This is a genomic window from Blautia ammoniilytica (assembly GCF_025566965.1).
Taxonomy (GTDB): domain Bacteria; phylum Bacillota; class Clostridia; order Lachnospirales; family Lachnospiraceae; genus Blautia_A; species Blautia_A ammoniilytica.
This window is the reverse complement of sequence record NZ_JAOQJL010000011.1, coordinates 71,288-113,568: the sequence shown is the minus strand read 5'-3', so window position 1 is coordinate 113,568 and position 42,281 is coordinate 71,288. Positions and strand designations below refer to the sequence as shown.

Here is a 42,281-nt window from a genome sequence, read left to right as displayed (position 1 = left end):
CACCTCTGCAATCCTGCCGGAGGCTATATCAGCTGGGGTATTTACTCCCAGCTGATATACTGAATGCGCATTATGATCTGTTTTTCCCATACAAATCAGTCCTTTTTCTAACAATTTATATTTTCGACTGACTCTATTATACCACGGATTGTGTCATAGAACAAGCGTTCTTTTCGCTTTTTCGTAATTCATCTCCCACCTGCAGAGGAAGGAGAATTCTTGCTATATTTATGTTAAATAAAATGATTACAGTGTCAAGTATTTAGATAATTTTTTTAAGAATATCAGGGTATGTATGGTGATGAAAGCCGTGCATATCCTTTTTTGTTCTTCTTTTGCGTATCAGTGCAATAGAAAAAAACTATAACGGACAATAAATGGAATGTATTGGACAATTCGGAACAGTTTGATATAATAAGCAGCATAAAACATATAAAACATATCAAAAAACTAGGGAATATAAATACCCATGTGAAACAAGCAAATCAAAACAAGCAAATCAAAACAAGAGTTAAAACCAAAACAAGACATAAAAAAATCAACAGTAAAAGAGCAAAAAATAAGAAACAAAAAGAAAGAACTAAAAAAGAAATCATAAAAGAGGAAAGAAACATGGCAAATATACATCAGTCAATCACAGAATTAGTTGGACATACACCGCTTGTAGAATTAAAGAATTATGAGAAAAGCCTTGGGCTGAAAGCCCATCTTCTTGGAAAGCTGGAATACTTTAACCCATCCGGAAGCGTTAAAGACAGAGCAGCATTAAATATGATCCTGGAGGCAGAAAAGGACGGAAGGTTGAAGCCTGGCGGTAAGATCCTTGACTTTACCAGCGGCAATACAGGGATCGCTACAGCAGCCTTTGCCAATGCTAGAGGATATGAATATTCTGTAGTGATCCAGCCGGGAGTATCTATAGAGCGTACCCTGATTCTGAAAGCCTATGGAGTGAATCTGCTTCAGGCCGGAGATGTACCTGGATTTCTGGAAATGCTGAAAAGTGGAGGCCTTACAATGGGAAAACTGTCTGTTGTGATGAATGCCTATGCAAAAGAACATGGCTATTTCTACATCGACCAGGGAACAAATGAAGACAACCCGGAAGCACATTATAAAACCACAGGACCGGAGATTTGGGCAGATACAGACGGAAAGGTAGACTATGTGGTAGCTCTTGTTGGTACAGGCGGTACTTTGGCAGGCCTTTCAAGATATTTTAAGGAAAAAAATCCGAATGTAAAGATCATTGGTGCGCAGCCAGCAAAACAGTCCAGAAAATCATTAGATCATCCGGAAGCAAATACTATTGACGGTGTGCTGGCATTTGATGAGGTACCAACAGACAAAATTCCGGTTTTCTTTTCGCCGGAACATCTGCCTTATGATGAGTGTCTTGATATTATCGCGGAAGATGCTTATGCAACCGGCAGAAAGCTTGTAAAAACAGACGGGATCTTTCTAGGACAGTCTGCAGCAGCTGCAGTAAAGGCAGCTACTGAAGTAGCAAAAAGACCTGAAGCAGAAGAGAAAAATATAGTAGTGATCCTGGCAGATAATGCGTTTAAATACCTCTCCACAAATATGTACAAAGAAGACTGAAGCATTGCGTAAGAGAATTGATCATCATATAAGAGAATTGATCATCATATAAGAGAATTAATCATTACGTAATAGGAAAAGGATGAACACGTATGAATAAAACATTAATAAAAATTCTGCCGTTTGCAGGTCTGGCTCTGGGAGCAGTTACAGATCTTGTAATACCGGATTCAGAATTGCAGCCACCGGCAGACCACCCATATTTCCTGTATTTTCTGGGACTTCTGGCTGTTGTTTACGGAATCTTGTTTATTGCTTCATTTATCAGCGCAAAGCTGGATGAAAGGATAAGCTACAAGGCTCCCCTTATTGCAGGAACAGCAGTACTGATCACAGTGATAAATCTGATCACATCCAAATATGCATTACTTCCGGTATTGTTTTTCCCTTGTCTGGACAGGGTGTTTGGCGTTTTTGTTACTGATTATGAATTATTGATCCAATGTATTCTGGCATCCGGACAGCTTCTGCTTCGCGGATTTCTGGCAGGCGGGATCCTGGGATTCCTTACAGGTATCCTGATCGGATTCAACAAAAAAGCAAGCTATTGGATCTCTCCGTTTATGAAGTTTGTAGGGCCTATTCCACCTACATCCTGGTCGCCCCTGGTATTGTCACTGTTTACAACTACTTATTCAGCATCCGTATTCATGGTTGCACTGGCAGTATGGTTTCCAATAACATTGATGACTAGCAGCGGGATCCAGAATGTTAATAATTCTTACTTTGAAGTGGCTTCTACCCTTGGATCCGGCAAACTGAACAAGATCTTCAAGGTAGCAGTTCCGGCAGCAATGCCAAGCATTTTCCTTGGAATCTTTTATGCAACCTGCAGCGCTTTTGTTACCCTTGTAACCGCTGAACTGTTAGGCGCTGACGCAGGACTTGGCTGGTATCTGAACTGGGAAAAAAGCATGATGCTTTATGCAAATGTTTATGCAGGGCTGATCCTGATCGCAGTGATCTGTACAATGGTGATCACCCTTGTATTTAAAATCAAAGATCAGGTTTTGGTATGGCAGAGAGGAGTGATCAAATGGTAGGCCAGATCAGGATTGATAACGTACAGAAGAAATTTATAAATCCGGACGGCTCAGAAGTGGTGGCATTAAACGATCTTAGCTTTACTGTAAAGCCGGGAAGCTTTGTATCTTTGATCGGTCCTTCCGGATGTGGAAAAACCACACTGTTAAGAGCCATCGCAGGCCTGAATCTTCCTGACCGGGGCGGAATTTACCTGGATGGAGAGAAGATCACAAAGGCAGGAGCAGACAGAGGCTATGCATTTCAGCAGGCCAATCTTTTTCCCTGGCTGAATATACGTAATAATGTGGCATTTGGCCTGAAAGCCAGAGGGGAATATAAAGAAAAGAAAGAAGATGTGGATCAGTTCCTGGAACTGGTAGGCTTGAAGGATTTTGCAAAATCCTATCCACACCAGCTCTCAGGAGGAATGTGTCAGAGAGCAGCACTTGCCAGGGTACTGGTCGGGCATCCCAAGGTGCTTCTCCTGGACGAACCTTTGGGAGCTCTTGATGCTTTTACAAGAATGAATATGCAGGACATGATCATGGATCTCTGGAAAAAACATAATATGACCATGATCATGGTAACCCATGATGTGGACGAGGCCATTTATCTGTCCGATCAGGTAGTGGTAATGTCAGCAAGACCTGCAAAAGTAGAGCAGGTGATCAATATCGATTTGTCCAGACCAAGAAAACGTGGACAGGATGTGTTTATGAATTACAGAAAAGAAATCCTGGAGATCCTTAATTTTGCAGGAAATTTACAGGATCCGGATTACTATTTATAAAGATAAGGCAGCAGTTTGCAAAAAAGCATTAAATGGTCACATAGTTACAGAAAATTATTATACATGAGGAGAAAAAGATTATGAGAAAAAAAGGATTACTGAAAAAAATCACAGCAGCTGTTACAGTTGCAGCAATGCTTGCAGCAGGAACTGTGATCTGTCAGGCAGATGATACGAAAGTGGTACGTATCCAGGTAAGCAAAGATACAGTGTGTGGTGTTGCTATGCAGGTAGCTGCTGAGAACGGATATTTCGAGGAAGAGCTGGAAGCCATCGGACAGAAATGTGAAATAACAGTGGCTGCTTCCTCTGAGACAGTAGACCTGATCACTGCGGGAAAAATCGATGCTGCATTTGGCTTGGCCTGCAACTTTATCACTCCTATTTCCAACGGTCTTGCTGTTTCCTTTGTAACAGGTGTACACAAAGGCTGCACCAAGTTTTATGCAAAGGCAGATTCAGGGATCAGTTCCTTGGAAGACCTGAAGGGAAAAAAGATCGGTGTTCCAAGTCTATCAGACTCCAGTACATTGGAAGTAAAAAGAAAACTGGCAGATCTGGGATTTGTTGTAAATGGTGCTGATGCAGATGTGAATTTTGTGGCTTATGCAATGAGTGATCTTGCAATGGCTTTGGACAATGGAGCTGTAGATGCAATTGGTGTTCATGAGCCAATGGGAACCATGATTGAAGCCAATTATGATGTAACAAAACTTCTTGACACTGGTACAGATGAGAAATTCAAAGATGAATACTGCTGCATGGCTCTTGTAACTCAGGATATGATCAAGAATAATCCGGAGGGGGCAGCAGCCTTTGCAAGAGCTGTACAGAAAGGCGCAGCCTTTGCAAGTGCAAATCCGGAAGAAGCGGCAAAGATCCAGATCGAAGGAGGATATGTATCCGGTGATGTGGAAACAAATGCAGGCATTATCAAAGGACTGGATTTCAATCCAGGTGTAACAGCAGCAAGAGATACTTTCAAAAATGCATTTACAGATCTGCAGGCTACCGGTGATCTGAATAAGGATCTGGATGAGAAAGAATTTGAAGAAAAGGCATTCCCGGTGCTTGATGGTGTTCTGGAAACAACTACTTATAACGTGGAAACCGGGAAATTTGCACAGGAGTGATCATAACTATGGACTATCTGGAAATTGCTAAAAGGACTATGAATTTTATCAATACCAGAAAAAGAAAGGGACCGGAAGGCATCTTCTGGTCTCTTGAGGATGCAGCCAAAGGAAGACCTATCTATTATGATGAGATCTGCATGTATGCAGGCGCTTCCGGGATCCTGTGTTTTCTTCTGGGACTTTACGATGTGACAAAAGACAGTACATATCTTGATGAAGCAAAAGAGGCAGGTTCTTATCTGAAATACCGTTGGGAGAACGAACCTGAGCTGAGGCGTAACTTTTCAAAATATGCTTTCTCAAGCGGTTGGAGCGGAGCTGGCTTTGCACTTACCAGGCTGTATCTGGTAACAGGAAAAAAGATATACGCTGATACGGTCGCTTCCATTATTTCCAAAATGCAGGAAGATGCCAGACCTGGCAAAAACGGGAAAGGTTATACCTGGTCTACATTTCCTGGAATCGTAGGAGATGGAGGCACCATCCTGTTTCTTATTTATGCAGCAAGGGTATATAAGAATCCAAAGTGGAAGGAATTTGCACTTCTGGCAGGAGAAAACCTGTTGGAACAAAGAAGAGAGGATAAGAGCGGATGCTGGTATCCGGGAGTAGATCCGTCCTATTTTGGGGCAGATGATAATTATATTGACCCCAATTTCCCAATGGGGACAGCAGGCATTGGCTTTGTTCTTATGAAACTGTATGAAGCAGGGAATGATTCTAAATATCTGGAAGGTAACAAAGGAATTGCAGAATTCATGGATTCTGTTGCAGTGAAAAAAGGAAACGGCAAGTTGCTTCCTCACGGGCTTCCGGACAGGAAAAATCTGTTCTACCTGGGGTACTGCCACGGACCAGCAGGTACAGTACGTTACTATTACAAGATGTATGAAGCTACCGGTGATCTTAAATATAAAGAGAAACTGGAAAGTCTTGTAAAAGGGCTGGAGGCTGTAGGTGCTCCAAGGATCCGGTCAGAAGGCTACTGGAATACTTATAATCTGTGCTGCGGTACAGCTGGGATCTTGAATATGTATCTTGGGCTTTGGGCTGCCTTTGGAGATGAGAAATATCTGAAACAGGCAGAAAAATGCGGGGAAGAGCTGGCAGAGCATGGCATTTTTGAATCTGTGGATGGAACAGATCAGGTGAAATGGAGCTTTGCCCTTGACAGGATCGCTCCTGGTAAGAAAAGTACTCCTATCGGATGCTTTGACGGTGCAGCAGGTATTGGTTTGGCTTTATTACAGCTTTACCAGGCAGAAAAAGGGGAGTTTCATGTTGCACGTTTTCTGGATGATCCCTTTCCTGATAAAAGAGAAGAAAAATGACGATTTAGCAACCTGCAGCTGCAATGATATAAAATGCTGAACAGTTATAAAGAAAGATAAAAGGTTAAAAAGGGTTTGTGGTTCTGAAGACAAAAGAATTGCAGGCTCTTTTTCTATGGAGTGGATTGTGGTATGATACAGAAAAACGAAAGAAAGAGAGGAAGAGAGAACAATAGTTCTCTTTTCGAAGAATTATTATATATGGATGGAATTTCAAAGAAAATATATCTGGAATTACCCCTTCCCACAGAAGAAGAAAACCGGTCAGATCAAAAAAGAATACTGGATGGTCTGAAGCAGCTGGGAATAGAGGCCTACATGCCTTTAAAGATTTTAAGAAAACTATACCCATTATGCGAGGATGCAGAATATAAGCTTACTGCTTCCTTATCCTGGGATGGAGAAGGGTGGGTGATCGCAGAACTGGAAAAAGGTGATACCAGTCGCAGGCACTATGGACTGGCAGCAGATCTTGGCAGTACCACAGTGGTGATGCGGCTGATAGATTGTACAACCGGAGAGTGTATCAGAGAAGTAAGCTGTTATAACCGGCAAATCCGCTTTGGAACAGACATCCTTTCCAGGATTTTTTATTGCAAGGATGCTCCGGATAAACTGGAAGAAATACGGCAGGAAACCATTGCTTCGTTAAAAGAATGTATGAAGGAACTTGAGCAAAGCAGTGGGGTACAGATGCAGGACTGCATATCCATGGTGATTGCAGGAAATACAACTATGATTCATTTTCTGCTGGGCATGGATCCGTTTTGTGTATTTTACACACCTCATGCCTTGCGGGCTGACCAGCCTGGCTTCTTAAAAGGTGAGGAGCTGGGAATTCCTGTAAAAGGCTATGTGTACTGTTATCCTTCCAAATCCAACTATCTGGGAGGAGATATTATCAGTGGGATGATCGCTACAGAAATATATAAGTCCAAAGATATCAATATCTTTTTTGATATAGGTACAAATGGGGAGCTGGTGATCGGAAACCAGGAGTTTCTTTTATGTGGTGCAGGAGCAGCCGGACCGGCTTTGGAAGGCGGTGTTGTAAAAACAGGCATGCGTGCATCCAAAGGTGCAGTGGACAGGGTACATATTGAAAAAGGACAGATCTACTGTCATGTGATCGGAGAAGGGAAGCCGGAAGGAATCTGTGGATCCGGGATCATTGATCTGCTGGCTGAGATGTTTCTTTGCGGCTGGGTGGATATCCGGGGAAATTTTGTTCCAGAGAAAAACAGCAGGATCCAGGAAAAAGAGGGAATGCTGGCAGTAGAATATGCACCTGGGCTTTTCTTTTATCAGAAAGATATTCAGGAATTTATCCGTACAAAAGCAGCAGCCCATACTATGGTGGAGATCATGCTGCGGGAATCCGGCATTACCATGGACCAGGCTGCAAATTTCTATGTGGCAGGAGCCTTTGGAAAGCATGTATCAAAAGAATCTGCCATTGCAATTGGTATGTATCCGGATATGGATCGGAACAGGATCATTAATGCAGGCAATTCATCTCTGGAAGGGGCACAAAAGCTTCTGCTAGAGAGGTCATGTCTGGCAGATATAGATAGGATCATAGAGGAAATGGTTTATATCCAGTTTGCAGCTGTGGATGATTTCCTGAATATGATGGTGGCAGCACAGGCTCTTCCACATACTGATTATCAGCGTTTTCCTACAGTTATGGAACAGCTTAAGAAACGGCAGGCAATAGAAAACCAATCAGGAAAGGAACTGTGAAAATGGCGCAAAGTGCAATGCTAAAAGAGGAACGACATCAGCAGATCCTGAATATTTTGTATGCATCCGGCAAAGTAAATGTAGAGGAACTTACCAGGGTATTTGGCTGTTCCCATGATACCATACGACGGGATCTTTCTGAACTGGAAGAGCAGGGGATCCTGAAAAGGGTATACGGAGGGGCTATTCCCTGGAAACGGCCGGCACCAGGCATTGATGCCAGAAAAAATGTGGATAAGGATGAAAAGTATCTGGTGGCAAGGAAGGCTGTAGAGCTGGTGCACCCGGGCGAACTGATCGCCATTGACGGTGGGACTACCAATACCTTGTTTGTATCGCTTCTTCCTGTATCCATCCGGCTTCGGGTAGTGACCAACAGCTTTCCTGTTGCAGAGGAATTGCGGAAACGTCCAAATGCAGATGTTACTTTTCTTGGAGGCCACTACAATAAAGGTTCTCAGACAACGGTGGGGGAACTGGTGCTTTCCCAGCTGAAGGACTATCGTTTTGATCAATGTTTTCTGGGAGCTTATGCTGTAGATGCTAAAAGAGGGGTATCTGTACCCTATCCTTATGAAGATGAAGCTCCGGTAAAGAAGTATCTGGCAGAAAACTGCAGGGAACTGAATGTACTTTGTGATAATTCAAAGCTGGATAAAGAAGCAAATTACATCGTATGTCCGCTGGAAAGAATCACCCATCTTGTATGTTCAAGAAGGGTTCCAGAAGAGATGAAAAAAAGATATTTAAATAAAATCATATGAGTGAAGCAATGAAACATGCATAAACACGCATGATATATGCTTGAAACGCGCATGCAAAAATCATACAATGAACCTGTCAAAAAGAATCCGAACCTCTTTAATGGACAGTAAAAAATAAACAGGACAGGAGTTATGATACAATGAAAACAAATGTAAAAAAAGACGAGCGTTGTTTAAAGGTTGGTGTACTTGGCTGTGGAATCATCTGTCAGGCTGCCCATCTGATCGGATGCACGAAAGCACATAACATTCAGCTGGAAGCAATTTGTGATGTGGCAGCAGAACTTCGTGAAAAAATGGCTGCTATTTATTCCCCTAAAAAGGTATATGACGATTACAGCAAAATGCTGGCAGATCCGGAGATTGATGCAGTGATCATTGGTATTGGGGATCAGTTTCACGTACCATGTGCAAAACAGGCGATTCTTGCAGGAAAGCATGTTTTTGTGGAAAAGCCTATGGGAGTTTCCATTGAAGAATGCCAGGAATTAAAAGAAATGGCAGAGGAAAGAGGGCTGTTCCTTCAGGTGGGGCATATGAAGCGCTATGATGAAGGCCTTCAGTATGCCAAGAAATTTAAAGAAGAAAAAATGGGCGAGATTACAACATATAAAGGCTGGTATTGTGACAGCGTAGGCCGTTATACCCTTACAGATAACGTGATGCCTGTTTTGTATTCCAGTGATGCAATGAAGAAACCGGCAGGCAATCCAAAGGCAGTGCTGGATCATTATTACCTTCTGGGACATGGAAGCCATCTGTTTGATACAGCTCTTTATTTTATGGGGGATATTGACTGCGTTTCCGCAAGATATGTACATAAAGAAAAGGTTCATTCCTGGCTGATTGACTGTAATTTTGCCAGTGGAGCCATTGGTACTTTGGATCTTACCATTGCAATTGCACAGCAGTGGCATGAAGGCTGTGAGATTTACGGTACAGGCGGAACAGTCTATGCTAAGACCTTTAATCCATGGGAATTCCGTTCTTCTATTGTAGAATGCTATGATAAAGAAACCAATGTTTCTTCCACACCTGCAGCATATGACGGCCAGTTTTACAGAAGAGAGCTGGAAGGCTTTGCAGACAGTATCTTAAACGGCACACCGTGTACAGGGGCAACTGCAGATGATGGAATGATGGTGATGCGTGCATTAATCGCAACTTATCAGTCTGTACAGCAAGGTGGCAAATGGATCGCATTAAAAGACGTTAAGGGAGGATTATGATCATGAAAGAAATCGGTATTTTTTCCAGAACCTATGAGATCGGTGATCTGGAAGAAACATACAGAAGAATGACGGCAAATGGCATTACACATACTCAGTTCAATCTTTCCAATGCAGGCCTTCCTTCCCTGCCGGAGCATGTGGCAGAAACCAAACTGGAAGAGATCCGTACACTTACTGCAAAATATAACATCCGTCTGGATGCACTTTCCGGTACCTTTAATATGATCGATCCGGACGAAGAGGCGCGAAAAAAAGGCTGTGACCAGTTTAAGCTTCAGTGCCAGATCGCCAGATATCTGGGTATTCCCATTGTTACACTTTGCACTGGATCCAAGAATACAGAAAGCAAATGGAAATGGCATGAGGACAATACCAAGCAGTCTTCCTGGGACGATCTGATGAGAACCACAGAGACCATTTTAAAATATGCAGATGATAACGATGTGATCCTTGGTGTGGAAACAGAGGCAAGCAATATTATCTGTTCTCCTGAGATCGCAAGAAAATATATGGATGCTTCCGGCAGTGACCGGATCAAGATCATTATGGATGGTGCAAACCTGTTCCATGACGGTGATGCAGCAGACATGGAAAAAGTACTGAGAGAAGGCTTTGAGATTCTTGGAAGGGATATTGTTTTGGCACATGCAAAAGATATTTCCTTTAAAGGAAACACAGAGTTCGTAGCTGCCGGACAGGGAGATCTTGATTTCAGACTGTATATTGATCTTCTGAAAAAGACAGGATATGAAGGTGCACTGATCATGCATGGTCTTTCAGAAGAACAGATACCGGTAAGCAAAAAGTTCCTGGAGGAGATTCTTAATGTATAAATGGATAAATCATGGTCTTCACCTGGAATATGAGATCAGTGGTGAAGGGATACCCTTCATATTTCTGCATGGCATGGGAGGAAGCGTAAAGCAGATCCAGTCTACCTATGAGCCGCTTGAAGGGGTAAGTCTGATCAATCTGAACCAGCAGGGCCACGGCGAAAGTGAAGCCTGCTGGGAGAAATTTGACTTTGATCATCTTGCTGATGATGTGTGTGATTTAATGGACAGACTGGAAATTAAAAAGGCGTACTTTGCAGGAATCTCTATGGGAGCTGCAGTATGTCTGAATCTAGCTGTAAGATATCCCCAGAAGGTTGAAAAGCTTCTTCTGATCCGGAATGCATGGACAGATCATCCTATGTCAGATAAGGTTCAGAAAGCGTATTATGATCTGGGAGCCTGTCTGCAGGAGGGAGGCATTGAGCGGTTTTATACCACCGAAGGGTGGCAGATCGTAAAGGAGCCGTCTGCTTATACCTGCAATGCATTTACTTCTCCTTTTGAAGATAAAGCCTGTGTTAAATACTGGCAGAAATATCAGATCCTGCCGGATAAGACGCCTATTCCTAATGTGGAGGTGCTGAAGAATATCCAGGTTCCTGTTACCATTCTGGCCTGCAGGAATGATCTGTGCCATCCTTACGAATATGGCGAATATCTGGCAAAGCATATTCCTGGTGCTGTGCTTTTGGAAATCCCGGATAAGGATAAAGATGGTGCCCTTCACAAACAGATGATCAATGAAGCAATCCGTGAAATGCTGTTTTAAAAGGTTTTATTCGTGAAAAGATGATTTTATCTCAGTCGAGAAGACTCCCACCTCTTTCAGGTGGTGAGTAACAGCAAGTTCGTCTCAGTGGGAGTCCAATCTCCGACTGAGATAAACGCTCCGCGAGGATGCGCAGTGATTCTGTAAAGAATATGTCAGCTTACGCTGACCAGAATCACGCGCCAAGTCTCGCGGCTGCTCGACTTGAAATCCGGCAATGCTGTTTTACAAGCTTTACATTTTGGGGTAAATAGTGTAATCTGTTTTCTGATATTCTTTTTGCGTACTAAGAAAAGAAAGGGTCAGAAAAATGAATATAATACAAAATGCAGATATCTCTATTCTTTTATATATCCAGGAGCATATCCGAAAAGAATGGATGAATGGATTCTGGAGAGCCATCACATTTCTGGGAGACGGAGGATGGTTCTGGATCCTTCTGGCAGTTGTCCTGCTGATCATGAAGAAAACCAGGAAAGCAGGCGCGGCAGCAGCAATTGCCCTTGTGATCGGAGCGCTGATCACTAATGTATGTCTGAAAAATATGGTTGCAAGAGTCAGACCATATGATACATACAGTGCGTTGATCCCAATTGTCACCAAGCCAATAGACTGGTCTTTTCCATCAGGGCATACCTGTGCTTCATTTGCAAGTGCTTTTGTGTATTTCAGGCTTTTGCCAAAGAAATACGGGATCCCGGCCCTGGTCCTGGCCTGTATGATCGCCTTTTCAAGGCTGTATCTGGGAGTTCATTATCCTACAGATGTACTGGCCGGCTTCTTGATAGGCCTGTTTGCTTCAGCGCTGGCAGTATGGATGGTAAGTCGCTTTTGCGATCATAAAAAGCAAACTGCATAAACCAGTAAATGTTGTAAAAAACTCCTGCAAAGATACCTCCGGATGAAATGTATAAATGCCACATCTTCTTAATACTGAAAAGAGTTCTTCAGTAATAAGGAATGTGGCATTTTTATGATTTTACCAGGATTTTACAGAAACATATGGATAATAAGCACAAGGATCCTGTATTATTTCATCATTTATCATTGGCATTGAGGAAAATTTATTGTATTATTGTAACTATTCAGTAGAAAGTAACTGTGATGATACTGAACAGTTACGTAGGATTGGATCAAGGAGTGTATCGTTTATGGGGAATAAAGAAGATAAGAATATAATCGGGGAAAAAGAAGCAGCAGAAATCAGGAAAATATACAAAGACATGCAGAAGGATCAGTTCTATCTGCAGGGACAGTATGCCATCGGTATTGTAGAAGCAAAGGCAAAGATCATTGATGAACAGCTTTCCATGAAATATCAGAGAGAAGTTATGAAAAGTATTACCGGAAGGATCAAAAAGCCGGAAAGCATATATGCCAAGCTTGTGAGGAAGGGACTGGATACAGATCTGCAGACCGCAAGAAAAAAGCTGAACGATCTGATCGGTGTAAGGATCGTCTGTCTTTTTCTTGATGATGTATATGAAGTGGCACAGATCCTGAAAAAACAGCAAGATATCAAAGTTATCAAAGAGAAGGATTATATTGAAAAGCCAAAGAAAAACGGGTATATGAGTCTTCACCTGATCGTGGATATCCCTATTTATTTCAATGAAGAATCTGAGACAAAACGAGTGGAAATACAGATCCGTACTGTTGCCATGGATTTCTGGTCTGTGCTGGAGTACCAGTTAATGTACAAAAAAAACGTATCTGGTGCAGAAAAGGCAGCCAAGGAACTGAGGGACTATTCGGAGGAAGTGGCAGCTTTGGATGAAAAGATGCAGAAGCTGCGGAATACTATCGAGAAAATATAATGATCGAAATATTAGAATCATTGTGGAGTTTTTATAAAAGTCTGCAATGCTTTTTGGAGGAAAAATGAGCGAAGAAAAAGTATTAAGTTGTGCATATGCAAAAAAATGCGGAGGATGCAGATACCAGGGCGTACCCTATGAGAAGCAGCTTGTCAAAAAACAGAAGCAGGTACAGGAATTGCTGGGAAAATATGGAAAAGTGCAGAAGATCATAGGGATGAAGAATCCATATTTTTATCGGAATAAAGTTCATGCAGTTTTTGACCGTGACCGGAAAGGAAATATTATTTCCGGTATATATGAGCCCAGATCCCACCGGGTTGTATCTATTGACCAGTGCCTGATCGAGGATGAGAAAAGCCAGGAGATCATCCGTACCATCCGTGGCATGCTGAAATCCTTTAAGATCAAGACCTATGATGAAGATACCGGATATGGACTTTTACGTCATGTACTGGTACGCAGAGGTTTTACCAGTAAAGAGATCATGGTGGTTCTTGTAACTGTTTCACCTGTTTTTCCGTCAAAGAATAATTTTGTGAAAGCACTGAAAAAGGCACATCCTGAAATCACAACAATCGTTTTGAATGTAAATGACAGAAATACAAGCATGGTTCTTGGAGACCGTGATATTGTGCTTTACGGAAAGGGTTATATTAAGGATAGCCTTTGTGGCTGTACCTTCCGTATTTCTCCCAGGTCTTTTTATCAGGTGAATCCTAAGCAGACGGAGATCCTGTATGAGAAAGCTGTGGAATATGCAGACCTGACAGGAAAAGAAAGTGTGATCGATGCCTATTGCGGCATTGGCACCATCAGCCTGATCGCAGCGAAAAAAGCAGGAAGGGTAACAGGAGTTGAACTGAATAAGGATGCAGTAAAGGATGCCAGGATCAATGCAAGAGAAAATAAAAGTTCCAATGTACGCTTCTGCGAAGGAGATGCAGGGGAATATATGGAAGCAATGGCTGCTACCGGACAGACCGCCCAGGTTGTGTTTATGGATCCGCCTCGTGCAGGGAGTGACCAGAAATTTCTAAGCTCCCTTGTGAAATTAAACCCTGACCGGGTGGTATACATTTCCTGTAACCCGGAAACTCTGGCCCGTGATCTGGGATACCTTACCCGGAAAGGTTATGCTGTCAGGAAAATCCAGCCAGTAGAGATGTTTTGTTTTACCGAGCATGTGGAGTGCGCAGTTTTGTTGTCAAGAAAAGATAAATAAGTGCCAGAAAGTGGCGTATTGACCGGCTTTTTTGAGATTAGGTAATAGCTCATGAAAGTTCGTATTTCTTATATTGAAATATATCCACTGTGAAAACGGTTAGATGGTTTAGTCTGTGGATTAGATGTTATGGAAGGAGTGAGTGATTAGTGGATGAAATAAAATATTTATTAAAATTTGGGAAACGTGAGCATTTAGAGAGCCTTGTAAAAGGTAATATATACTGTTCAAATGCTGTCACTTTCTGGGGAATTGAAGATAAACTGAAAATCAAAGGACAAGGAGATATTCTTGAAGTTGGTACGAGAATGTTTGCTCAAAAAATGATAATACAGCATCCAGATACTAAAGAAGTAATCGCGGAATGTGGAAAAGCAAATGGCTTAGTGAGAATAGAACCCGCAGAGAAAATGCCAGTTTTTTGTATGTTCGCTGTCTATGAAGACAATTGTAAAGTTGATGATGTTGGAAATCTAATCATCAATCTTTCAGATGATAAAAAGAAGACTATTAGAGAACATTTCCCTAATGCTGATGCTGTTGTAATAATTCCTAATCCAGAGGTATTTATTGAAGATGTTAAAAGAAGTATAGGTACTGAGATTAAGGCTGAAAAAGTCAATTATTTTCATATAGATAAAGGTTACGAAACCACCGATGGTGAAATAGCAATGGACATGGAGTATATGAAATATTTGATGCAGGATGCATCTCCAGAAAAAGTAGACGGAGGAACAAGATATACTTTTTATGCGGATTATGCGTTTAGAGTTTTATTCTGCAAGGATGTATTTTTTGAGCAAGAACAGGAGTATAGAATAGTTCTCCCAAATGAGACTATAGAGGCAGGAAAGAGCTATCCTGTGCAGCTTTCAAAAGATTATGAAATAATTGATTTAGATATTTTCTTTGATAATTAGAGGAGGCGCTTCATTTGGCAAAGAAAAAAGATGAGATAACCATCCGCTCAAGCGCAGCGGAATACCTGACTTATGTTGCATCTATCGGTGATCAGCAAGACAGCATTGAGATGCGCTATGAGGATGAGAATATATGGTTGACACAGAAGATGATGGCCACATTGTATGACGTTGGTTTGCCAACGATAAATGAACATATTAAAAAGATTTATGCAGATAGTGAATTAGAAGAGTCTGCAACTATTCGGAATTTCCGAATAGTTCAAACCGAAGGTTCCCGTCAGGTGACTCGTGATACAAAGCATTATAATCTTCAAATGATTATTGCTGTTGGATTCAAGGTAAATAATGAGCGAGCAGTGCAGTTTCGCAAATGGGCCAATGGCATAGTGAAGGATTACACAATCAAAGGCTGGGTCATGGATGATGAACGCCTGAAAAATGGTGAATCTGTGCTTACAGTAGAATACTTCGACCGTTTGCTTGAGCAGATTCGTGAGATTCGTTTGTCTGAGCGTAGATTTTATCAGAAGATAACAGATATCTATGCTACAGCTCTCGATTATGATCGAACAGCAAAAACAACAAAACAGTTCTTTGCAAAGGTTCAAAATAAGATGCATTATGCGGTCCATGGGCATACAGCAGCGGAGTTGATTTACGAGCGAGCCGATGCTGATAAGCTACATATGGGATTAACCACTTGGGCAGCAGCACCGGAAGGTAAGATTGTAAAAAGTGATGTGAGCGTTGCGAAGAATTATCTTTCAGAGAAGGAAATGCGGTCCCTGGAGCGTATTGTATCCGCTTATTTGGATTTGGCAGAGGACCGTGCGGAACGTCACATTCCCATGACGATGGAGGACTGGGCAAAGCGTCTGGACTTATTCCTGATGGCTGATGACAGAGAGGTTCTTCAGGATGCAGGTAAAATCACTGCTGAGATTGCTAAAGCAAAAGCTGAGACCGAATTTGAAAAATACCGCGTGATTCAGGACAGATTATTTATGTCTGACTTTGATAAGTACATGCTGGAACTGGAAGAGAATGCGAAGAAGTAGCAACATCGCCATTAAATTTTTAGCTTACCAAGGTCGAGTGCATGGAAGCTGAGCCATCAGTCGGGGCGAAAAATAGCCGTTGACCTGTTTCTGTAGGAAGAACGGACAAGGTTGAGGCGATGGCGTTTCCTCGGAAGATTTGACTTTTATGTTGGAATCACTATAATAGTAGAAACGATTAAAAAAGTTGAACTTTTTCCGTAAACGGGCGAGGTTCAGGCTGCGATATGGATAGCGGAATGTATCGAGATATTTTTGCTACAGAATTTGTAGATATGTTTCCGCAAACAAATGGAGATATTTTGCTACAGTCCACATTAGTCTGGATCGGTTCCCGAAAACTGACATCAATCAGGACGTATCGTGCCATGTTGAGACTGTGTGCTTTTGGGGCAAACGAAAACCAGATGCCAAGGTAAAACTCAGCGTGGATATGGATGATTACTATCGTATTATAAATGGTAAAAATGCAGAATAATGATTTTGTCATAGTGGCTGTGTTGAATTTCTATTCTTTAAATTGTTCACGTTGATAATGTATCTGATTTTGGAGGAAAATTAATTTATGGACAAAGAAAAAGCAGATATGATTATTTATACGACAGAGGATGGTCTGACGAAAGTTGAAACTACTTTTGATGGTGATACAGTCTGGTTGTCTATTGATCAGATGGCAGAATTGTTTCAGAGAGATCGTAGTGTGATTGGAAAACATGTCAGAAATATTTTTAAAGAGGGAGAGTTAGAAAAAGAGTCAGTGTGGGCAAAATTTGCCTACACTGCTACTGATGGAAAAGTTTACAATGTAGACTATTACAATCTTGATGTTATTATTTCTGTTGGCTATCGTGTAAAATCAAAACGAGGAACACAGTTCAGAATCTGGGCAGCTGGGATTTTAAAAGAATACATGAGAAAAGGTTTTGCACTTGATGATGATCGTTTGAAAAATCTAGGTGGCGGTGGATATTTCAAGGAATTGCTAGAGAGAATCCGTGATATTCGTGCATCCGAGAAAGTATTTTATCGCCAGGTTCTGGAAATTTATGCAACGAGCATAGATTATGATCCGAAAGCGGAAATATCCATTGCATTTTTCAAAAAAGTGAAAAATAAAATTCACTACGCAATTCATGGACAAACTGCAGCAGAAGTAATCTATAACAGAGCAGATGCAGAAAAAGAATTTATGGGACTTACTACTTTTAAAGGAAATCAACCAACATTAAAAGAAGCTGTAGTTGCAAAGAATTATTTATTTGAAAAAGAATTACGTGCAATGGGACAGCTGGTATCGGGATATCTTGATTTTGCAGAACGTCAGGCAGAACGGGAACAGGCTATGACAATGAGGGACTGGGCAGAGCATCTGGATCGGATTCTGACAATGAGCGGGGAACAGCTTTTACAGGGAAACGGAAGTATATCGCACAAACAGGCTGTTGATAAAGCAACGGACGAGTATAAAAAATATAAAGCACGAACACTCAGCACGGTGGAAGAAGATTACCTGAATTCAATAAAATGTTGGAGAAAAAAACAGATAAAAAACAATGAGAACATCATCAGAATTAGTGGTCTGGAATTTCCGGTGTATAATGACCGGATACCAGGTCGAGACGGTGGCAGGCGGTAGCGGTGTAAAATCGCCTCTGCGGTCTTTTCATATAACAAAGTCAATCGCACCGCAGAAAATTTACAATTGACTTCATTGCCCCACACATCCCAAACAATATAAGCAAAAAAACCGATAAACTTGTGAGTAATCACAAGAATCGGCTTTTTTTATGAAACTCTTGATATATATCAAGATAAGCAGGTTTGCACTCTTGACAAATTTTGAGAAGAAATTTATATTACACGAGATTTAGTACATGATGTACTTGTATCATGCCGTTTTATACGGTATTGGCTGGTTTTGTACAGTATCATGCAGCGTAGTTCTCTGCATATCAGGTTTTGGAGAAAAGAATATGATTATTGACTTTCATTCACACATACTTCCGGGGATCGATGATGGATCCAGGAATCTGGACACATCCATGGCAATGCTGGAGCAGATCAGGGCACAACAGACAGACATTCTGGTAGCAACGCCGCACTTTTATGCCATGCAGGACAGGATTGACACTTTTCTTCAACATAGACAGCAGGCTTATGATGCTCTTTGCAAAGCCACAGCAGAGCGTGGATGGACAGACTATCCACAGATTCTGACTGGCAGTGAAGTAGCATTCTTTAATGGTATCAGCAGATCAGAAGAGATCCGCAGACTCACTATAGAAGATACAGACCTTTTGTTGCTGGAGATGCCCTTTGCCCCATGGAATGAACACATTATTGAAGAAGTTTCCGGCCTAATCCAGAATCGTCATTTACGGATCATGATCGCACATCTTGATCGTTTCATCCGGATGCCAGGCAACAAGAAGTACATCTGCCAGTTACTGGAACTTCCGATTTACGTACAGCTTAATGCAGAATGCCTGACAAACTGGAGATATCGACATTTCTTCCTGAAAATGCTGGAAGAGGGCACTGCCCATGTTCTTGGCAGCGACTGCCATGGAGCCCATCACCGGGTACCGAATTTAAAGGCTGGCAGAGATATGATCCAAAAGAAAAAGGGCATACAGCTTCTGGAGAAGATTGACCGGCAGGGATATGAATTATTGTTTGACAATGGACAGACGGTGCCCACGAAAGCAGCAGGATATTCAGAAAAAAAACGGAGGAGTAATAATGTCTAAAAAAGTATGTATCACATTCAGTGTGATATTATTTATCATTTTGGCAGCACTTATGTATTGTGAAGCCACCCATCCGGCAGGCGGTCCCGCTATGCTGAAAGAGATGATGAAGTGATCTGCCTGAAGAAGTTTAGAAAAGGAACAGTATGACCAGATACAGAAAAAAATCAGAAATCAAGCGTATATATGCGAAGATTGGGATATTTATTGCTATACTTGCAGCAGGATTCGCTATCATATCCTGCATCCTTGGCATGGCAGACAGGCAGTCTCTGAAGAATACCGTTCAGAAGAATGAGGATAATAAGATCCTCTATCAGGGTACTGCGTATGTGCCAAGAGGAAATCTGGAGACATATCTTTTTGCCGGTATCGATGATCCGGGAAAAGTGGAACAGATCAGTGAATATGATGGCAGCGGTCAGTGTGATGTACTGATCCTGTTGGTACGGGATCGAAGTACCGATCAGTGCCAGATGGTAACGATAGATCGAAATACGATCACACCAGTTCAGAGTCTGGAGGATGATGGGAGCTACATCAGTACAGATGATATGCAGATTTCACTGGCACACGCCATGAGCCTGGATCATATTACCAGGGCAGAGAATACAGTTCAGGCAGTGTCCACTCTTCTGAATGGAGCCAGGATCGACTATTATGCCATGGTAAATATGGGAGCGATCCAGACAGTGAACGATCTGGTAGGCGGTGTTACTGTTACTATCCAGGATGATTTCACCGGTGTGGATGACAGCCTGAAAAAAGGAGAAACCGTTACTTTGACTGGATCTCAGGCAGAGCATTTTATTCGTGGCAGGATGACGATGAAGGATGATGATACCAATCAGAACCGTATGGCGCGTCAGACACAGTATGAGGATGGCTTTAAGACAGCATTCCGGCAGAAGTGCAAGGAAGACAATACCTTCCCGCTTCAGATGTATCATGTGCTGGAAGATTATATGACTACGAATATCAACGCCAAAAAGTTCAGTCGCCTGTCTCTTCTTTTGACAGATGGCAGGGAGGTTGGAAGGCTGTCCATTGATGGGAAATATGGCGTGGATGACAGCGACTGGCAGACCTTTGTACCGGATGAAAACAGTCTGGAACAGGTGATACTGACCTTATTCTATGAGAAGCAGAAATAGATTCTTGTAAGAAACAGGACAAAAGATGCTTTCCCATATGTTTTGAATAACTATCAATAAGAAAACAGTACAAGGAGAAAGGAAAATGAATCAGAATCAAACAAACGAGGAGATGGAGATCGATCTTCTGGATCTGGCAAACAAGCTGCTGGATAAGTGGTATTACCTGCTTCTCTGCCTGCTGGCAGGTGCGGTGCTGCTGAATGCATATGCTTTTTTCTTCATTGAACCTACCTACGATTCCACATCAAAATTATACGTAGTATCTGCATCCGATGACTCAGTGGTTAATCTAAGTGACCTGAATCTGGGTACATCCCTTACCGCAGATTATGAAGAACTGATGCTTAGCTATCCGGTATTGAATCTGGTTATTGATAAGCTGCACCTGGATATGACACCGGATAATCTGAAAGGACTGTATTCCCTAAGCAATCCGGCTGATACACGTATTCTTCAGATCACAGCAACCACTACAGACCCGCAGCTTTCTATGAATCTGGCAGAAGCAATGGCAGAAGTGGCAGTATCCTATCTTCCGGAGACTATGAGCACACTGGCACCGAATATAGCCCAGCATGCCAAGATGGCAGATTATAAGGCAGGTCCAAGCTACAAAAAGTATACAATGATCGGTGCACTTCTGGGGCTTTTTATTATGGCAGGGATTCTGGCGGCACAGTATCTTATGGATGATACCATACATACTGCAGAAGATATGGAGAAATATTTTGGCCTGGTACCGCTTACCACGATTCCGGATAGCGAGCAGGTGGTTGATTTTGAAGAAGAGGTACATTCCGGAAAGAGAGGACATAGAAGATGAAGCAGCTGACGATCACCCTTCCTGAATTGCCATATGCAGTAGAAGAGGCAATGAACCGTTTGCGTATCAATATTAAATTCTGTGGCAAGAATACACGAAAGATCCTGTTGACAAGCTGTCTGCCAAATGAGGGCAAAAGCACGGTATCTTCCTACCTGTGGAAGATGCTGGCTGAGGCCGGGTTTCCTACTGTGCTGGTAGACGCTGACCTGCGAAAATCCGTGATGAGGAAGCGCCTCCAGATCGAATACAAGGAGGATGTGCGAGGCCTGAATCATTACTTATCCGGCATGGCAGAATACGATGAAGTAGTCTATCAGACCAACGTAGCCAATGGATATCTGGTGCCGTGCACACAGCTTCTGGAAAGCCCGTCTGCCTTACTGGAGGACAGTCGTTTCCGGGATCTTCTGAATACCCTGGCAGAGAATTACCGTTTTGTCATAATTGATACACCACCTCTTGGCAGTGTATCTGACAGTGCACTGATCGCTTCCATGTGTGATGGAGCAGTACTTGTCATACGTGCCGGAGTTACCCCAAAGGGTATGATCAAGCAATCCTTATTTGAATTGGAGCAAGTCAACTGTAAACTGCTTGGAACCGTACTGAATCGTGCAGAAGTACATAGCCGTGCCTATGGCAAATATTACAGCAAGTATTATGGGAAATATGGAAAGAAATATGGATATGGTTATGGCTATGGAAAAGAAGAAAAACCGGATGCAGGCAAATAAGCTTTGCGACGCAGGAAGATAAGCGTGCATCCGATGATATATCATATGGATCCGGAAGCACAAAGCTATACCGGAATGGCGCACAGACGTCACTGAATCTTGGATAAATGGAAGGTGCGTGGAAGCTTCTGTTTATTGATACATGCAACAAAAGGAGTGAGAAACATGAAACTTTCTAAAAGAATCGCCCTTATTTTTGCTTCTTTATTGATGGTTCTTTGTGTATCAGTATCGGTATCCGCAAAAGAATCACCGACAAAACAATCCTTTAAGGCTTCTCTGAAGCAGTCTGCAGTGGTATATGATGGCAAGACTCATAAACCATCTGTAGTTGTAAAAGACCTTAATGGCAAAACGCTTAATAAGAAGTACTACACTGTACAAGCAAAGAAAGTGAAAAATGCCGGTACCTATACCGTTACTATAAAAGGTAAAGGAAAATATGCCGGATACGTTCAAAAGCTTACTTACAAGATCAAACTGAAGAAACAGAAAGTATCTGTATCCAAGTCGAATATTACAGTAAGGTACAACAGAAATAAAGCTACAAGCCAGGTGGTTAAAGTAACTAAGAAGACCGGAAGGGTTACGTACAAAACCAACAGCTCCAGGATCAAAGTCAACAAATATGGCAAGATCACTGTGGCTAAGGGCACCAGAAAAGGTGTTTATCGTATAACAGTTACTGTTAGAGCAAAGAATTACAGGACAGTAAAGAAATCTATTAGAGTTACTGTAAAATAAGCCGGCTATTTGGCAAAAAAGCTTTAGCAAGTTCCCCAACCACGCAGGGGAACGCTGGCTTATTATAGCAGTACCCTCAGAATTACAGAGGTAATCTCAGACCATTATGTTACCACCAATATACGTTTTGAAAAATAGAAGGAAAAAGAAAAATACATGTATAGAAAAGATTCTGAAGGATGGATAAAGCATCTGGACTTTATTATTTTAGATTTGATCTGTTTGCAGATAGCATTTATATTGGCGTATGCGTTTAGTGGATATGGGATCAATCCATATACAAATTTTAATTACAGAAATATGGCAGTATTTATCGAAATGGCAGATCTGCTGGTAATGTTTGAAGCAAATACAATGAAAAATGTTCTGAAACAAGATTTTTACAGGGGATTTGTTTTAACGGCGCGCCAAGGGGTGACGATCGGGGCACTTTCTTTAGTATATCTGTTCATGTTACAGCGGAGCCATTTTTATTCCAGACTTGCGTTAGTGCTGACTATCATAATATACATATTGCTTACGTACCTGATAAGAGTGCTCTGGAAACGCCATCTACGTAAAAAAATGAAAGAGGATGGGGATTGCTCTTTATTGCTGGTGGTTTCTGAAGATGTGGCTAATACAGTAGTAGAGAACATGATAACACATAATTATGGCAGATATAAGATCGCCGGTATCGCTGTCATTGATAAGGAGATGACAGGTCAACATATAGGCGGTGTGGAAGTGGTTACGGACATGGCGAATGCTGCCGAATTTGTATGTAAGCAATGGATCGATGAAGTACTGATTGCAACCTCCGGCACGGTGCCTTATCCCAAAGAGCTGATCCGGCAATTCACAGAAACAGGTGTGACTGTACATCTGAACCTGGTAAAGGTACAGAGCGTACCAGGCAAGAAACAGTTCGTGGAAAGGATCGGAGATTATACAGTCTTAACCACAAGTATTAATTATGCATCTACCCAGGAGCTTATGCTGAAACGTCTGCTGGATATTGTAGGTGGCTTGGTTGGATGTCTGGTTACAGGGATCTTATTTATATTCCTTGCACCTGCCATCTATATAGCATCCCCCGGCCCCATTTTCTTTGCCCAGGAGCGTGTAGGAAAGAATGGAAAACGTTTCAAGATGTACAAATTCCGCAGTATGTACATGGATGCGGAAGAACACAAAGCGGAACTGATGAAAGATAATAAACTGGGTGATGGAAAGATGTTTAAACTGGATTTCGATCCACGGGTCATTGGAAATAAGATCCTGCCCGATGGAACTCATAAGACAGGCATCGGAGAATTTATCCGGAAAACAAGCATTGATGAGTTTCCGCAGTTTTTCAATGTATTAAAAGGAGATATGTCTATTGTGGGGACACGTCCGCCACTTATTTCCGAGACAAACCTATATGAGCTTCACCATCGTGCAAGACTGGCCATTAAGCCAGGGATAACCGGCATGTGGCAGGTGAAAGGACGCAGCACGATTACCGATTTTGAAGAGGTTGTAAGGCTTGATAAAGAATATATTGAGAATTGGAACTTTGGAATGGATATCAAGATCTTACTTGAAACATTGTTAGTGGTTTTTAATAAAAAGGGAGCTGTCTAAGCTTCAGCCATTTTAAATGGACTGTATTATGGAGAAAAGCGATGGAAAAGAACTTAAGATTGGCTGTATTTGGCCACAAACGGTGGTCCAGAGAGGGCGGTATCGAGATCGTGGTAAAAGAGCTATGTACCCGGATGGCTCGCATGGGATGTCAGGTAACATGCTACAACAGATCAGGGCATCATGTCAGTGGGGCAGAATATGACAATACGGATCAAAGGGAATATCAGGGGATCTGCCAGAAATATGTTCCTACGATCGAACAGAAAGGGCTTGCAGCCGTAAGTTCTTCCTTCTTCGCAGCTCTCTTTTGTGCACTGGGAAAATATGATGTGGTTCATATCCATGCTGAGGGGCCGGCCTTTTTCGCATGGCTGCCCAAGTTGTTTGGCAAAAGAGTCATAGTTACCATTCACGGGATCGACTGGCAGCGTGAGAAATGGAAGTCTGGTTTTGGATCCAGATTCATCCGACAGGGTGAAAGAAATGCGGTAAAATATGCAGATGAAATAATTGTCCTGAGCAGAAGTGTTCAGGATTATTTCAGTGATACATATGGCAGAACCACTCGATTCATACCTAACGGTGTGAATCCTCCGGAACTGAAAGCAGCGGAGCATATTACAGCCAAATATGGACTGACAAAGGATTCTTACATCTTATTCCTGGGTCGCCTGGTACCGGAAAAAGGAATCCGATATCTGATCGAAGCATTCAAGCATGTTCACACAGATAAAAAACTGGTGATTGCCGGTGGCTCCAGTGATACGGATTCTTTCATGAAGGAGATGGAAGATCTGGCCAAAGAAGATGGAAGAATCCTTTTTACCGGATTTGTGCAGGGCCAGATACTGGAAGAATTATATAGTAATGCCTACATTTACACATTGCCTTCAGATCTGGAAGGCATGCCCCTGAGCCTGCTGGAAGCAATGAGCTATGGGAATTGCTGTTTGGTTTCCGATATTCCGGAATGTGCAGAAGTAGTGGAAGATAAGGCACTGATCTTCAGGAAATCCGATGTGAATGCTCTCAGGGAAAAGCTGCAAGATGCCTGCGATCATCCTGAAAAGATCAAGAAGTATAAAGAACAGGCAGCAGACTTTATCTGTGGGAAATACAACTGGGATGATGTTGCAGAAGAAACGATAAAGCTATACAGGAGAACATGATGAGAAGTTTGATGATAAATAAATTTTTATATCCCAATGGCGGCAGCGAGACGTACATATTCAAATTGGGTGAGGCACTGGAACAGCACGGACATCAGGTTCAGTATTTCGGTATGGAGCATGAAGGCCGCTGCGTGGGCAACCGGGTCAATGCTTATACATCTGATATGGACTTCCACGGCGGGTCGAAGCTGAGCAAGCTGACCTACCCCATCAAAACTATCTACAGCAAGGAAGCGCGGGTGCAGCTGCGGAAAGTGCTGGACGACTTTAAGCCGGATGTCTGTCACCTGAACAATTTTAACTACCAGCTGACACCTTCCATCATTCTGGAAATCGTGAAGTGGCGCAAGGAGACCGGAAGAGATTGTAAGATCATCTTCACGGCACATGACTACCAGCTGGTCTGCCCAAACCACATGCTGAACAATCCCAACACGCACCAGAACTGTGAGAAGTGCCTGGGTGGTCATTTCGTGAACTGCATGAAAGGCAAGTGCATCCACGGCTCCACGGCAAAATCTGCCATCGGCATGATGGAAGCCGAATTCTGGAAGTGGAAGGGTACCTACAAGTACATTGACACCATGATCTGCTGCTCTGAGTTCATGAAGAGCAAGATGGACAGCAATCCTCTGTTTGCGACGAAAACCGTGGCAATGCACAACTTCATCGACAAGGTGGAGTGGAAGGAAACGGAAAAGAAGGACTACGTCCTTTACTTCGGCCGCTTCTCGGAGGAGAAGGGTATCGGCACGCTCATCAAGGTCTGTAAAGAACTGCCGGATGTACAGTTCATTTTCGCCGGTACTGGCCCGCTGGAAGAGACAGTAAATGGTATTAAGAACATCAAGAACGTTGGCTTCCAGAAAGGCGAGGCACTGGAGAAGCTGATCCGTGAGGCACGGTTCTCCATTTATCCGTCCGAGTGGTACGAGAACTGCCCGTTCTCCGTGATGGAATCCCAGATGTACGGCACGCCGGTGCTGGGAGCAGACATTGGTGGTATCCCGGAGCTGATTCAGGTTGGCAAGACCGGCGAGCTGTTTGAAAGCGGTAACGGGAAAGATTTGAAGAGAAAGATAGAGAAGCTCTGGGGTGATAAGAAGCTGTGCGAAGCATATAGCAAGAACTGCAAGGACATCAGCTTCGATACCAGTGATGAGTATTACGAGAAAATTATGAAGGTTTATGGCGGAGAGATTAAATAAGGATGAATGAAAGAAAAATAGCAAGTAATCATTATCCAGGGTTGGATGTGGTTCGTGTTATAGCAATTGCGGGCATTGTTCTAATGCATGTGCTTGCAAATGGGAATTACGGTCTAAGCGGATTTTTATTCGAAAAAGTTATCGGAACGGCAGGCAATTTTACCATTCTGTTTATGACGGTGAGTGCCTTTGGAATGTGTTGCGGATATTATGAGAAATTCAAAGCAGGAACAATTAATATAGAAACATTCTACAAACGCCGATATGAAAAACTATGGCCATTCTTTGCATTGCTTTGCATTTTGGATGTGGTGATCTCTCCAAGTGCGAATAGTATATACGAAATTTTTGCAAATCTTACAATGTTACAGGGGTTACTGCCAAACCCACAGATTTCTGTTGTAGGTGTGAGTTGGACTTTGGCAGTGATATTTGTTTTTTACTTGTTATTTCCGTTTTTCTGCTTTTTGCTGTTTTCAAAGAAAAGAGCATGGTTGGGTTTTATTATTGCTGGAATTTATAACATTTTCTGTCAGTTGTACTTTTTTGATGCACAACATGTACTGGGAAATTTTATGGAGAGAGAAAACATCCTGTACAGTGCGATATTTTTCATGGCGGGGGGTCTGATTTATCTTTATCGAGATGAACTGGAGCGACTGAAGAATATTAGAATTGTTGCGGTTATATTTCTCACAATAGCTGCTAGCACATATTATTTTCTAAGTCAAAATGACTTGGTTATGGCCGTTTTTTCTGTGGCAATTATTATCTTTGCGATAACTACCGACGGAAAGCTAGGAGAAAACAAGCTGATAAAAAAACTTAGTTCTATTAGCTTCGAGGTTTACTTGAGCCATATGATGATTTATCGAGTTTTAGAGAAAGTAAAGATAACTCAGATATTTGGTGTAAATGCTTTTTCGTATGGAATGACAGCAATTTTGACCCTTGCAGGGGCTATTGTTTTTTCCAGCATCGTAAAAGTGGTACTAGAGAAATTTATTATATGTATGAAAGAGAGAGTTAATCATGTCTGAAGAAAAGAAGTTAAATGGTACGGTCATCGTTACTTATCGTTGCAACGCTCGTTGTTCTATGTGCAACCGTTATAAAGCACCTTCCAAGCCGGAAGAAGAAATCAGCATCGAAACCATCAAGAAGCTGCCAAAGATGTACTTTACCAATATCACCGGCGGAGAGCCGTTCATCCGTACTGACTTGAAGGAAATCGTGCGTGAACTGTACAAGAAATCTGACCGTATCGTTATTTCGACCAACGGTTTCTTTACCGACCGTATCGTTGACCTGTGCAAGGAGTTCCCGCAGATCGGTATTCGTATCTCTATCGAGGGTCTGGAGCAGACCAACAACGAGATTCGTGGCCTGCAGAACGGTTACCAACGTGGTTACAGCACACTGAAGAAGCTGCGTGAGATGGGCATGAAGGATGTTGGCTTCGGTATGACTGTTCAGGACAAGAATGCTCCTGACCTTGTTCCTCTGTACAAAATCTCTGATGAAATGGGCATGGAGTTCGCAACTGCATCTCTGCATAACAGCTTCTATTTCGTTGAGGCAAAGAACATCATCCATGACCGTCCGATGGTTGCAAAGAACTTTGAGAATCTGGTCAACGAACTGCTCCGTAGCAACAGCCCGAAGAAGTGGTTCCGCGCTTACTTTAACCATGGTCTGATCAACTACATCTATGGCCAGAAGCGTCTGCTGCCTTGCGACATGAGCTTCGATACCTTCTTTATCGACCCGTATGGCGATGTCATGCCTTGCAATGGTACCAAGGATAAAGAGGTCATGGGCAACCTGAACAATCAGACTTGGGATGAGCTGTGGAACAGTCCGGAGGCTGAGAAGGTTCGTGCAAAGGTTCGTTGCTGTGACCGTGACTGCTGGATGATCGGCAGCGTAAGTCCTGCGATGCACAAGTACATTTGGAAGCCTGCTACCTGGGTTCTGGTTCACAAGTTTAAGGCTCTCTTCACCAAGCATCCGTATAGCATGTACGAGCTGAAAATCTGCCGTGACTACCGTGATGGCAAAGTTACTAAAGAAGATCTGGATAAGTGCAGCACCTGCGATATGAACTGCGTGATCAACAACGGTCTGAGTGAAGCTTCTAAGGAGCAGCTGAAGCATAAGACCGGCGAGGAAATCGTGGACGCTGATATTGCACAGCAGATGGAGAATAAATAAGGAAAACAATAATTATGATGATAACAGTTTTAACCCCTACCTTTAATCGGGGGGCGATTACAAAGCCTCTGGGATTCACTGCAAAAGCAAACTGTAAAAGATTTTGAGTGGCTTGTAGTTGATGACGGAAGTACTGATGGTACGAAAGATCTAATTACTCAGTTCCAAGAAAAAAGTGATTTTCCAATACGATATATCTATAAGAGTAATGGTGGAAAACACACTGCTTTAAATGTAGGAATACAGACCATTTGCAGCGAACTTATCTTTATAGTTAATTCGGATGACTGTGTGACAGATGATGCGGTTGAGTCAATACTGAGGATTCACAAGAAATACAGGTCACAGAATAATATCTGTGGATACGCGTTTCTTAGAGCATTCCCCGATGGTAAAGTCAATGGCAAGAAGTTTGATGTGGATGAAAAAATAGGTTCCTATATTGACGTGCGTGTAAACGGTGATGACACTGGCGCAGATAAAGCAGAGGTGTTCAAAATACATTGTTTAAAGGAATTCCCTTTTCCCGAATATCCGAATGAGAAATTCCTTGGGTAAGATCTTGTTTGGGTTAGAATGGCTAGAAAATATGAGATGGTACATATTAATAAAGCCATTTACGTCGGAAATTATCTTGAAGATGGATTAACCAATAATCGGCGTAAGCATAATATTGCATCGCCGATAGGATGTATGCATCGAGCAGAGGAATTCATGGAGTCCGACTTAAAGACAAGATATAGAGTCAAGGGTGGACTACAGTATATTGTATATGGGAGATTTGCGGGAGTCAAAGTTGTCGATTTGATTCGCAAATCCAGACATAAAGTTCTTGCAACAGTGTGCACACCGGGTGGATTGTTCTTGCATTCACGATGGAGTAAAGCACAGTAATTCGATTGATTAAGTGCCTAAATGTCTTCTGTCAGTAGATGATGGGAGATATTTAATGAAAGTACTTGTTATTAATCCGATTATGTACACATCGGAAACAAAAAATATAAAAAGAGCTGCATCAATAAAAGACACAATGATGTATGATTTTTGCTTGGCTTTCCATGAAATGGGTCATTCTGTAACGCTGGTTGGCGGAGAGCCGTTCAAGCCGACAAAAAGTGAAACATATCCATTTGAGGTACTGTGGTGGGAGTGCAAGTGTCAAAAAGTCTGCATGCCGCACTGCTTGCCGTTTATGCCAGAGACGTATCGGTATGTAAAACAACATCGTACAGAGTACGATTTGATTATTACAAGCGAAGTATTCTCACTGAATTCGTTGATGGCATATCGAGCAGCACCAGACAAGACAATTATCTGGCATGAACTTGCAAAGCATAATGCCATTATGAAGAAAATTCCTTCAAAGATATGGTATGGAGTTATAGCAAGACTCTTCATGCGAAACGCAAAGGTTGTTGCACGCTCAGTAGAGGCAAGGAACTTTGTGAAGAAATACTGCATGAACACGGATGTGAATGTAATCGATCATGGTGTCAACCTCGATAAGTTTAAAGCATCTACTGAGAAAGATAATAGTTTCGTGGTGTGTTCGCAGCTGATTGAGCGAAAGAAAATCGATGGAATCCTTGAAAAGTTTGCCAAGTATCTGGATCTGTACAATTCTACATGCCGGTTATACATTATAGGCGAAGGGGAGTTGAAAGAAAAACTTCAGAGGATGGCACAGACTTGGGGAATTGCTCCGAATGTAATTTTCACAGGAAAGATGACACACGATGAACTACTCCCGATTTTGTCTAAGTCAAAGGCGTTGCTCGTTAATACGGTGAAAGACAACAATATGATTTCCATCGTAGAAGCGATTGCGGTTGGAACGCCTATTGTCACAACAGACGTTCCGCTAAATTCTACCTATATCAAAGATTATCACCTTGGCATTGCGAAGAAACAGTGGGATGAATCCGATTTGAATGACGTGGTTTCTAACAGTGAAATGTATATTGAAAACTGCATGAAATACAGATACAAACTTTCTACAAAACAAAGGGTAGAACAGTTCTTGGAAGTTAAAAAATGATGTGATTATGGAGGATAAAATGTATTCAATAGCGTATGTTGTACCCTATTTTGGAAAGTTTCCAAAGGGGTTTCAATTCTGGCTGTTAAGCTGTAAGTGTAACCCATCGATTGACTGGCTGATTTTTACAGATGATAAAACGCCTTATGATTACCCGGAAAATGTGAAGGTTACATATTGGACGTTCGATCAGATGAAGAAAAAGGCTCAGGCAATTTATGATTTCCCGATTTTCCTGGAGCGCCCGTATAAGCTCTGCGATTTCAAGCCGGCGTATGGTGAGATTTTTGCAGACGAGCTGAAAGACTACGATTTCTGGGGACATTGTGATATAGATCTGGTTTGGGGTAATATCCGTAAATTTTATACGGATGAAGTTCTTGGTAAATATGAAAAAGTTGGTTTTAATGGACACTCCAATCTCTATAAGAATACACCTGAGGTGTGTGCTCGCTATAGAACACATATTGAAGGAAAGATGTACTATCGGGATGTCTATTCAGTCGATAAGGGCTTTGCATTCGATGAGCCGGGTATGGATGACATCTACGAGGCACTTCAAATTCCAGTCTATAAAAAAATTGATTTCGCCAACCTGCTGAAATATGATTATGGCTTCTTTCTTGACTGGGGTAAGGAAGAGGATGCGTACAAAAATGAACATCAGGTCTTTACATGGCATAATGGAACTCTTCTTCGCCATTATTTGGATCATGGCAAAATAAAGGATGAAGAGTATATGTACCTGCACTACTGGTGCCGCCCGACAACTTTTGCCATTAAAGAGTACGATGAGCAAAAAGATTATCTAATTTATGCAGATACTACAACGGATAAGCCATTTGAACTGACTCCTGGCTTGATTCTGAAAAGAAGCCGCCGCAGTAAAGTGAAATACTATGCGAAGGTTCTGTGGTTTAATAGGAAGAAAATTACATGGGAAAGAATCGTATTCAATGTAAAAGGAATGTTGAACTATAAGAAGTAAGGAGGCAGCGATAGGTGGGACTTTATAAAGTATATGATAAATTTCGCCGTTATTGGCGGCAGATCCACATGTTGACGATCCGTGATGGATGGAAGAAGATGGCCTACATAAAAAAGCATGGAATGTTTGGTGCAGTGGGTGAAAATTGCTATTTCCAGTCGAATATACTGCCTGCAGAACCGTTTCTGGTCTATCTTCATGACAATGTGGCAATTTCGGCAGGCGTAAGAATCATAACCCATAGTGCATTGAATACTGTGTTTAATCATGAAGAAAAAACAGATCAGTATCTTTGCCGCTTCGGAAAAGTGGAAATTGGAAACAATGTGTATGTAGGTGCGGATGCAATTATCAATTATGGAGTTACAATTGGGGATAATTGTATCGTGGCTGCAGGAGCAATCGTTACGAAGGATGTTCCGTCGGGCAGTATTGTTGGAGGCGTACCGGCACGGGTAATTGGAACTTATGAAAGTGCAAAAGAAAAAGCAAGGACATTTTCAGCACCTTTCTTAGAAAAAGGACTGAGGGAACCCTGCACAGTCGAGGAAATGCTTCATGTCCAGTAATGAAACAACCTTAAAATGTAAACCCAAAAGGTATCTTTGGGTTGATAATTTAAAAATGTTTGCCTGTTTGCTTGTTGTTATAGGGCATCTCTATATGTCGATGATGGCAGGCGGCTGGATCAGTGAGAACAATATCTTATATTGCTGGCCGATCCAAACGGTATATACATTTCATGTGCCTCTTTTTTTTGTTTGTAGTGGTTTTCTATATCAGGCTACTGCTCCGAACGAATGGAATGTAAAAAAACACATAGGGAATATTAAGAAAAAAGCCCTCGCATTGGGTGTTCCATATGTAACGTTTTCAACTATTACACTTTTACTAAAAAATGTATTTGCCACGGATGTAAACAACGCCGCACCACCTTTTTTGAATACGCTTCTTATAGAACCAATCGCACCATACTGGTATTTATATACGCTGTTTTTACTGTTTTGCCTGATTCCTCCGGTGATAGGAAAAGGAAAAAGAAAACCGCTTGTCAGCATGGTTGTCATAGCGTGTTTCATGAAGATAATCTATGTGGGGTGGCTTGTAGATAAGGCTATCCCGGATTTGGTTGCAAAAGTGATGGCAAGTGCTGTTTGGTTTTGCATAGGGATGCTGATTACAGCGACTCCATTCAAAAAAAGTAAACTGGCTGATGGGATAGCGGCTGGAATGGTGATATTGGCATGCATCCTTTCTTACTTTGTCTATAGTACACCGACCGATAATGCAAAAGCTCAATTTATCTTTGCCAGTATTTTTGTGCTGGTGATTACATACTTTTTTCAAAGCAAAGAGCAGTATAAAACAGATGGATTGGTTAATCATAGCGTAAAGTATTTTATGCCCGTATATGTATTACATACAATTGTGGCGGCGGGCGTTCGAACCGTGTTGTTGAAAATCGGCATCTCTTCAGGCGTTTTCCACTTTATGATTGGCTTTAGTGTAAGTGTTTTTGTGCCGGTAGTAATTTATATGATTGCCGAAAAGCAGTGGTGGTTATTATTTTGGTTTGAACCGATAAAGGCAATGAAATTAAGAAACCAGAAAAAAACCAAGGGTGGAAGATAATGAAGATAAAACAATTGATAAAAAAGAGTATAAGTCAAAAAACACTGTTTACAGATGTTTTTGGCTATTCGCTGACAAAGACTGGATTTGCAGATAAATACCTGGCGGGACAGCTGACAATGTATAAATCCTATTCGTGGCTTAAAAAACATTTTGAAAATGATTTGAAACAAATCGAAGCTGAACTTCCCAAAGAACAGAATTGTGAGGCGGCAGAGAAACAAGTTTGGATCTGTTGGCTACAGGGAATGGAGAACGCACCTCAAATTGTTCAGGATTGCTATGCATCTGTCTGTTACTGGATGGAAGACTGGAAGATAACGGTTATTACTGCGGACAATATGAACGAATATGTGCAATTCCCTGATTACATTGTTAGAAAATGGAAAGAGGGGATAATTAGCAATACACATCTATCTGACCTTTTGAGACTTGAGTTGCTTATTCACTATGGTGGACTGTGGATTGATAGCACAACGTATATGACAGGCGCTATTCCGGCCTATATTAATGATTCCAATTTTTTTGTTTATAGAAATGGTTGGATGGACATGGAAATGATCAATATGGGTAGTTGGCTAATGTTCAGCAAGTACACGAATAATAAACTACTTCTTGATACACAAAGCTTACTCTATGCATATTGGAAAAAATACAATTATATTAAGAACTACTTTTTAATGCATATATTTTTTCGTATGGTAACAGATATGAATCCCGAATTATGGGAAGAGGTTCCGGCGATTAATCACATTGATTCTCATTTACTGATGCAGGAACTGCCAAAGCATTATGATGAAAATCGATGCCAACAAATTACACAGCTGACACCGATTCATAAGCTGACATACAAGGTGGAAATATCAAAGGGGGCAACTGCAGAGAAACTGGGAGTGTTGTTTAAAAATAGGAGAGAACAGAATGATTCAATATAGGATTTATGACAAGAAATTTAAAGGTGATGTGACGGTATGAGTTGGAATGTGAAAATTGGACAAAGAGTATATCGTTCACATACTGTGATTTGCATCTTGATTCTCGCATTCCAGATCTATTTTGAAATGCGAGGCGGCAGAACCTATTTCGATGAAGGACTAGCACTTGTTTGCATGTTCTATGTTATAATGCTTCTTTTAAAGAGAAGATTGGACTCATTAGACCAAATATCGGTGCTCCTTCTGATTGTGGTAATTGCAATTGGCTTACTTTCGAACGCAATGAGTGGATTGGCATATTCATGGTTCTCGGTTTTTGTGGATGTCATTTCAGAAACAAAATTTTTGTGGACGATTTTTGCATTTAAATACTATATTACATCAGGTGTGTACAGCGATATGTCCAGAGCGCTGCGTCCGCTCGCAAAATGGTTCTGCTATCTTGCAGGCTTATTTGCGATTATATCCCAGTTTGTGAATCTTGGAATGACTGCAAACGAAAGATACGGAATCAAATCCTATAATTTTGTTTTTCCGATGAGCTTTCAATTTCTTGCAGTTGCGTTGGTTGCAATTGCTGTGCTGTCAATTTCAAAGGATAAATATAACAATCGTTTGCCGTATGCAGCCGTGTGCGTTGGACTGATCCTAGCGACAAAAAGTTCTCCGTTGTTGTTTTCTGTAATGTTTATATTCCTTTTGATTTATTTTCAAAAGAGAGCACAGCTTAAAACAAGAACAGTAGTGTTTATGGCTGTGATTGTTTTGCTTTTGGGAACCTTCCAGATTCAAACTTATCTGATGAATGTAAATGCACCTAGATATTTGTTCTTCTATTACGGAGGAAAAACAGCAAATACATATTTCCCATTGGGTTCCGGGTTTGCCACATTCGGTTCGGATCAGGCAGCTAGAAATTATTCGAGATTATATTATCAATATGGCTTTAATAGTTTATTCGGAATGAATCCCAAAGATGGCTCATTCTTGAGCGATACATTTTGGCCGATGGCAATAGGACAGTTCGGGTGGATTGGTTCGATTTTGTATATATTGATCTATGTGCGAATCTTCTTCTCGTTCAGGTGGATGAAATTGAATTCGGAGCAGAAAGCACTTTTATATGCTGGTTACATGCAGTATATAATTCATGCCGTTGGCTCTGCAATTCTTTCTGCTCCTGCAGGTATGATTGGTGCAATAGCATTGGCAGCTGTCATGAAGCCTGCTAATGAAATAGAAACAATAGAATAGAGTAAAAATATCGTACAGGAAGATTATGGAAAAATATAAATACCTCTTAAAAAATGTTGGCATAATGACATTGGCCAGTTTTGGAACCAAAATATTATCATTTCTAATGGTTCCGCTATATACAAATATTTTATCAACAGAAGCATATGGAACATATGATATCTATCAAACTACGCTCTTTTTGATTGTTCCAGTTTTGTCATTGAATATTGCAGATGGAATTATGCGCTTCTCACTGGATGAAACCTATGATAAGCGTGAAGTCTTTATGGTTGGTGTCAGACGGTATATTGCCGCATGTGTTCTGTGCATCTTACTGGTGGGTGTTAATCAGTGTTTTTCCATAATAAAAACCTTGACATTGTACCCACAGTTCTTTGTTTTATATTTTGTTACAAGCCTGATGTCGGATGTTTTCAATAATTATGCGCGCGGAATCGAAAAGGTATCAGATGTTGCCATTGGAGGAATTATCGGTTCTGTTTCAATGCTTACATTAAATGTTCTTTTTTTGTTGGTATTTAAGTGGGGGCTTGTTGGATATTTTGTTGCCAATTGTTTGTCATTTGCAAGCACAGACTTGTATTTGCTAATTAAGCTGAAAATTTGGAAAGTCATTAGTTGGAAACCAGAAAATCGGCCTTTGAAAAAAGAAATGGTTGCCTACAGTGTACCAATGGGACTTGGCAATATCGGATGGTGGATTAATAATGTCTCTGATCGCTATATCGTAACATGGATTTGTGGCCTTGCTGCCAATGGTGTGTATTCAGTGGCATATAAAATCCCATCGCTTCTTTCGATGTTTCAGCAGATATTTAATCAGGCATGGACAATATCAGCTGTAAAGGAATACGACCAGGACAGCAGTGAGTTTTATAGCACAATCTATAAGGCGTACAACATGTGTATGGTGATTACATGTGCAGGCTTGATTCTATTTGATAAGGTTATCGCTAAGATCCTTTTCGGAACAGACTTTTATGAAGCATGGAAGTATGCTCCTTTCCTGATGATTTCAGTAGTATTTGGTGCACTGGTTCAACTTTTGGGAGGGATTTTCTCAGCGGCAAAAGAATCGAAGGCATTTGGAAACACGATTTTGATTGGTGCAGCAGCCAACACGGTTATGAATGTAGCTTTTGTATATGCTTGCGGACCTTTAGGGGCTGCCATTGCAACATCATTGTCGTATATGCTGATTTGGGTATTGAGACTCTATAAAGTAACCCGTCAGATGAAACTAGATATCAGCCTGATTAGAGATGCTTTGAGTTATGTGTTGCTGTATCTACAAGCTACACTCCTAGTGTTTTATAGCTATAACTGGAGTGGGTACCTGATTCAAATCGGCTTTGTAGTTGCTGTCTTTGTATTATATTTTAAAGAATTAACAGGAGTTGCGAGGAAAGTGCTGTCACGTGTGAAGAGCAGATAATAAAAATGGCGTTTGGTAGAGAGGAATGTATGAAGAAAGAACGAAATTCAAGCATTGAAATGCTTAGAATCCTGGCGATGCTAGGAATTGTAATCATGCATACGAATGGGGCGGTAATGGAGCATGGTTCAGGAACTGGATTTGCTTGGACACAGATTGAAAATGGCATCTTTAATGCCGGAGTTTCGATTTTTGTTTTAATATCAGGATACTTCGGAATAAGACGAAGCACTCAAAAGTTGATTGAGTTGGAATCAACAGTGATTCTTTATGCAGTTTTAAGTGCATTAGTGGGACTCTACGTTGGCAAAACGTCTATATTAAGCATAATCAAAGCTTTTATTCCTGTTTCAACGAATTGCTATTGGTTTATTTCTTGTTACATATTATTGATGATTTTCTCTCCATATATCAATAGAGCAATTGATTCGATGAGTGAATTGCAATATAGACAACTACTGCTGCTTATGTCAGCTGTGTTTCTTGTTGCACCTACTGTAATATATTACAGCGTTCTTTCGGGGGGCAAGAATGTTATAAATATGCTTCTTTTGTATTTTCTGGGTTCATATATAAGAAAATACAATTTGTGCGAACGGTTTGATAAGAAATTCCTTTTAAAGATTATGATAGCAACGACGGTATTAAATGTTTTTTTGAATTCTTTAATCAGCATTGCTACAGGAGGGAAACCACATATTCCTTTTGCAAGGGACTGTAGTATTTTTATTGTAATAGAAGCAGTAACTTTGATGATGTTTTTTATGAAGGTTGAACTTCATTCGGATTTCATTAATAGAGTTGCAAAGCATGTGTTTGCAGTGTATCTTTTTGAAGGTGCATTTCGGCAAATTATGCAAAAAGTTGTTTTTGACTATAGCATATATGAAAAAGAATGGTGTTGGCCCTTAGTAAATATTGTTGTTGCATTTATCGCAATGGTTGGTTGTATGTCAATCGACGTACTGGCACAATGGATATTGAGACCTTTTAGAAAAGCTGCATTGAAAATGCTAGGTGACATAATTAATATTAGTCAAAAGATCTTCATTTGTTACTAGCGTGTGACACTCGCAAAAAGCATTTCAAGTGACAACGAGTCAGATTGAATGCTTAGACTAAAGAGAATAAACGGATTTTTGAAATTTCAAAGGAGTGTAAACAAAATGAAAACAACATTACTTATCATGGCTGCTGGTATCGGTAGCCGCTTCGGAACAGGAATCAAACAGTTGGAGCCAGTGGATGATGCTGGTCATATCATCATGGACTACTCGATCCATGATGCGATTGAAGCAGGTTTCAACCATGTAGTGTTTATCATCCGCAAGGATATCGAGAAAGAGTTCAAAGAGGTGATCGGCGATCGCATTGCCTCCATTTGTTCATCTCACAATGTAACTGTAGACTACGCTTTCCAGGATATTAACGATATCCCGGGAACTCTGCCAGAAGGCCGTACGAAGCCGTGGGGAACTGGACAGGCTGTGCTTGCTGCAAAGAAGGTTCTTAATACACCATTTATTGTCATTAATGCAGATGATTACTATGGTAAGGAAGGCTTTAAAGCTGTCCATGAGTATCTGGTGAAGGGCGGTAAGTCCTGCATGGCAGGCTTTGTGCTGAAGAATACCCTGTCTGATAATGGCGGTGTGACTCGTGGTATCTGCAAGATGGATGAGGGTAATAACCTGACGGAAGTTGTGGAGACTAAAAACATTGTAAAGACAGCGGATGGGGCAGAAGCAGACGGAAAAGTGATTGATGTTGATTCTCTGGTTTCCATGAATATGTGGGGATTGACTCCTGATTTCCTGGATGTACTGGAGGAAGGTTTCAAAGAGTTCTTTGAGAACGAAGTACTGGGCAATCCGCTGAAAGCAGAGTATCTGATTCCTATTTTCATCGGTGAGTTGCTAAGTGAAGGCAAGATGTCAGTAAAAGTCCTGAAAACCAACGACACCTGGTACGGCATGACCTACCATGAGGACGTTGCAGCAGTAAAGGACAGCTTCAAGAAGATGCTGGAGAGAGGTGCGTATAAGGCTGACCTGTTCAGTGATCTGTAATGGATGCTAAAACTGAGTTAGCGAGAAAGATACATGAAGACATTCAGTCTGAAATAATGAAGTATTATAATCGGGTTGGAATTACATATCGAGCAGACGAAAATGCCCCAGAAAAAACCATAATTGATTTTTTTTCTTATCTTTATAAAAGGATACCTATGCTGAAAAGAAGAGTGGAATACTCTAACGAACTGCAAGCCAAAATTGACAGTGGAGAACTTTCGGAAAAAGAAGTAGAAGTCTTAAAGAAGTACAAGAATGCTTTTGAAGAAGGAATGGATATGAATGCTTTTTTATCCAACCAAACAAGTGCTCCTGGCAAAGTGGATTTTTTGCGATATACTTGGCATTTATATCATTTGCACTTAAATGAGAATCTTAATGTGAATAATAAAAACAATCGAAGCAATAAACAGCTGCTTTGTATCATAAATGATGATTGTACTTATTTTGTGGACATGATTTCGCATCCTGAAAAAGCAGAGAATTATTTTAAATTGCTCTATCTTAAGATCATTCAGAGAAATAACTGGATGGAGCATATTGGTTATCTGGAGATTCCTGGAATGGTGCCCGGATCACAGGCATTCAAAGTTACAAGTGAAGAGGATATTTTTGAATTATACAGCAAAGGACCTATAAATATCTTTTTGGAAATTGAGAACAAAGGATACATTTCATGGGATTCAATAACTTCAACCAGAAATCCGCAAAGATCAGCTGAGCAGATGAGGATAATAAATAGAAACATCAGAAAATTGAATAATCGGGCAGATGATTATAAAGGATTTACGTTTGAAACTGATAAAGCAGGATTACTGATGGGTATGGTAGAATTTGAGAATTCAAAACAAGAAGCATTGCGGATAGACATTTTGAAAGACATTGGGAGACATCCGGGTGAGTGACATACATTTACGTAATGTTTTATCAATTCGGGCTCATCAATGTGCCCAATGAAGTGAAGGAGAAGATGGGGCATCCGATAAACCGCAAAAAATAAGATGCGTCTGGTGGTAAGGATTATGTATAACAATATGCAGGAATATGCACCATAATTAAGACACAAAATCCTGACTGGAAAGGACGGTAGCATTATAAGTACGTTAAAAGATATACTGGAGAACTATATATCAGAAACTTAGAGAGGTGTTTGTTTTCATGGTATCTTCAAAGATGTTGCGGAGATAATCGGACCCCTCCATCCAGAGTCCGGTGGAATAGTCAGATAGCATTTTGTATGCGGGAGAGGTTACAAAGCGAAAAAATACGTCGTTGAAGGAAACACTGGTATCATCACAGTAGTCTGTGAGCATAGTGCGCATAACGAGAACAGCGCACATTTCGCGTTGTGAATCATCGATGGCAACCCCGTTCATAAAACCACCTCCTAGTGTACTTATTTTTTATGCAGTCTTTTTTGATGTGCAGTAGTCATAAAGATTCAGCAGATAATCAGAGCCTTCTTTCCAAATCTCTGTGTCAAAATCAAAGAGGGCTTCATATGCACGAGAACTTGTGAAACGAAGAAGAGCTTCCTCGTAAGAAATCTTTTCTCGTGCAGCAAGAGTTTCTACAGCTTCGCGCATTGCAATTACTGCGCAGCATTCCTTTTGAGAATCTGTAGATTTATAGTTTATAGCATTATCACAATTTGATGTTGCCATAGCGGTCACTCCTTATAAATTCAAGATGCTCGACGGCATCCTGAGTTCTGAAACAAAATTGATCCTTGAGACGGCTTGGTAAAAGCTTTTCAATCGTTTCTTTGTCTGCTTTTGGAGTCCCAGGCTCACCAGCACCTTCACCGCTGATATAAATCTGAAGGGTACGGGCTGTCTGATCGTCGGCGATCTTTCCACCGATGATATCAATTACGCTGTATTTTTTCAGAAGTTGTGGAAAGAGGTCTTTTTTTCGATTGGCCGCCACAAAATGCAGCCATTCGATACTGGGTTCTTGAAAAAAGTAAGCGAGAATGTTTGGGTCATAGTGAAATTTGTAGACGGATATTTGTCCGTCGGCTGGATCGAAGTCTTTTGGAACAGCACCGATGTGTTTTGCCTTGCGAACAGAAAGCTGGACATAGTTATATGCTTGTTCATAAGATGAGGTTAAGTAGAAACCACGACCAAAATCGAGACCACCCATACAGCGGCTTAAGTCGATGTTAGGAATACTGACATAACTTCCGTGGTAGAGCAGCATTCCATCTTCAAGTCCTATCATACAGTAACACCTCGATTCTTGAGCAGGGTTTCAACATCATGCAAAGCGCATTCGTAGCTATTCAAATGAAGAATGTCGTAGCAATCAGCAATAAATCCGAGAATGTCGTATTTCTTAAACAGTTCTGCGCAGTCGCTGGGAGACATTTTCCATTTGGATTGAGCCATCCGAAAGACCCAGCACTGCATATCGGCAACATCAATATTATATCCACTCATAGAGCATACCTCCTTTGAGTACAATTTCTCAATTTAAGTATAACTCTCTTTCTGCCACTTAGCAACGACAGAATTGTAAATTTCAAATTATTTTCTGCCTGTCTGTTTTATGCAGATGGGCTTCTTTTATACCCCAAATGAGGAGGTGGTCATCCGCATGGCATCCAGAATCCAGGGCATCACCGTTGAGATCGGCGGCGATACCATGAAGCTCTCCAAAGCACTGGAAGGCGTAAACAAAACAATCAAGGGAACGCAGTCCAGTCTTAAGGATGTCAACAAAACGATGCGGGGGTTCAGTTCTCTTGCAAAGGGTTCGGCTTCTCATCACCCATGTGGGAAGTGCCAGCGGTGTGTTCAGCAAGCTGGGTGTGGTTCTGGGTGGTCTGTCCGGACCGGTCGTAGCCGTGGTGTCGTTCTGGATACCTTACTGGGTCTGTTCATGTCTTTTCCAATGTGTTCTCCGGCAACTGGAGCGGCGCACGGGAAGCGGTAAAAGGAATCTTCTCCAGCATCTGGGAAGGTGTGAAGTCTGTATTCTCTACGACTCTTACCGCATTAAAGAGTGCACTGGATGCGTTCAAATATCTGTTTGAGACCATCTGGCAGGCGATCCAGATCCTGATCGGCGCAGCACTGACAGCTATTCAGACGAAGATCACTTCTATCTGGAATGCCATCGTCGCCTTTATCACGCCGATCTTGAATACACTGCAAACCACTTTCAGCACAGTATTGCTCTATCTTAAGATCATTCAGAGAAATAACTGGATGGAGCATATTGGTTATCTGGAGATTCCTGGAATGGTGCC

Annotated in this window: 43 protein-coding genes; 39 read left to right on the top strand and 4 right to left on the bottom strand. The window is 41.5% G+C overall.

From position 1 onward, the window contains the following. Positions 1–612: 612 nt before the first annotated feature. The 38 genes from OCV61_RS07455 (at position 613) to OCV61_RS07270 (ending at position 39,930) form a co-directional block, all read left to right on the top strand. A complete protein-coding gene (locus OCV61_RS07455) occupies positions 613–1,602 on the top strand; it encodes a PLP-dependent cysteine synthase family protein (protein WP_158421280.1) in 990 nt (329 codons plus the stop codon). 92 nt (positions 1,603–1,694) lie between these two features. Then, complete coding sequence (locus OCV61_RS07450; RefSeq protein ID WP_158421279.1) at positions 1,695–2,645, top strand: ABC transporter permease; 951 nt, start codon at positions 1,695–1,697, stop codon at positions 2,643–2,645. Further along, entirely contained in the window at positions 2,639–3,418 is a 780-nt protein-coding gene (locus tag OCV61_RS07445) for an ABC transporter ATP-binding protein (RefSeq protein ID WP_158421278.1), read from the top strand. Before OCV61_RS07450 ends, OCV61_RS07445 begins: the two co-directional genes overlap by 7 nt. A gap of 80 nt (positions 3,419–3,498) precedes the next feature. After that, complete coding sequence (locus OCV61_RS07440) at positions 3,499–4,551, top strand: ABC transporter substrate-binding protein (RefSeq protein WP_158421277.1); 1,053 nt, start codon at positions 3,499–3,501, stop codon at positions 4,549–4,551. Between the two features lie 8 nt (positions 4,552–4,559). Beyond that, on the top strand, positions 4,560–5,885 hold the full coding sequence (locus OCV61_RS07435; protein WP_158421276.1) for a lanthionine synthetase LanC family protein: 1,326 nt from the start codon (positions 4,560–4,562) through the stop codon (positions 5,883–5,885). Between the two features lie 132 nt (positions 5,886–6,017). After that, positions 6,018–7,628 (top strand): ASKHA domain-containing protein, encoded by a 1,611-nt coding sequence (locus OCV61_RS07430; protein ID WP_262582735.1) that lies wholly within the window; start codon positions 6,018–6,020, stop codon positions 7,626–7,628. 2 nt (positions 7,629–7,630) lie between these two features. Then, on the top strand, positions 7,631–8,392 hold the full coding sequence (locus OCV61_RS07425; protein ID WP_158421275.1) for a DeoR/GlpR family DNA-binding transcription regulator: 762 nt from the start codon (positions 7,631–7,633) through the stop codon (positions 8,390–8,392). A gap of 140 nt (positions 8,393–8,532) precedes the next feature. Then, a complete protein-coding gene (locus OCV61_RS07420) occupies positions 8,533–9,621 on the top strand; it encodes a Gfo/Idh/MocA family protein (protein WP_158421274.1) in 1,089 nt (362 codons plus the stop codon). Between the two features lie 2 nt (positions 9,622–9,623). Continuing rightward, the gene (locus OCV61_RS07415; RefSeq protein ID WP_262582734.1) at positions 9,624–10,457 is read left to right on the top strand and encodes a sugar phosphate isomerase/epimerase family protein; all 834 of its coding nucleotides are present in this window, start codon (positions 9,624–9,626) and stop codon (positions 10,455–10,457) included. Continuing rightward, the gene (locus OCV61_RS07410; RefSeq protein ID WP_158421272.1) at positions 10,450–11,229 is read left to right on the top strand and encodes an alpha/beta fold hydrolase; all 780 of its coding nucleotides are present in this window, start codon (positions 10,450–10,452) and stop codon (positions 11,227–11,229) included. The genes OCV61_RS07415 and OCV61_RS07410 overlap by 8 nt, the downstream gene beginning before the upstream one ends. Before the next feature lie 310 nt (positions 11,230–11,539). Further along, positions 11,540–12,088, top strand: coding sequence for a phosphatase PAP2 family protein (locus OCV61_RS07405; RefSeq protein WP_158421271.1), 549 nt, complete (start codon positions 11,540–11,542; stop codon positions 12,086–12,088). Positions 12,089–12,380: 292 nt separating this feature from the next. Continuing rightward, a complete protein-coding gene (locus OCV61_RS07400) occupies positions 12,381–13,046 on the top strand; it encodes a GTP pyrophosphokinase (protein WP_158421270.1) in 666 nt (221 codons plus the stop codon). A 64-nt stretch (positions 13,047–13,110) separates the two neighbouring features. Then, positions 13,111–14,271 carry a 23S rRNA (uracil(1939)-C(5))-methyltransferase RlmD gene (gene rlmD / locus OCV61_RS07395; protein WP_262582733.1) on the top strand — a complete coding sequence of 387 codons (1,161 nt, stop codon included), beginning with the start codon at positions 13,111–13,113 and terminating at the stop codon, positions 14,269–14,271. Between the two features lie 149 nt (positions 14,272–14,420). After that, positions 14,421–15,191, top strand: coding sequence for a hypothetical protein (locus OCV61_RS07390; RefSeq protein ID WP_158421268.1), 771 nt, complete (start codon positions 14,421–14,423; stop codon positions 15,189–15,191). Positions 15,192–15,205: 14 nt separating this feature from the next. Further along, positions 15,206–16,252 carry a virulence RhuM family protein gene (locus OCV61_RS07385; RefSeq protein WP_158421267.1) on the top strand — a complete coding sequence of 349 codons (1,047 nt, stop codon included), beginning with the start codon at positions 15,206–15,208 and terminating at the stop codon, positions 16,250–16,252. A 565-nt stretch (positions 16,253–16,817) separates the two neighbouring features. Then, positions 16,818–17,888: a virulence RhuM family protein gene (locus tag OCV61_RS07380; RefSeq protein ID WP_158421266.1), complete on the top strand. Its 1,071-nt coding sequence runs from the start codon at positions 16,818–16,820 to the stop codon at positions 17,886–17,888. A 337-nt stretch (positions 17,889–18,225) separates the two neighbouring features. Then, positions 18,226–19,002: a CpsB/CapC family capsule biosynthesis tyrosine phosphatase gene (locus OCV61_RS07375; RefSeq protein ID WP_262582732.1), complete on the top strand. Its 777-nt coding sequence runs from the start codon at positions 18,226–18,228 to the stop codon at positions 19,000–19,002. Then, a complete protein-coding gene (locus OCV61_RS07370) occupies positions 18,995–19,117 on the top strand; it encodes a hypothetical protein (RefSeq protein ID WP_262582731.1) in 123 nt (40 codons plus the stop codon). The genes OCV61_RS07375 and OCV61_RS07370 overlap by 8 nt, the downstream gene beginning before the upstream one ends. A 31-nt stretch (positions 19,118–19,148) precedes the next feature. Then, positions 19,149–20,156, top strand: coding sequence for an LCP family protein (locus OCV61_RS07365; protein WP_158421265.1), 1,008 nt, complete (start codon positions 19,149–19,151; stop codon positions 20,154–20,156). An 85-nt stretch (positions 20,157–20,241) separates the two neighbouring features. Next, the gene (locus OCV61_RS07360) at positions 20,242–20,982 is read left to right on the top strand and encodes a YveK family protein (RefSeq protein ID WP_158421264.1); all 741 of its coding nucleotides are present in this window, start codon (positions 20,242–20,244) and stop codon (positions 20,980–20,982) included. After that, entirely contained in the window at positions 20,979–21,719 is a 741-nt protein-coding gene (locus OCV61_RS07355; RefSeq protein WP_158421263.1) for a CpsD/CapB family tyrosine-protein kinase, read from the top strand. The genes OCV61_RS07360 and OCV61_RS07355 overlap by 4 nt, the downstream gene beginning before the upstream one ends. A 165-nt stretch (positions 21,720–21,884) precedes the next feature. Continuing rightward, positions 21,885–22,463 (top strand): hypothetical protein, encoded by a 579-nt coding sequence (locus tag OCV61_RS07350; RefSeq protein ID WP_158421262.1) that lies wholly within the window; start codon positions 21,885–21,887, stop codon positions 22,461–22,463. Positions 22,464–22,619: 156 nt separating this feature from the next. Continuing rightward, on the top strand, positions 22,620–24,071 hold the full coding sequence (locus OCV61_RS07345; RefSeq protein ID WP_158421261.1) for a sugar transferase: 1,452 nt from the start codon (positions 22,620–22,622) through the stop codon (positions 24,069–24,071). 41 nt (positions 24,072–24,112) lie between these two features. After that, positions 24,113–25,243: a glycosyltransferase family 4 protein gene (locus OCV61_RS07340; protein WP_158421260.1), complete on the top strand. Its 1,131-nt coding sequence runs from the start codon at positions 24,113–24,115 to the stop codon at positions 25,241–25,243. After that, entirely contained in the window at positions 25,243–26,454 is a 1,212-nt protein-coding gene (locus OCV61_RS07335) for a glycosyltransferase (protein WP_158421285.1), read from the top strand. Before OCV61_RS07340 ends, OCV61_RS07335 begins: the two co-directional genes overlap by 1 nt. A 2-nt stretch (positions 26,455–26,456) precedes the next feature. Continuing rightward, positions 26,457–27,494 carry an acyltransferase family protein gene (locus OCV61_RS07330; RefSeq protein WP_158421259.1) on the top strand — a complete coding sequence of 346 codons (1,038 nt, stop codon included), beginning with the start codon at positions 26,457–26,459 and terminating at the stop codon, positions 27,492–27,494. Beyond that, complete coding sequence (locus OCV61_RS07325) at positions 27,487–28,668, top strand: radical SAM protein (RefSeq protein ID WP_158421258.1); 1,182 nt, start codon at positions 27,487–27,489, stop codon at positions 28,666–28,668. The genes OCV61_RS07330 and OCV61_RS07325 overlap by 8 nt, the downstream gene beginning before the upstream one ends. Positions 28,669–28,713: 45 nt before the next feature. Continuing rightward, positions 28,714–29,226, top strand: a complete 513-nt coding sequence (locus tag OCV61_RS07320; protein WP_317258456.1) for a glycosyltransferase family A protein — start codon at positions 28,714–28,716, stop codon at positions 29,224–29,226. A 391-nt stretch (positions 29,227–29,617) separates the two neighbouring features. Beyond that, a complete protein-coding gene (locus OCV61_RS07315) occupies positions 29,618–30,706 on the top strand; it encodes a glycosyltransferase (RefSeq protein ID WP_158421257.1) in 1,089 nt (362 codons plus the stop codon). 19 nt (positions 30,707–30,725) lie between these two features. Further along, positions 30,726–31,694 carry a DUF6625 family protein gene (locus OCV61_RS07310; protein WP_158421256.1) on the top strand — a complete coding sequence of 323 codons (969 nt, stop codon included), beginning with the start codon at positions 30,726–30,728 and terminating at the stop codon, positions 31,692–31,694. Between the two features lie 14 nt (positions 31,695–31,708). Continuing rightward, complete coding sequence (locus OCV61_RS07305; RefSeq protein WP_158421255.1) at positions 31,709–32,263, top strand: acyltransferase; 555 nt, start codon at positions 31,709–31,711, stop codon at positions 32,261–32,263. Beyond that, positions 32,253–33,326, top strand: a complete 1,074-nt coding sequence (locus OCV61_RS07300; protein ID WP_158421254.1) for an acyltransferase family protein — start codon at positions 32,253–32,255, stop codon at positions 33,324–33,326. The genes OCV61_RS07305 and OCV61_RS07300 overlap by 11 nt, the downstream gene beginning before the upstream one ends. Then, positions 33,326–34,261, top strand: coding sequence for a capsular polysaccharide synthesis protein (locus OCV61_RS07295; protein ID WP_158421253.1), 936 nt, complete (start codon positions 33,326–33,328; stop codon positions 34,259–34,261). Before OCV61_RS07300 ends, OCV61_RS07295 begins: the two co-directional genes overlap by 1 nt. 36 nt (positions 34,262–34,297) lie before the next feature. Further along, the gene (locus OCV61_RS07290; protein WP_158421252.1) at positions 34,298–35,515 is read left to right on the top strand and encodes a hypothetical protein; all 1,218 of its coding nucleotides are present in this window, start codon (positions 34,298–34,300) and stop codon (positions 35,513–35,515) included. A gap of 25 nt (positions 35,516–35,540) precedes the next feature. Continuing rightward, positions 35,541–36,953, top strand: a complete 1,413-nt coding sequence (locus tag OCV61_RS07285) for an oligosaccharide flippase family protein (RefSeq protein ID WP_158421251.1) — start codon at positions 35,541–35,543, stop codon at positions 36,951–36,953. A 29-nt stretch (positions 36,954–36,982) separates the two neighbouring features. Further along, positions 36,983–38,014, top strand: coding sequence for an acyltransferase (locus tag OCV61_RS07280; protein ID WP_262582730.1), 1,032 nt, complete (start codon positions 36,983–36,985; stop codon positions 38,012–38,014). A 105-nt stretch (positions 38,015–38,119) separates the two neighbouring features. Further along, on the top strand, positions 38,120–39,022 hold the full coding sequence (locus OCV61_RS07275; protein ID WP_158421249.1) for a sugar phosphate nucleotidyltransferase: 903 nt from the start codon (positions 38,120–38,122) through the stop codon (positions 39,020–39,022). Then, positions 39,022–39,930 carry a hypothetical protein gene (locus OCV61_RS07270; RefSeq protein WP_262582729.1) on the top strand — a complete coding sequence of 303 codons (909 nt, stop codon included), beginning with the start codon at positions 39,022–39,024 and terminating at the stop codon, positions 39,928–39,930. Before OCV61_RS07275 ends, OCV61_RS07270 begins: the two co-directional genes overlap by 1 nt. Before the next feature lie 225 nt (positions 39,931–40,155). On the opposite strand, the gene OCV61_RS07265 is transcribed toward OCV61_RS07270, so the two are convergent. Genes OCV61_RS07265 through OCV61_RS07250 form a run of 4 tightly spaced genes read right to left on the bottom strand, consistent with a single transcriptional unit; the run spans position 40,156 to position 41,469 of the window. Then, on the bottom strand, positions 40,156–40,401 hold the full coding sequence (locus tag OCV61_RS07265; RefSeq protein WP_158421248.1) for a hypothetical protein: 246 nt from the start codon (positions 40,399–40,401) through the stop codon (positions 40,156–40,158). Positions 40,402–40,428: 27 nt separating this feature from the next. Further along, positions 40,429–40,689, bottom strand: a complete 261-nt coding sequence (locus OCV61_RS07260; RefSeq protein WP_158421247.1) for a hypothetical protein — start codon at positions 40,687–40,689, stop codon at positions 40,429–40,431. Further along, positions 40,670–41,251 carry a DUF3990 domain-containing protein gene (locus OCV61_RS07255; protein ID WP_158421246.1) on the bottom strand — a complete coding sequence of 194 codons (582 nt, stop codon included), beginning with the start codon at positions 41,249–41,251 and terminating at the stop codon, positions 40,670–40,672. Before OCV61_RS07255 ends, OCV61_RS07260 begins: the two co-directional genes overlap by 20 nt. Next, positions 41,248–41,469, bottom strand: a complete 222-nt coding sequence (locus OCV61_RS07250; protein ID WP_158421245.1) for a DUF3791 domain-containing protein — start codon at positions 41,467–41,469, stop codon at positions 41,248–41,250. Before OCV61_RS07250 ends, OCV61_RS07255 begins: the two co-directional genes overlap by 4 nt. 525 nt (positions 41,470–41,994) lie before the next feature. On the opposite strand from OCV61_RS07250, the gene OCV61_RS07245 reads away from it, so the two are divergent. Beyond that, positions 41,995–42,281 (top strand): hypothetical protein (locus tag OCV61_RS07245; RefSeq protein WP_262582728.1); only part of this gene is annotated, 287 nt, incomplete at its 3' end.

Bases quoted from the DNA above. Each gene is read 5' to 3' on its own strand.
- OCV61_RS07380 (WP_158421266.1), top strand. From the start codon at position 16,818: ATGGACAAAGAAAAAGCAGATATGATTATTTATACGACAGAGGATGGT.
- OCV61_RS07350 (WP_158421262.1), top strand. From the start codon at position 21,885: ATGAAACTTTCTAAAAGAATCGCCCTTATTTTTGCTTCTTTATTGATG.
- OCV61_RS07455 (WP_158421280.1), top strand. From the start codon at position 613: ATGGCAAATATACATCAGTCAATCACAGAATTAGTTGGACATACACCG.
- OCV61_RS07445 (WP_158421278.1), top strand. From the start codon at position 2,639: ATGGTAGGCCAGATCAGGATTGATAACGTACAGAAGAAATTTATAAAT.
- OCV61_RS07440 (WP_158421277.1), top strand. From the start codon at position 3,499: ATGAGAAAAAAAGGATTACTGAAAAAAATCACAGCAGCTGTTACAGTT.
- OCV61_RS07450 (WP_158421279.1), top strand. From the start codon at position 1,695: ATGAATAAAACATTAATAAAAATTCTGCCGTTTGCAGGTCTGGCTCTG.
- OCV61_RS07285 (WP_158421251.1), top strand. From the start codon at position 35,541: ATGGAAAAATATAAATACCTCTTAAAAAATGTTGGCATAATGACATTG.
- OCV61_RS07275 (WP_158421249.1), top strand. From the start codon at position 38,120: ATGAAAACAACATTACTTATCATGGCTGCTGGTATCGGTAGCCGCTTC.
- OCV61_RS07425 (WP_158421275.1), top strand. From the start codon at position 7,631: ATGGCGCAAAGTGCAATGCTAAAAGAGGAACGACATCAGCAGATCCTG.
- OCV61_RS07435 (WP_158421276.1), top strand. From the start codon at position 4,560: ATGGACTATCTGGAAATTGCTAAAAGGACTATGAATTTTATCAATACC.
- OCV61_RS07265 (WP_158421248.1), bottom strand. From the start codon at position 40,401: ATGAACGGGGTTGCCATCGATGATTCACAACGCGAAATGTGCGCTGTT.
- OCV61_RS07250 (WP_158421245.1), bottom strand. From the start codon at position 41,469: ATGAGTGGATATAATATTGATGTTGCCGATATGCAGTGCTGGGTCTTT.
- OCV61_RS07365 (WP_158421265.1), top strand. From the start codon at position 19,149: ATGACCAGATACAGAAAAAAATCAGAAATCAAGCGTATATATGCGAAG.
- OCV61_RS07345 (WP_158421261.1), top strand. From the start codon at position 22,620: ATGTATAGAAAAGATTCTGAAGGATGGATAAAGCATCTGGACTTTATT.
- OCV61_RS07430 (WP_262582735.1), top strand. From the start codon at position 6,018: ATGATACAGAAAAACGAAAGAAAGAGAGGAAGAGAGAACAATAGTTCT.
- OCV61_RS07360 (WP_158421264.1), top strand. From the start codon at position 20,242: ATGAATCAGAATCAAACAAACGAGGAGATGGAGATCGATCTTCTGGAT.
- OCV61_RS07325 (WP_158421258.1), top strand. From the start codon at position 27,487: ATGTCTGAAGAAAAGAAGTTAAATGGTACGGTCATCGTTACTTATCGT.
- OCV61_RS07270 (WP_262582729.1), top strand. From the start codon at position 39,022: ATGGATGCTAAAACTGAGTTAGCGAGAAAGATACATGAAGACATTCAG.
- OCV61_RS07400 (WP_158421270.1), top strand. From the start codon at position 12,381: ATGGGGAATAAAGAAGATAAGAATATAATCGGGGAAAAAGAAGCAGCA.
- OCV61_RS07300 (WP_158421254.1), top strand. From the start codon at position 32,253: ATGTCCAGTAATGAAACAACCTTAAAATGTAAACCCAAAAGGTATCTT.
- OCV61_RS07355 (WP_158421263.1), top strand. From the start codon at position 20,979: ATGAAGCAGCTGACGATCACCCTTCCTGAATTGCCATATGCAGTAGAA.
- OCV61_RS07290 (WP_158421252.1), top strand. From the start codon at position 34,298: ATGAGTTGGAATGTGAAAATTGGACAAAGAGTATATCGTTCACATACT.
- OCV61_RS07420 (WP_158421274.1), top strand. From the start codon at position 8,533: ATGAAAACAAATGTAAAAAAAGACGAGCGTTGTTTAAAGGTTGGTGTA.
- rlmD (WP_262582733.1), top strand. From the start codon at position 13,111: ATGAGCGAAGAAAAAGTATTAAGTTGTGCATATGCAAAAAAATGCGGA.
- OCV61_RS07295 (WP_158421253.1), top strand. From the start codon at position 33,326: ATGAAGATAAAACAATTGATAAAAAAGAGTATAAGTCAAAAAACACTG.
- OCV61_RS07280 (WP_262582730.1), top strand. From the start codon at position 36,983: ATGAAGAAAGAACGAAATTCAAGCATTGAAATGCTTAGAATCCTGGCG.
- OCV61_RS07330 (WP_158421259.1), top strand. From the start codon at position 26,457: ATGAATGAAAGAAAAATAGCAAGTAATCATTATCCAGGGTTGGATGTG.
- OCV61_RS07375 (WP_262582732.1), top strand. From the start codon at position 18,226: ATGATTATTGACTTTCATTCACACATACTTCCGGGGATCGATGATGGA.
- OCV61_RS07315 (WP_158421257.1), top strand. From the start codon at position 29,618: ATGAAAGTACTTGTTATTAATCCGATTATGTACACATCGGAAACAAAA.
- OCV61_RS07260 (WP_158421247.1), bottom strand. From the start codon at position 40,689: ATGGCAACATCAAATTGTGATAATGCTATAAACTATAAATCTACAGAT.
- OCV61_RS07370 (WP_262582731.1), top strand. From the start codon at position 18,995: ATGTCTAAAAAAGTATGTATCACATTCAGTGTGATATTATTTATCATT.
- OCV61_RS07335 (WP_158421285.1), top strand. From the start codon at position 25,243: ATGAGAAGTTTGATGATAAATAAATTTTTATATCCCAATGGCGGCAGC.
- OCV61_RS07415 (WP_262582734.1), top strand. From the start codon at position 9,624: ATGAAAGAAATCGGTATTTTTTCCAGAACCTATGAGATCGGTGATCTG.
- OCV61_RS07410 (WP_158421272.1), top strand. From the start codon at position 10,450: ATGTATAAATGGATAAATCATGGTCTTCACCTGGAATATGAGATCAGT.
- OCV61_RS07310 (WP_158421256.1), top strand. From the start codon at position 30,726: ATGTATTCAATAGCGTATGTTGTACCCTATTTTGGAAAGTTTCCAAAG.
- OCV61_RS07405 (WP_158421271.1), top strand. From the start codon at position 11,540: ATGAATATAATACAAAATGCAGATATCTCTATTCTTTTATATATCCAG.
- OCV61_RS07255 (WP_158421246.1), bottom strand. From the start codon at position 41,251: ATGATAGGACTTGAAGATGGAATGCTGCTCTACCACGGAAGTTATGTC.
- OCV61_RS07340 (WP_158421260.1), top strand. From the start codon at position 24,113: ATGGAAAAGAACTTAAGATTGGCTGTATTTGGCCACAAACGGTGGTCC.